The organism is Haloarcula sp. H-hyl6 (genome assembly GCF_056934455.1).
Map to the genome: position 1 here is coordinate 57,451 of NZ_JBRIIK010000003.1, position 56,563 is coordinate 114,013.

The following is a 56,563-nucleotide window of genomic DNA, read 5'->3' on the forward strand; positions in this document are numbered from 1 at the left end:
CAGGTCGTCGGCGACCCGCGCCCAGAGCGTCTCGGGACGCTCTTCACCTTTCCGGAGGAGCGCGCGTAACTGCGGCGAGACGAGGTCGACGGTCGAATTGTCTGTCGTCATGTGGCCTGTACGCGCAGATTCATACCTTCATTATTTATTAATATTGTTTTCGGCCGACTTTTCCGGCGCTCGTCGTGGCCAGGCCTGTGTGGTCGGGGGAGACCTTCGACCCATCAGAGAGCGAAGAGTTCACATATATAGCCGAGAGATGGGGCAACGATGCACCGCCCGCTGTCCACGCAGACCGCGTTTGACGACGAACTCCTCCCCCGCGATGAGTTCTCCAGATAACCCGATAACCGTCCTCCACGTCACCGCCGAGTCGGCCGTCGAAACGGCAGTCAGCCAATCTTTGGCGGAAGGCAGCGACGGAATGGAAGTCGTAGCGGCAGACGGCAAAAGTGACGCCCGCGAGACGCTCGACGAGACGGCCGTCGACTGCGTTGTCGTCGAGGACGCCCATCCCGAAGTCGACCCTCCCCGGTTCTTGCGGGCGGTTCGAGAGGACCACCCCAGTCTCCCGGTTCTCGTCTTCGGCAGTGCCAGTGACGAGTCGGTCGTCGCCGAAGCGTTGGCGGCCGGTGCCACCGACTACGTCCAGCGAAGCGGTGACGACGCCCAGCACGCAGTCCTGAAACACCGGATACGCGACGCCGTCGACCGCTATCGAACACGACGGTCGGCCGAGTCGAGCGAGCAGTTGCTGACCGAACTGGCCGAACGGACCGACGACATCCTGTATGCGTTCGACGGAGACTGGGGTGAACTCCTGTTCGTCAACTCGGCGTACGAGGACATCTGGGGCGGGTCGAGCGCCCGTCTGGAGTGTGACCCGAAGTCGTTCCTCGAGTTCGTCCATCCCGAGGACCGGGCGAAAGCACGGGCGTCCATGGAGCGCCTCTCGGAGGGGACGGCCGACGAAGTCGAGTACAGAATCCAGACAGAGGACGGCGAACAGCGCTGGGTGCGGGGCGAGAGCAAACCGATTCTCGACGACGACGGCGACGTGACACGGATAGTCGGCTTCGCCCGGGACATCACGGCCCACCGGAAACGGGAGCGTGACCTCCAGCAACAGCGTGACCGGTTCCGGGCCGTCTTCGAGGAAGCGTTCGACGCGATGGTGATACTCGACGACGACCGGCGGTTCCTCGACGCGAACGAGAGCGCGACCGAACTGTTCGGCCTCTCTCGGGAGGCGCTACTCGGCCGTTCGGTGAGCGAGTTCGTCGACGACGGGTTCGACATTCAGAGCGCGTGGCAGACGTTTGTCGCCGACGAGTCCCATCGTGGAACCTTCCCGCTCGTCCGGTCCGACGGCGAGGAACGTATCGTGGAGTACGCCGCGACCACCGACGTCGTGCCCGGCCAGCACCTCTCCGTGGTTCGGGACGTGACCGACCAACAGGAGTACGAGCAGCGACTCGAACGGCGGGAACAGCGCTACCGCAACCTGGTCGAGGACTCGCCGGCACCCATCAACCTGTTCGACGCGGACGGCGACACCGTCTGGTGTAACGACGCGACAGTCGAGTTGCTCGGGTTGGACAGCCGAGACGAACTCGTCGGTCGCTCGGTGTTCGACTTCATCCACCCCGACGACCACGGCATCGCGGAGACCGAGATAGAGGCAGTGATACACGACCGGGACGTCGTCGGCCCGACGGAGTTCCGACTCGTCAGCGACGACGGCGACGTCCGCCACGTTCGCGTAAAGACCACGGCTGGGTGGTGGCAGGGTGAGCGCGTCGGACAAGCAGTGGTCATCGACGTCACCGAACAACACCGGTACGAGGAGCGTTTGACCACGCTACACGAGCGGATGCGAGAGATGACGCGCGCCGAGGAGCGAGCGACTATCGCGGACGTCGCGACAGAGGCGTTGACCGAACTCCTCGAGTTCGACGCGGCGGTGTTCTACGAGTTCGACGGCCGGCAGTCGCTCACACCGCTCGTACAGGCGGACGAGGAGTGCCTAGACGACGGCGCGTCTCGGACCGTCGAAGATGCCCTGTGGACGGCGTTCGTCGAGGACGAGGTACTCGAATGGGGCAGCGAACAGACCGTACCGGACGACGTGACACCGCCGTTCGAGTCCGGATTGGCCGTACCAATCGGCAATCACGGCGCCCTCGTGGGTGGACTACGTACCGACCAATCCGTTTCGAGTTCCGAGCGCGAAATCACTCGCCTCGTCGGAGAAGGGCTCGAAGCCGCGCTCGACCGGGCGGGCAAAACGTCGACGATACAGACGCGTGACCGGCAACTCCAGCGGCAGAACCGGGCGCTCGAACAGGTGAATCGGCTCAACGAGATAATCCGCGAAATCGTGCAGACGCTCGTTCGGTCGTCCACACGGGCCGAGATTAGAGCGGACGTCTGCGAGCAGTTCGCCACGGCGAGCCAGTACACGTTCGCGTGGTGGGGGGAAAGAGACGCAGATAGCGACGCCGCGATTCCCGAGGAGTGGCAGGGGGTCGATTCGGAGTTCGTCGACGAACTCCGGTCGGGTGGGTCTTATCCACAGATTGCGAGACTCGTCGAAGCCGCGTACCACGAGAACGAGATTCAGGTCGCCGGGCACCTTCTCGACGGCGGCGAGTGGGAGGGGCATCGGCGTGTCGCGCTCAGTTACGGATATCAGTCGATAGCGGCGGTCCCGGTGGGAGACAGCGACTACGTCGACGCCGTCCTCGTCATCCACGCGGACGCCCCCGACACATTCGACGAGAGAGAGCAGACCGTCCTCGACGAGTTGGGCGACACGATTGGCTACGCCCTCGACAACGTCCCCCGGCCCGACGGGGTGCAAGCGACCCAGCGGACAGAGGTGGAACTGCAGATAACCACCGACCGCCTGTTCACCAACCGACTCACGGGCGAACTCGGGGGCGAGGTAGCCCTCGTCGGCGTCATTCGCGACGACAGTGACACGGTCAGGCTGTTCTGTCGCTTGCGTGAGACGCCGTCCGACGTCGCAGAGAGACTCTCGTCCTTCGAGACCGTTCGCTCGGTGCAAGCGCTCTCCGTCGAGGACGGAGACGGACTCTACCAGTTGCGTGTCTCGACGCCGCCGCTGGTGACGGCCCTCAGAGCGAACGATGCCACCCTCAGGACGCTAACAGCCGAGTCCGGGACGACGACGCTCGTGACCGTGCTGTCAAAATCTGACGGTGTCCGGTCGTTCATCGAGGAGGTGGAATCGATGTATCCCGAGACGAAACTGCTGGCCCGACGCGAGAACCCCACCCCCGTCGAACCCCGGGAGATGTTCCACGAGGAGATACTCGATGACCTGACAGACCGGCAACTCGATGCCCTCAAAACGGCGCACTTCGGCGGGTTCTACGAGTGGCCGCGAGAGACGACGAGCGGTGAACTCGCCGAAACCCGCGACATCGCCGCCTCGACGTACCAGTATCACCTCCGAGCGGCCGAACGGAAGATAATTGCGGCCATTCTCGACACACCTTGACGACCGTGGCTCTAGTCACCTAGAGTGTCGGGAAGTCACAGTACCACTAAAATCTACACTACGATTAACCCGCACGTGACACCATTATCAAACATGGATGGACAGCGTACGCCTATCGCCGAACACCGGTGTCGTCACGAGTGGGGTGGCGACACGACCCTGACGACGACGATTCTTGACGGACTCAACCACGTCATCGGCGACAAAATTTACGCAACCGAGCGCTCACTGTACGACGTCATCGACCCGGACGCCCTCGACAGCGTCTTCGAACCGACCCCCGAGTCTGAGCGGGCGGCCGGGGAAGTTAGGTTCTGGTTCGCCGGGTGCGACGTTCGCGTCGCGGCCGGTGGCGAGGTACTGATAGAACAGCGCGGGTCGGAGCAATCGAACACTCAGTCTCCGACGTCATGGTAGGCAACGAACCGGGCGTTCTCGTCGTCGACGACGACCCGAACGTCGCCGACCTCTATGCCGGGTGGCTCTCTTCGTCGTATCGAGTCCGGGTCGCACACGACGCCGAGACGGCGCTCGACAGGCTCGACGACGCCGTCTCGGTCGTTCTGCTCGACCGTGGCCTCCCAGACCGCTCCGACGAGGGCATCCTGGACGCGATAGCGGACTCGGACTACGACTGTCAAGTCGCCGTGGTCACCGCGGTCGAACCCGACTTCGACATCGTCGACATGCCGGCACACGAGTACGTACTGAAACCCGTCACTGTCGAGGAACTCCGGGCAGTCGTCCAGTCACTCTGCCGTCGGAGCGACTACGACCGGAAACTGTCCGAACTGTTCGCCCTCGTCGCCAAGCGAGCGACCCTCATGGACCGAAAGACGGACGCGGAACTGAAAGAGAGCGCGGCGTATCGGGACCTCGTGCGGCGAATCCAGACTGTCAGCACCGAGACGGAGGACATCTCGTACGGGCTAAGCGCTCAGGACACGACAGCCCTGTTCCAGCAACTCGAAGAGAACGGGGTAAACCGGAGGGCCGTCGATGGCTGAAGACGACGAGAGACGGTGTACCACCGGCATCGACGGCCTCGACACCGTCCTCGAGGGCGGTCTCATCCCCGGACGGACGTACATGGTGACCGGCCGTCCGGGGACGGGCAAGACCATCCTCGGCCTGCACTTTCTCACCGGCGGACCGAGCGAGGCGTCGCCCCTATTCGTCAACTTAGAGGAGTCCGAGGCGGACATCCGTGCCAACGCCGAGAAGTTGGGATTCGACCTCGACGGGGTCGACTTTCTGGACATGAGCCCCGGAACGGAGGCATTCACCGGCGGTCAGCAGTACGAAATCTTCGCGCCCAGCGAAGTCGAAGGCCCAGACGTCGTGAGCGCCATCGACGAACGCGTTCGAGAACTCGACCCCGACCGAGTGTTCATCGACCCGCTCACACAACTCCGGAACTTCGCGCCGGACACGTACCAGTTCCGCAAGCAAATCAACGGGTTGATTCAGTTCTTCAGCCAGCACGGCGCGACCGTCCTGTTCACCTCGCAGGCCACACCCGAGTCGCCGGACGACGACCTCCAGTACGTCAGCGACGGGACGTTCGAATTGGCTCGGACCGAGAACGGGAGAGTCGTCTCCGTCCCGAAGTTCCGCGGGTCCGGGACCGAAGACGGTCCTCACTCGGTCCGCATCACCGGCGACGGCATAGAGGTCTATCCCGTCTTGCACCCCGAGGCACACGGTCACGAGTTCACGTCCGAAGTCGTCTCCTCCGGCGTTCCGGAGATAGACCAACTCCTGCACGGCGGCGTCGAGCGGGGAACCGTGACGGTTCTCAGCGGGCCGACGGGCGTGGGAAAGACGACGCTCGGAACGCAGTTCATGAAGGAGGCGGCCGGGCGCGGTGAGCGGTCCGTCATCTACATGTTCGAGGAGAACAGGGCGACGCTCCTCGACCGCTGTGAGTCGGTGAACGTCCCGGCCAAGACGATGGTCGAGCGCGGAACGCTGGCCGTCAAAGACGTGGAACCGCTGGATAAGTCACCCGCCGAGTTCGCCGCGATGGTCCGCGAAGAGGTGGAACAGCGAGACGCCCGAATCGTCATGATAGACGGTATCGACGGCTACCGCCTCTCGCTCCAAGGGGACGAGGCCGACCTCGAACGGGAGCTAAACAGCCTCGGCCGGTACCTGAAGAACATGGGCGTCACGGTGATTCTGGTCGACTCCGTCGACAACGTGACCGGTCAGTTCCAGCCGACCAAGAGCGGGGTCAGCTACCTCGCCGACAACATCGTCTTCCTCCGCTATCTGGAGATGAACGGCAGCTTACGGAAGGCCATCGGAATACTGAAGAAACGCACCAGCGACTTCGAGCGGAACCTCCGGGAGTTCGAAATCACGCAACACGGCATCACGGTCGGGAAACCACTCTCCGGACTCCGAGGCGTTCTCAGCGGGACGCCCGAGTTCACAGACGAAGGGTCCGCGGACGGCAGATGATCGGTGGGAACTCCGAACGAGGGACGGTGGGCACCGAAACCACCGCGGATACACCGACCGTCCTCGTCGGGGTTCGGGCCGCCCAGGACAGACGACTGCTCGTCGAGTGGCTCTCGGAGTCGCACGACGTCGTCGTCCTCGACGGCCAGGCTGTACTCGAGGACCCCTTCGATGCAGCTATCGTCGACAGAGAGACGTACCGGACGTATCGCGACAGCCTCGACCATGCACGTGCCGGCGAGTACCTACCGTATCTGTTGGTGAGTCGTCGGGACGTCTCCGACCTCCCACCGTCGGTCTGGCGGTGTGTCGACGACGTCATCGAGACGCCAATCAGACAGCGGGAGTTAGAAGCACGCATCGACGGGCTACTCGCACACCGGCGTCGATTCGTCGAACTCCGACGACGCAACGAGACGATAGCGGCTCTGCACGACGCGACCCAGCGGATGAACGGCACGTCCGACCCAGAGGAAGTGTGTGCCATCGCCGTCGATGCCGCAGTAACGGTTCTGAACCACCCTCTGGCCACAATCTGGACCCCAGACGAGTCGAGTGGGAACCTGTCTCCACTCGCACAGACCGGCCCCGGTCCGACGGCTACAGAGACGGCCTCGATTCCCGCCGACGAAGAGCGCCCTCGCTGGAGCGTCTTCGTCGAGGGCGAGACCAGAGTCCTCGGCAACTCGGAGCGGATACCCTCGACCGGTCTCGGCACGGCCGACCGGAAGCGAGAACTCGTCGTCCCCCTCGACGAGTTCGGTCTCCTGAGCGTCGGGTCGACGACTGCGCGCCCGTTCGACGACAACGAGGTGGACGGTGCCGAACTGCTCGCCGCGGCGACTACGAGTGCGCTCGACCGGGCGGAACGCGAGCAGATGCTCGCACAGACGTCTTCCCAGATGGAGTTTTTCAACAGCATCATCAGACACGATGTCCTGAACGCGATGCTCGTCATTCAGGCGCGTGCCGAGACCCTCTCCGAGCACCTCGAGGACGCCGAGCACCGTCAGTACGCAGAGACGATAGAGGAGTGGTCCGACGACGTCGTCGGCGTCGTTCACCGGGTCAAATCGGTCGTCGATACGTTGACCGGCGACGGGACAGTGGACGTCGAACCCACCGACCTCGTTCCGATTCTCGAAGACGAGCTGACCTCGGTCCGTTCGGCGTATCCAGCCGTCGACGTCGAGGCGTCGGTCCCGGCGGAGGCGACAGTGCTGGCCAACGAGTTACTGTCCGAGGTATTCGCCAACATCCTCAGGAACGGCGTCACACACAACGATTCCGACGGCCTCTGCATCACCGTCACCGTCGAGAAGCAGGGCGACTGCGCGTCCGTTCGCATCGCCGACACCGGGACCGGCATCCCGGACGACGAGAAGGACGCTATCTTCCGCCGCGGGGAGACGGGGCACGCGAAGTCGACGGGGTCCGGATTTGGACTTTTCTTCGTCGATGCCATGGTCACCGCCTACGGCGGGCGGGTTCGCGTCGAGGACAACGACCCGAACGGTGCGGCCTTCCTCCTCCGACTCCCGCTTGCGAACGTATAGGGCCTCAGGAAGCCCGTTCGTGCAACCCCGTGAGGCCAGGCCCACTCGCCATCAGAGTGTCAGTCGGACCCGACAGTCTCGGGGAGGGACGTGCCGGCGACTCGACTCCGACGGACCCGCCTGAACAGGGGCTCCGGAAGTGCGGTGACCGCGACGTTCCGAACACGTGCGCCGAGCGTCGACCGGACGGTGCTGAGTTCGCCCATTCGGTGGGCCTCCGACCGGACCCGGTCGGCGCGTGGCTTTCGCTCGGCCTCGTATGCCTCGAAGGCGGCCGACAGGTCGGTGTGTCGGTCGAGGGCGTGCGCCACCGAAATCGCGTCTTCGATAGCCTGTGCGGCACCTTGTCCGGCGAAGGGGAGGAGGGCGTGGGCCGCGTCGCCGAGGAGGCACACCGACCCCCGGTGCCACCGGTCGAGCGACGGGACGTCAGCCAAGTTCGTCACGAAGAGGTCCTCGGGCGAGAGGGCGGTGACGACTGCCGGGACCGGGGCAGGGAAGTCGGCTAGCCGGTCGCAGAACGCCGCTTTCGGCGCGTCCCCGGCGGGGTCGCCGTCGACCTCGGCTCGCGGAACCGTCCCGAACCAGTAGAACCTGTCGTCACCGACCGGTGCCCCGCCGGTGTAGGTGCCGTCGCTCCACACCTCGACCCCGCGAGCGCGGTGGTCCGGCGGAAGTTCGACGTCGGCGATGGCGCGGTAGACGATGCTGTCCAGTTCTCGGAGGCCGACACCGGGCGACACCACGTCTCGAACGGTCGAGTGAATCCCGTCGGCCCCGAGGAGGAGGTCCGGCGTGATTCGTCTCCCGTCCTCGAAGCGGACGACGGGCGGGTCGGTCCGCTCGACCGCCGCACACTCCGAATCGAGGACGACGTCGGTGTCGAGGGCGTCCAACAGGATACGCTGCAGGTCGGCCCGGTGGATGGCGACGAAGCCGTACCCGAACTCGGACCGCTCGACGCCGTCGAGGTCGAAGCGCGTCATGGCGCGACCGCTCGGCGTGCGAATCACCGTCTCGTCCAGTGGGACGCCCGCGTCTCTGACGGCCCCGGCGATGCCGAGACGGTCCAAGACGAGGAGGGCGTTCGTCTGGAGGAGGAGGCCGGCACCGACGGACCGATACTCGGAGGCCGTCTCGTAGACGGTGGGGTCGTAGCCGCGTCGTTCGAGCGCTAGCGCCGTCGTCAGTCCGCAGATGCCGCCGCCGACGATGGCGATGTCCGCCGACCGGTCGGTCATCTGTCGCCTCCCGCCTCGTCTGGGCGTCCGCAACGGCATCGGTCACGTCTCATACGTACACCGACGACCGCGACGGCGAAGCCTCGACTGGCGGCTATCTACGACGTTTTAAGACCGTGCGCCTGACATCTCCGAGTGAATGCGATACCTGACGGTCCGTGCCGACCCGTCCGACCGCGGCGCCTTCCATCCCCTCGGGGCGGCGCTCACAGCGGAGCCATCTGTCACCCGCGAGGCGATTCACCACGTCGAACTGCTCGACGACGGCACGGTCCTCTCGATGGCCGAGGGGACAGGGGACCGCGAACGCTACGAGGATATCATGGACGAGTCGCCGTACGTCCTCGAGTACCTCGCCTCGGGGAGCGACCGGTGGATGGCGGTCAGCCGGTTCGAACCGACGGACCTCTCGCGGCGAGTGCTCGAACTGCGCCGGGAGTCCGACCTCGTCATCGACACGCCAATCTACTTCACCCCGGAGGGGAGCCTCGAAATCACCTATCTCGGCAGCGACGGCGCGTTTCGGGACCTCTACCGGACGGTCAACGAGGCGGACGATATCTCCGTGACCGTCCTCGAGACGGGCGATTACGACCCGCAGGGCGTCTCCCTGCGCGGCCAGTTGACCGAGCGCCAGCAGGAGGTGTTGGACGCCGCCGTCGAGACGGGCTATTACGCGGCCCCGCGGGAGGCGACGCTCCAAGACGTCGCAGACGCCGTCGGCATCGCTCCCTCTACCGCCGGTGACCACCTCTGCAAGGTCGAGGAACGGGTGTTCGGGGCACTCGGCCGCCGGTCCGAGTGACGGCTACCGACGGCGCTCGGCGAGGCAACTCGCCAGCAGGGACAGCCACGCCGCCGAGAGGGCGTATCCGATGGCTACGAGACCGACCTGCACCAGCGGCGTGCTCTGAAATCGGGAACTGCGTAACCGAGGACGCACGTAAGCAGGAGGCCAGCCAGCGGGGAGTGACGCCGACCGGAATGGTGATTCAGAAATGCTTTTGTACCAATATTTCGTACCGGACTAATCGGGGATACAGTGCTGTCAGAGGCCAGGGTGGGAACCCCTCTTTCGGGTTCCGGCCTGTCGATAGTGTCTCTAGCTGAATGTTACCGACTCCCACAGAATTATCCGGGCGAGATACGTAGCTAGACGTACGGTCCCGACTGCCCCAACGCCTCTGACAGCCACTGGCAGTCTGGGCCCGTTGCGGCGAACGTCCAGAGAACGGTGCGGTCGGCCGACGATACCCGACGCTGAGACGCATCTTCAGTCGGCGGCACCTCGGTGACCGCTGTGTAGCGACAGACTCACAGGCCGAACTACGTGTCATATAATCTATATTTACGTGACTTATCTGAGTGTAGCCGACGTCCGGCGATAGACGTGTCGCGGCGCGAGCGACAGACGGTCGGCCGTTCCTTCTCGGAATCGGACATATTTGGGAATCGTTATCCGTGTCGCCACGAGTCGTATAGCTGATTGCAGACCAATGGGAATCGTCGGTAGCTACCTCGGTTCGTTCTTGACCGAAGCCGCTGTGCTGTTCAAGTGGTTTCTCGGGACGCTCTGGCGGTGGCTGACCCTCCTCGTAGCCGGTCCCCTGAAGTCGCTCTGGCAGTGGTCGATAGGGATACTCGGGACGCTTCTCGCGCCGCTTTGGGGGCGACTCGTCGTCCTCTCGCTCCTCGCCGGCGCGGTCCTGCTCAACGTCCTCGGCGTCGAGAACGTCCACGCGGTGCTGACCCACCGAGTGGACCGGACGGACGGCGAGGGGGGAGAGACGACGACGGTCCCCGAGGTGACTTCCGAGGACGTCACCGACGGACAGGGACGCTTCTCCCCGGAGGCCTTCGAGCGAGTCACCGGGCTGACTCCGCCGGAGTTCATCCACCTGTTCGTGAGAAGCAACGGCGGTCGAGTCAAACAGCAGACCCTCAACGCCTGCCTCCCGTGGTCGAAGACCACCGTCAGTCGCCTCCTCGACAACCTCGAGGACGAAGGCCTCGTCTCGCGCGTATCCGTCGGGCGAGAGAACGTCGTCTGCACGCCCGACGCGGTTCCGGAGTTCGACCAGTGACCGAGGCCGTTCGACGGAAGAGGGGCCGAGAGTGACTGGCGGTACCCCTCCCTTCGTCAGTCGCCGCCCTCTACCTCACCGCCCTCGCCGGAGATGTCACGTATCGTCCGCACGAGGTCGAGAACTGTTTCGAGGAAGTCGTCTATCTGCTGGAGCACCTGTTCGATGCGGTCGAGTTCTGCCTGCGTCTCGGTGTCTGCTTGGGCACCCGCGGCGACCCCGATGCCGGCCACCGTAACTGCGATTACGACGAGGCCGGCGAGAGCCACGCGGACTGGAGTTCGACGAGCGGTCACGTTCCCACGACAGGGACGAACGGGTATTATTACCATGAGTATAACCTCGCCGTGGACGACCCCGCCGCGACCGTTACGCCGGGGCGATACCCCCCTCGTCGGTCGTCAGCAGGTACAGTACGAACGAGGAGAGCCAGTGAGCGCCCGCGTAGTCCTCGGTGAACGCGAGCGCCAGACTGTGGTCCACGTGACGCTCGGCGCTCCGTTCCAGCGTCGCGGCGTACGGATGGTTGCCGAGTGCGTCCGCGAGGCTCGCCATCGCCCACGCTTTCGAGAGGTTCAGTCCCACGAGGTGGAGTTCGAGGCCGTCGTCGCTGTCGGCGTCGACGGCCACGGGGTCGAGAATGGCGTCGTACGGCGGCGACGTCACGTCGGGGAGGAATCCGTCCAGCCAGCGGCCGAACTCGTCGCCGTCGAGGACGCGACGCATCAGGTCAGCCTCGGTCAGGGCCGGCGAGAGGAAGTCCCACCCGAGCGGTTCGTACTCGACGGGATAGTCGCGGTCCGACCCGTAGAAGGCCCTCGCGGTGTCGCTGACCGCGGATTCGAGTGACTCGTCGCCGACCACACGGGCGTAGTCGAGGACGCACTGGAGGGCGAACGCCGAGTTCTTGTGAGTGCCGACCCGCAACGGACGCGCTTGGCTCAGGAACGCCTCCCGAACCAGCGTCAGAATCTGCGCTTCCAGCGGTTCCAGCGTCGCTCGCCAGTCCGCCGCGCGAGGGTCGTCCCACAGCTGGAGTTCCGACGACAGGCGGAGGAGCCACGCCCACCCGTAGGGATTCTCGAAGGATTCGTTCGATTCGAAGAACCGAACTTCGCGTTCGACGGCCGCCGAGGTGAGACGTTCGTCGATGCGCGAAGCGATGTCGGCCGCGTCGGGGTGCTCTTCGAACAGGCGCAGTTGGCGAATCAGACACCAGTGGCTGTGGACCGCCGAGTGCCAGTCGAAACACCCGTAGAACACCGGATGCGCCTCGGTCGGCCGGGGCGGTCCGTCGGCACTCTCCAGCGTCCGAGCGTGGTGCGGGAACTCCGTGTCGATGGCGTCGAGGGGGTGAGCCGCGAGGGCGCGCTGAACGTCCGGTCCGATCCAGTCGGCGTCACCTGACAGGGCGGTCGCTGGGTCGACCGTGTGGAGGGCGTCCATGACTGTGATAGCGTCGACCAACGTGTTAGTTCATTCGGGCCGGTGGCACGCCCTCACACGCGTCAACTGGAGTGTCCGACCCCCGAGAGACCGTACTTTAATGCAGAGCGGCAGTCTGGGTACGGGAGAGAGATGGCAGACGAGCGAACTGTCACGGAGATATTTCGGCTCCTGTCCGACGAGACGCGCGTGGAAATCCTCAGGGCCGTCGCCGTCGCGGCCGCAGAACGCGACGACGTCGGGTCGGAACCGGTCGAACTGTCGTTCTCGGACATCTACGACCGCGTCAACGTCGGCAACACGTCGAAACTGTCCTACCACTTGGGGGAACTGACTGGCACCTATCTCCGGAAAGACGGGGACACGTACAGCCTCACCCACGCGGGCGAGCGGATGGTGCGGTTCGTCCTGTCTGGCAACTACGAGCGGCCGCCGGACATCGGACCGGAACCGGTGTCGGGCACCTGCATCTGGTGCGGCGAGGAGACTCTCGAAGCGAGCCTGCGTCACCAGTTCTTCCGCATCGACTGCCAGTCCTGTGGCCGGCAGGCGGCGGGGCTACCGGTGACGCCGGCACAGGCCGCCTCGCGAGACGCAGCGGCGCTGATAGAGAGTGTCAAGCACAAGAGCGCACGGGACTACCGCGAGATACAACAGGGAATGTGCCCGGAGTGTCGCGGGTGTCTATCTACCGCCGTCGTCGAACTGGAGGATGGGGTACTGCCCGAAGCGGACGCGATTCTGGTCAGTAGCGAGTGCGACCAGTGCCGCCGCGAGTACAACTCCCCGTTGACGTACCGGGTAGCGTACCACCCGGCCTCGATAGCGTTCCACTGGGACCGGGGCGTGGACGTGACGAAGATGGGGCTGTGGGAGTGCAACGAACACGTCCGCGCCGGGCGATGGGAGTCGCGTCGCCGGACGACTGGCCCCGACGAGTTCGAGGTTGCGCTCCGCCACGGCGACGACACCCTGCGCGTGTACCTCGACGCCAACGCAACGGTGACGCGAACCGAGCGCGTGCGACGCGAGAGTGGTGGTGAACGGCGTAGTTGACAGGCCGAATACGTTATCGATATTGAGCGAGAGTGTCACTGAACGGTCTCTGAGCGGAGCCCACGACACAGACCCCGCGTCGAGGCGCCAGTCCACTCAACTGCGGTTTTGAAACGCGTTCGACAATTTATCAATTTTCCAATAATTATATCCGTCGGTAGGGGCCACGGTCGGGAGAGGTCGTATCCCAGCAATGACGTCAATCAAACCACCCAAACTATACAATCTATTCAAAACGTACAAACCGTCCAAACTTCCCGAAGTTCGCTCCCGGTCGAAGACGCAGACGAACACGAACGGACGCCACAAATCGGCCGAAGAGATCGCCGACATCTACTCGGAGATGGCCCCGACGCTCCACCGGTGGAGTTGGGCGGACCGGCTCGTCAGCGGTCGGTACCGACGGCGACAGTTCGGGGACGTGCAGGGTCGGGTCCTCGACGTCGCGTGTGGAACTGGGACGAACTTCGCCTACCTGCCGGCGTCGACCGACCTCGTCGGTATCGACGTCACCCCGGAGATGGTGGCCCACGCCCGAGCGGAACTGGCGACGCTCCCGGTCGATGGGTCAGTCGAGGTGATGGACGCCCAGTCGCTCGCGTTCGCGGACGACAGTTTCGACGCCGTCGTCTCGGCGTTCTCCACCTGCACGTTCCCGGACCCTGTACAGGCGCTCGAAGAGATGGGGCGAGTGTGTGCCCCGGACGGCCGCATCCTGCTCCTCGAACACGGTCGGAGCAACGTCTCGTCGGTGAACCGGTGGCTGGACTGGCGTGCCGACGCCCACTACGAAGCGAAGGGGTGTCGCTGGAACCAGCGGCCGGTCGAACTCGTCCGCGATGCCGGCCTCTCCGTCGTGTCCACGACGGAAGCGGTGTTCGGCATCGTCACCGCCATCGAGGCGCGACCGGGTCGCCGGACGGAGGCCACCGATGGCTGAGACGGCGACATCCGTCCTCCGGAGGGTCGACTACGGCCGACGTGGCGACCGAGTGCACGCCGTCTGGCTACCCGGCGGAGAGTGGACGCCTGTGGGCACGATAGCCTGATGAAATATTTACATTATCGCCAGTCGTAGAGATTGCATGAGCGTCATCGCCGAGTTCACCTTGCCCGTCGAGTCGTTCCCATTCGGAGTCGCATTACAGACGACGGGCGAGACGAAAATAGAACTGGAACGCCTCGTCCCACTCGAAGACGTCCACATCCCGTATATCTGGGCGAGCGATGGAGACCTCGACGCCTTCGAGCGACAGGTCGAGCGAGACGAGTTCGTCGAGGGAATCACCAAACTGGACGAGATAGACGGTCGGGCGCTGTACCGCGTCGACTGGGCGGAGACGGAGAGCGGCCTCATCAACGGCATTAGAGAAGCCAACGGCACCATCATGGACGGCACAGGTAGCGATACGTGGCAGTTTCGCCTGCACTTCGTCGACCACGACCGTCTGGCGAGGTTCTACAACTACTGCACGGAGAACGACCTCCCGATACACCTCGACCGGGTGTACACGCTCGCCGAGGCCGCGGGCAACGGTCGAGCATTCGACCTCACAGCGGAACAGCGTGAAGCGCTGGTGCTGGCGTTACGTCAGGGCTACTTCAGCACCCCTCGGGAAACGACGCTCTCTGACCTCGCCGACGAACTGGACATCTCGAAGCAAGCGACCTCACAGCGCATCCGCCGGGCGGCCGAGCAAGTTCTCCGCGAAGCGATGCTCTCCTCGGCGGCGTTCGACGGGTGAGCCCCCGACCGAGTGGAAAAAACGCTTGATTGGTCAATACCTCAATCTATCCGCTGACGAGTGCTATCGAACAGCATGGACGAGATGCTCCGAACTCTTGCTGCCCCAGAGCGGCGTGAACTGTTGACGGCGCTTCTCGAATCTCCGACGGTCGAGACCGGCCCCGCGGAGAGCGAACCGAGGCGGATACGGATGTATCACGTCCACCTGCCGAGACTCGACGACCACGGATACGTCGACTGGGACCGAGAGGAACGGGTCGTCCGGCGGGGCCCCGAGTTCGACGAGATTCGACCCCTGTTAGAGCTGTTCGTAGAGAACGAACACCGACTGCCAAGTGGCTTCGTTCGAGAGTCCGAATCAACCTGACTCGCCGTCTGTGCCTCGGTGCGGTTCACACAGTGGTCGGAAGGGGTGCGAGAGCGCGTCAGAACTGTGGGTCGTCGACGACGACGCAACCACACCGTGGGCACAGGAGGCGACGGCGGTCTGTCCGGTCGTCGGAAATCCAATCGCCGGTCGCGGGGCTCTCGTGGGCACAGGACGGACAGAACAGCACCGTCTTCGCGTGGTACTGGTCGGCAGCGGAGCGCCGGGAGGGCTGGAGGAGCGTCATCGCCCGGGGGAGTAGTCGTGGCCGACGGCCGCACAGAGGACGTTCAGGACGACGAGAGCGACGACCAGCAGCGGCGACGAGGCGACGACGCCGGTCACTAGTGCCCCCACAATGACGAGGGGGAGCGGGATGGTGGCCCAGAAGGCGACGCCTCGGGCGACGACGACGGACCTGCCGGCGACGCTCGACAGCGCGGTCCTGACTCTGCCGACGGCGGCGGGCGGTTCGGGGAGCGGTGATTCGACGGTGGACATGGGTGCTTGGCGTATCAGTTCCATGCATCCACACCCCCATATAAAGGACACACCGCTAGATACGATTCAGGACCGTTCACGGATTCCGACCGACTTTAGCCGATTTTAACCGGCGTTCGACAGCGTTTTACACGGCTGCGTCTGCCCTTAGACCCTTCATAAACCGTTCTTAGGGCCTCGTTTCCGCCCATGAGAGTTCGCCGCACGAACCGTGACACCACCTCTCGGGACTGGCTGGTGGTCAGGGTCTCCGAAGCTCGACCGAGACTCGGGACCGCTCGCTGAACGTTCCCCTGGGGGTGTGCTATGTACCACCACGTTCGGTACGTCCACCTCTCCGGCGTCGGGTGCCGAACGTAGCGAAATTACAAGCACTCAACCCGGGTCAACGCGCGGCCCTACTGGCACGACCGAGGAATCCAACGAGCGGTCACAGGGGACGGATCGAACAGCGATGCACACACTTGGGCGGCGGGCGTTCGGCGTCGGCACGGGCGCCATCGGAGCGAGCGCAGTCGGCATCCCGGGCGTCGATGCGAGTCGGGAGGCGGACTCAGACGACGAGTCCCCGACCAATCGATAGGTGACGAGCGCGTCGAACGTCGCCGCCTCGGAAGGCCGCGACGTGAACGTCTACACCGTCGGAACGTGGTCTCAAGCCGAGCGACTCGCGGCCGCCAACGTCGACGGCCTCATCGCGGACTACCCTGGCCTCCGACGGTTCGCGGCGACCACCGACTGACCCCGAGGCGGGAGTGGTGCGGCGAGTATGGCGGTTCTCCGGGAAGCACCGAACCTACCGTGGGGTGCGACGTCACCCGAATCGTTCTGCGTTGGCGGGCGCTACCTGCTCGCAGAACGGTCTCGTACGCACTCCGACCGAACGATAGACGACGGCACCGAAACGGTCGGGTTAGCCTCTTTCAAAGACCCCGGAACACCCGAATCGTGTCTCGTGACGTCGGTTCCCGAATCAGTTGGGCGAACCCAAGTTCGGAGAAGACCCGTTTCCAGTTGCGGTGGTACAGCGGAAACTCGTCGTCGACGTAGCTGACCTCGGCATCTCCTCGCCCTCGTTCAGGGCTGTTCCCTTCGTTCTCGGCGGTCACGAGGACGTCGCCGGTGATGCGTGCAATCTCCTCGAACACCCAGACGTCGTCCGGATGGATGTGCTGGAGCGTCTCGACGGTGTAGACGACGTCGAAGGCGTCGTCGTCGAATTCGGAGACGACGTCCTCGACGGCCCCGGTGTGGAACGTTCCGGCCTCCGCGAGTCGAGGGTAGTGGTCTGCCATCACGTCGAACGACTCGTCGTTGATGTCGACACCGGTGAGGTTCTCGTAGCCGTGGTTTCGGAGGTGTTCCAAGTGGCGTCCGGAGCCACAGCCGATTTCGAGTATAGCCGCGTCGTCGTGAGCGTAGTGTTCGAGGACGTCGAGGAGCGTCTCGCTCACCTCGTTCGGGCCGATGTCCGCGTAGTAGGAGGGCGAGTACTTCCCGGAGCGCTCGGCCCAATCGCGGCGGACGTCGTCGGGGTTCATACGGCAGGCGAGGACGTGGAGCAGTAAATGCGACTCGGAGTACGTTCGTGGGACGAATAAGCTCAGTCCGTCAGTTCCGACGGAGACAGCTCTGCCTTCAGCACTCGCTCCCCGCGCGTCGTGATACTGTAGTACGGGTGTGACCCCGACGAGTCGTCGACGGCCACGAGTTCGCGGTCCGCCAGCGTCCGGAGCCGCTGACTCGTGTAGGACCGACTCAGGCCGGCGTTGCGGGCGATGTTGCTGGGCGTCAGTTCGAGCGGTTTCGGCGGTCCCAGTAAGTGCAGGATGGACTGGTCGGCCGCCTTCATCCAGTCTACCCTGTTGTACATGCAGTTTGACGAGAAGGTTCCCGCGTAAAACCATCCGTGGTTCGGTCGAATAGGGAACGCTCTCGACAGTCTCATCTCACGGATTCGTCAGGCACAAATACGCGGTTCCAGAACCACGGCGTAATGAAGGGTGGCGTAGTGGGAGGAATCCGGAGACAGAACGCGGGCCGAGAGACAGATGACCGCTGACGGACCGCCCGGTGAGACGAACTGGGTCGACCTGACGGCCTTCCAGCGAGACGTCATGGTCAGCGTCGGTCGGTTCGAACGGCGAGAGGAACAGGGCAACGGCCTCGCGATTACGCGCACGGTCGGTTCGTGGTACGGGGAGGCAGTCGCCCCCAGTCGGGTAGACGCGACGCTCACCGACCTCGCCAAGTTGGGGCTCGTGACGGAACGCCGGTTGGACAGGCGAACAAGCGAGTACGCGCTGACGGAGGACGGGCAGGAAATGCTCCGGGCGCACTACCACCTACTGGAGCGTGTCCTAAGTGGCCCGAAGTGACCGACCACGAGAAGCCGGCACTACTCGTCGACAGGGGAGGACGTTCAGGGCTCGATGTTCTCCCGAAACCCGGGTGCGAGGCCAGTCTGTCTGAGACCGTTCTGTTCCAGTATCTCGAACTCGTACACTTTCACGCCCCCCGAGGTGGTGGCGGTCTGGAGCGTGTTCGGTCGCCACGCGTTGTTGGTGAGCGGTTCGATGTCGCCCCACTCGTCTTCCGGAATCGCCGAGATTGCGCCCGTCAACAGGACGCTCTCCCACCGGAACGACGTCTGGACGTCGTAGACGAGGAACCCCGCCCGACCCGCTTCTTCGGTCAGTTGCGCCTTCCGACTGGACGACCCGAGTAGGTAACTAAAGTAGAGGTGGTCGTCCTCGTCGTACGCGTACGACAACGGGACCATGTACGGAGCGGCGTCCGTCGCTAGTCCGAGGACACCCGTCTCGTGCGACGCGAGGAACTCGCGAATCACGTCGTCGTCCATCGCTTCGAGACCGTACTGCTCCAGTTCTTCGACAGTCATGTGTTGGGCTACCACTCCTAGTACCATATGCCTAGGTCCGCAACTCTGAGGTGTCGGTAGTCTGTCTCAACGTGGAAGCGTCCGAATCCAACCGCTAGCTGTCGTCGAAACAACACAACCCCTAGATAGAATTTCGGGTAAACCGGCAAAATAACCACGTAGTCGTCTTTAGCATCTACGTTCTTCGTGTAATTGAGTCTTTTGTCAACAGAAGGGTAACCAATACTTCCAATATAGAGAAATAATTAGATTTTATCCCTGTATCTTCAGTCTCGGTAGCAGAGTTCAGTTAATTACCATGATTCGAGCGTAGATTGTTCTCATACGAGTTCGAATGGTCCTGTATGATAGTCGACCTGGATTATTGGCGTCGAATTGGTCGACATCCCGTGACCGGGTTCCAGGGAATAACAAGAGTACAGTCATTATATTGTGTGGCGGAGTAAAACCGGTGTCGCTGACAGGCCCGTTCGTCTCCTGCGAACGATCTTGAGGATGACGCGCGTACCGTCCCGCCTCCGCCTGTCGCATCGGATGAGTCGATGTGGTGTGTGAAGCTCGGAACTCCGACAGCCGTAGGTTAGGAGAACTGGGAGTTGATTTCGATAACGTTCGCCGACCGCGTGACCATGTTGGGAAGTTCTTTCTCGTAGACCTCACCCTCGAAACGACTCGCCGGTCCGGAGATGCTAAGCGCCCCCAGCACCTCGCCGTTCGTCACGACGGGCGCGGCCACGCAGCGAAGCCCCTCTATCTTCTCCTCGCGGTCGAAGGCGTACCCCTGTTCGCGTATCTCGGCCAACTCCTCGAACAGTTCCTCCCGGGTCGTGATTGTCGAACTCGTGTACCGGGGAAGTCCGTGTCTCTCGATAATCTCCTCGACGCGCTCTCTGGGCATGTGGGCCAACATCGCCTTCCCGAGCGAGATACAATGCAGGTACTCGCGGTCGCCGGTCGACGACGCCGTCTGAACGGCCTTCTCCCCGCCGGTCTTGTAGATGTACACCGCGCGGCCGTGCTCCTCCGTGGCGAACTGCGCGAGTTCGCCGCAGTCGGCGGCCAAGTCGTCAAGTTCGTTCCGTACGACGTCGTATATCTGGAGTCGCTCCTTGACCGTCTCCGCCAGTTCGAGATAACGGAGGCTCAGGCGGTAGACGCCGTCTTCTTTCACCACGTACTCGTTCTGTGCGAGCGTCGCCACGTGACTGTGGACCGTCCCCTTCGAGTGGTCGAGTGCGTCGGCAATCTCCGTGATGCCCGCCCCGTCTCGAGCCTGCAGGAACTCGATGATGTTCAGCGAAATCTGGACAGCGTCGACCGTTCGGGTCGTAGGTTCGGTGTCCATAGGTGACGTTTAGAGTACACCCCCAATAAATGTTCGGCCCTTGCGAACAGTCCGTCGTCGTTCGCATCTGACGAACAGCGTGTGTCGCACTCTCCGTGTTGTGGTGGGGCCCCCGCGACCACGCGTCCCAGCGGCCCGAATCGAGGCTGTATTGGGCGTCTCGAAACGTGTCCGTCTGTCGTCGTTCGCGAGAGGCGAAACCAGTACGGTGAGGACACCACTGAGCCGTCAGCGACGGTGGGACGATAGACGGGGAAAACAATATTACGCGTGGCCCGGCATGTCCATCCACCATGGTCAGCATCGACTACATGGCCCATCAGGAGCAGTACAGTCCGTCGCAGTTGCTGCGGTTCTCCGGACTCGCGTCGGACAACGGGTTCGACTTCGTTTGGACGTCGGACCACTTCCACCCGTGGTTCCACACGGACGCCGAGGCCGGATTCGCGTGGTCGTGGCTCGGTGCCGCGACGGAACGAATCGACGTCCCAATCGGTACCTGCGTCACGCCGGCGGGCGAACACTACCACCCGGCGCTGATGGCACAGGCGTTCGCCACTCTACAGGAGATGCACGACGAACGGGTCGTCCTCGGCCTCTCGACGGGCGAGGCGATGAACGAGAAGCCGATGGGCCACGACTGGCCGGAGTACGGTGTCCGACGGGACCGACTGGAGGAGACGTTAGAAATCGTCCACGGCCTCTGGGAGAGCGACGACTTCTACAGCTACGAGGGCGAGCACTTCACCGTCGACGACGCGAAGTTGTACACGATGCCGGACGAGCGACCGGAGGTCCAGATAGCCGCTAACGGCCCGAGCACGGCGTCGCTGACCGGTGAATTCGGGGACGGGTTCATCACGGTCAAGACAGGCGAGGAGTACACCGACCGGATGTACCCGGCCATCCGCCGCTACGCCGAAGAGGAGGGGCGCGACCCAGACGACATCGAGACGACGCTGTTGGTCATCGCCTCCTACGACGAGGACTACGAGGCGGCGCGCGCAGCGACCCGCCCGTGGTGGGCGACGACGCAGAACGTCTTCGACCGAGCGATGGCGAACCCCAAAGACATCGAAGCCGAGGGCGAGAAAGCCACCCAAGAGCAAGTCGAAGAGAAGTTCCTCATCGCCGACGACCCCAGCACTATCGCCGCGCAAATCGAAGAGTACGCCGAGATGGGCTTCGACCGCATCGCGATGGGGAACACGAGCCCCGACCCCGAGCGGTTCTTCGAGGTGATGGGCGACGAGGTCATCCCGTCGCTGTAACCCGAATTTTTCGGGCGGAGTGGGGCGCTGTCGGTCCTCGGGGGAATGTTTAATAAACGGGGCCCGCATCGTTTCGAACGAGATGCCCAGACTGAACGGTGGCGAGATAATCGCCAAGTATCTGGAGAAAGAGGGCGTCGAGTACCTCGTCGGAATCCCCGGCCACGGGAGCACGAACCTGCTCGACGCGTTCAACGACTCCGACGTAGAGGTCATCCAACCACGACACGAGGAAGGGGCGACACACCTCGCCGACGGCTACGCGCGAGCGAGCGGCGAACCGCTGGCCGTGTTCACCTCCATCGGCCCGGGCGCGACCAACACCGTCACCGGCGCGGCGACGGCGTACGTCGACTCCATCCCGATGGTCATCTTCACCGGCGCACCTCAGACCCACGAGTACGGGCAAGGCATCCTGCAGGAGATAGAGCGCCAGAAGCCCGGTGACTTCCCGAGCGTGATGGAACCGGTCACGAAACAGAGTTTCGTCGTCGACGACGTCGAACGGCTGCCCCGAATCCTTCGCCGCGCGTTTCAGGTCGCCTTGTCCGGGCGGCCGGGGCCGGTCCACGTCGACGTGCCGATGGACGTGCAGGGCGCGGCGGCCGACGTAGAGCTTCCAGAACCGACCCAGACCCGCCCGCACAGCCGTCCGGGCGGAGACCCGCGGACCGTCGCAGACGCCGCGGAACTGCTGGAAGACGCCGACCGGCCGGTCATCGTCCCCGGCGGCGGCACGATGCTCGCCGAGGCGTGGGACGAGGTACAGGAACTGGCCGAACACCTGCAGGCACCCGTCATCCCGACGTTCCAAGCGAAGGGTATCATACCGGAAGACCACGACCTGTTCGTCGGGTACGCCGGCTGGATAGGCTCCTCGGCAGGCAACGAACTCGCATCGAACGCCGACGTCGTTCTCTCGGTCGGCTGTCGGTTCACGGACATGCACACCTCCTCGTTCGAGGAGGGCGTGAGCTTCGAGATTCCGCCGAGCAAGCTCATCCACGTCGACATCGACCCCGAGGAAATCGGGAAGAACTACCCCGTCGAGGTCGGCATCCAGGGCGACGCGAAGGTCGTCACGCGACAGATTACCGAGGAACTGCAGGAGCGCATGGACCCCGTCTCCCGCGAGAACAACGAGTACTATCAGGAGATGCAAGACCTCTGGGAGGAGTGGGAGGGGATGGTCGCGGAACGCTGGGAGGACGACAGCGTGCCGATGAGCATCTCCCGTGCGCTCGCCAGCCTCCGGAACGTCCTGCCGCGCGACGGCGTCATCGTCTCCAGCGCGGGCCAGCCACAGGAGACGGTCAACCCAGAGTTCCCCGTCTACGAACCCCGCACCAACATCTCCTGTGGCGGGTTCTCGACGATGGGGTTCGGCGTCTCCGCCGCTATCGGCGCGAAACTCGCCAAACCCGACAGTCCAGTGGTCGACGTCGAGGGTGACGGGTCTTTCATGATGTGCAATCAGGAAGTGGCCTGCGCCGTCGAACACGACATCGACGTCACCTACCTCATCGTCAACAATCACGGCTGGAAGTCCATCCGGAACCTGCAGGTCGACAAGTACGGCTGGGACCGCGTGCTCAACACGGAGTTCAACGAGGCGACGGACATCGACTTCATGTCGATGGCCGACGGGTTCAGCGTCGAGTTCGCCGAGCGCGTCGTCAAGCCGGAGAACCTCGACGGTGTGCTCGAAGACGCCATCGCCCACGACGGACCGGCCATCGTCGAGGCCGTCGTCGAACCAGACAACCCCGACTCCGGGGCCATCATCACCGGCGAGTGGGACCTCGCCGACCTCGAGAAGTAACCGCACCTTCGGTTTTCGTTTCGTCACCATCGCTCGCCGTCGGGAACGACCGACCGCAGAGAGTCGTGGTCCGCCTCAGTCCATCTTGACGAGGACTTTGCCGTCCACGCGCTTCGTGGCCTGTTCGATAGCCGTGTCGGCGTTGTCGAGGTCGAACGTCGAGGTGACCATGCCGGTGTTGTCGAGTTGCCCGCTGGCCATCAGGCGGATGAGCCGGGGGAACACCTGCTGACCGGTGTGGCCCTCGGACCCGTACAACTGCGCGCTGTTGCCCTGGTACTTGCGGAGCGCTATCTCGGGGTCCGCCCCGGCGTTGCTGATGTGGACGACGTTCGCGCGTTCGGCTAGCGTGTCCTCGATGACCGGATACGTCTGAGTGACGGCACCGCTCGTCTCGACGTGGACGTCCGCGCCCTCACCGTGGGTCACCTCTCGGACGGTCTCGACGGGGTCCACCTCGATGGGGTTGTAGACGTGTTCGAAGCCGAGGTCGTGGGCTATCTTGCGGCGCTGGTCAGACGGTTCGAAGGCGATGACCTTCCCGGCACCGGCCGCCCGTGAGACGTTCATCCCCGTGAGACCGATGGGGCCGACGCCGTGGTAGACGTGGTAGTCGCCGGGCCAGATGCCCTCGGCCCGCCCGAACAGGCCGTAGTAGCTGATGGTGCTCGGTTCGACAGTCGCCGCCGCGCGGTAGAGTTCGTCCTCGTCGTCGTAGGCCCGTTCGAGCGGCGCGACGCTCCAGCAAATCTTCTCCGGGACGGTGACGTACTCGGCGAACGCACCGTCCATCGTGAATCCGATTTGCTCGAAGTTCTCGCAGTGGCCGTGGAACCCCTGCCGACACATCTGACAGCGAGCGCAGTAGTCCGTCACCTCGGCGGTGACCGGTTCGCCGGCCTCGAAGAGGTCGGCGTCCGCACCCGTCTCCACGACCTCACCGGAGAACTCGTGGCCGGTGACGGTGGGAAACTTCGTGTACGCCGAGTAGTGCATGTAGCCGTCCTCGTCCGTCTCTAGCATCGAGACGTCGCTCCCGCAGACGCCGGCGTACTTCACGCGGACCAACACCTCGTCGTCTGCCGGTTCCGGCCGGTCACGGTCTTCGACGCGCAGTTCGGGGTCTCTCCACACCTGCGAGGAGTTCATGGCACGGCGGCGCTCCCGTTCGTCCTCGGTCAGGTCGTAGTCTGGACGCGGACTCCACTCCGCGTCGAGTACGAGTGCTCGCATCGTTGGCACAGAGCATCTACCGCAATATAATTGTAGGGGGTCGGGTCGGCGTCGCTGGGCGTCGTCTCCCTCGGTTCCGCTCAGAACGTCTGCCACCCGCCGTCGACGTACACCATCTCGCCGGTGACGTAGTCGGCCTGGTCGCTCGCCAGGAAGAGGACGGTCGGCGCGATGTCCTCGGGGTAGCCCGGCCGGTCGAGGGGAATCGGCTTCGTGAGGTCGCCGGCCGCGACGGACTCCTCTTTCTGCTCGGCCCCGGCGCCGAACTCCGTGGCGATGTGGCCCGGCGCGACGGCGTTGACCCGCACGTCGTGGTCGGCGAGTTCGAGGGCTGCTCCGCGAGTAATCATGCGGATGGCCCCCTTCGTGGAGTCGTACGGAATCTGGTTCGCCTGCGCGTGCGTCGAACTTATCGAGGCCGTGTTGACGACGACCCCGCCCTCGCCGCGGTCACGCATGTCGGCGGCGGCGGCCTGCGTCCCGAAGAACACGCCGTTCGTGTTGATGTCGTGGATGGTCTCGAAGGTGTCCCGGCCGACCGAGAAGAGGTCGCCTCGGGTGAACCACCCGGCGTTGTTCACCATCACGTCGACGCCGCCGTACTCGCGGGCCGCCTCGACGACGCTCGCGAGAGCGTCCGGGTCCGAGACGTCGGTCTCGGCGTACTCGGCCGTGCCGCCCTCGGCTTCGATGGCCTCGTGCGTCGGTCGGTCGGCGTCGGCGTCTTTCGGGTCGGGGTCGATGTCGGCGTTCAACACCGTGGCCCCTGCGTCGCCGAACGCGAGTGCGATTGCGCGGCCGATGCCGGAACTGCCACCGGTGACGATGACGGTCTCTCCCTCGAAGTCGAAGCTAACGCGTCCCATATCCCAGCGTACGGTTCGGCCCAGATAAATAGGACGGTTCACCTCGTCCGTGCGTAACATCTATGTAGTTCGGTGTAGACGTTCCCCATGCATGACGAGCAAGCAAGAGCAGTCGCCAGCGGCGACTGCCGTACCCGACACCGTACAGAACTACGTCGGTGGCGAGTGGGTCACAGTCGAGGGCGACGAGGGCCAGCCGGTCGTCAATCCGGCCACGAACGAGACGCTCGCGGACGTACCGTTCTCGGACCGGTCGGCCGTCGACGAGGCCATCCAGACGGCCGACGAGGCCTTCGAGGAGTGGCGCGCCACCTCTCCCGTCGACCGCGTCCAGTACCTCTTCGACCTCAAGCAGGAACTCGAAGATAGGCAAGAGGACATCGCGCAGGCACTCACGCGCGAGCACGGCAAGACGCTCGGCGAGGCCCGCGGCGAGATTCGTCGGGGTATCGAGAACGTCGAGGTGGCGGCCGGCATCCCCAACATGCTCCGCGAGGGGAGCGGGAACGTCGAAGGTATCGCTCCGAACATGGACGAACACGCCGTCCGCCAGCCGCTAGGCGTCTTTACCGCCATCACGCCGTTCAACTTCCCTGCGATGATTCCGCTGTGGTTCCTGCCCTACGCCGTAGCGACGGGCAACACCTTCGTCCTCAAACCCAGCGAGAAGGTGCCCCTCAGTTCGCAACTCATCTTCGAGGCCGTCGACGCCGCAGACTTCCCCGACGGCGTCGTCAACCTCGTCAACGGTGGCGTCGACACGGTCAACACGCTGCTGGAGCACGACGACGTCGCCGGCGTCTCCTTCGTCGGTTCGACCCCCGTCGCCCAGCACATCTACGAGACGGCCGCCCAGCACGGCAAGCGCGTGCAGGCCCAAGGCGGCGCGAAGAACTACGCCGTCGTCACGCCAGACGTCGAACTCGAAGACGCCGTCCCCAACATCATCGGCTCCGTCTACGGCAACGCCGGTCAGCGCTGCCTCGCCAACGACGTCGTCGTCGGCGTCGGCGACGTCTACGACGACCTGCGCGAGGAGATTCTCGACGACGTCGACGAACTCACCGTCGGCAACGGCCTCGACGAGGACACCGACGTCGGACCGCTCATCACCGGCGAGTCCGCAGAGCGCGTCGTCGGGATGATAGAGGACGCCGTCGAGGAGGGTGCCGACCTCGTCGTGGACGGCCGTGACTTCGAGCATCCCGACTACCCCGAGGGGAACTTCCTCGGCCCGACGCTGCTGGAGAACGTCACGACCGACATGGACATCACCCAGACCGAAATCTTCGGCCCGGTGATGGCGCTGGCAGAGGCCGAGGACCTAGACGAGGCCATCGAGATGGTCAACAGCACCGAATACGGCAACGCCTCGTCGCTGTACACCGAGAACGGGGCCGAGGCCCGCAAGTATCGCTACGAGGTCGACGCCGGGAACATCGGCATCAACGTCGGCGTCTGCGCGCCGATGGGCTTCTTCCACTTCGGCGGCCGCAAGGGGTCGTTCTTCGGCGACCTGCACGCCCAAGGCGAGGACGCGGTGAACTTCTACACCGACAAGACCATCGAGATTCAGCGCTGGTACAGCAATACCTGAACTCCCGCGACCCCAGCTCTACTTTCGAATCACTCGACGGCAGTTTTCGACGTCTCCGCTCTTGGACCGATAGAGAGTCACGTCTCGGGGTAGTCACTTCGAGGCCCAGCAGAGGTGGTTCGAAAAGCCCCGGGAGGGGCGTTCGAGGCGGTGTACGGGTCGACGCAGCGGGCCCACGACGAGTCAGTCGGACGAGGCGGGAATATCCTCTTCGAGGGCCACGGCGTAGTCGTCTATCGCACGGTCGACGCTGTCCATCAACAGGGCGATGTCCTTCCCGGCGATGAGGAAGTCGAAGCCCTGCTTCAACCGAGAGTCGATGGCGGCCAGGTCGACCGTGAGCGTGCCGACCGGGACGTCGGCGCGGTCGCTCGCGTCGATAATCTGCTGGATGGCCTCGCCGAACTCCTCGGAGTCCCACTCGGCGAACATATTTAGCGCGCCCGAGAGGTCGGCCGGGCCGACGAACAGCGCGTCGATGCCGTCGACGCTGGCGATCTCCTCGGCGTTCGAAAGCCCCTCTGCCGTCTCTATCTGTGCGATGGTGAGGATGGAACCGTTGGCGTTCTGTACGTATTCTTCGAAGTTCCGACCGTATCCCGTCGCCCGGCTTCCAGCGATGCCGCGGATACCCTCCGGTGGATAGCGGATCGACTCGACGAGCGTCCGGGCTTCCTCCGCGGAGTCTATCATCGGGACCATGACGCCGGCGACGCCGATGTCCACTACCCGTTTCAGGCGGACCGGGTCGTTCCACGGCACGCGGACGACGGTATCTGTCCCGCCATTCACGGCGTCGACCCCGCGAGCCATGTTCTCGACTGTCTCCAGCGACATCGTCGTGTGTTCCATGTCGACCAGAACGAAGTCCAAGTCTAGCTGTGCCACGCCTTCGGCGACTTTCGGGTGGCCGATAGAGAGCCACGTTCCGAGGGGGTGTCCGCCTGCGTCGATTGCGTCCTTGATGTTGGTCATAGCTGTGTTTCGTCCAGTCAGTAGCGCCGTGACTGGGGGTGCCCCGGCGACGACTGACGTTCTATCACCTAGCTCTACGCGGAGGCACAAAAATATGCAGGCTCCTCACACGGTAGGTGCCCCGACGTGCCCGTCGTGTATCGGGACGCCGACGCCACCGGAAAATATAACAGGACGAGTGCTGATACAGCAAACGATGCGATTCGGTATCACGGAGTTCCGTGACCTCGGCCTCCACCGCACGGCCGTGTCCGATTCGCCGGCTGGAACCCCCGTCGACGGCCGACCGGCCGACCGACACCGCTAGCCGATTCCCGAGACACAACCATGTACGAAGACTTCGCTTCCAAACTCGCAGCGACCATGTGGGCCGACTTCGACGAGACGCCCAGCCGGGCGACTGGCCCCACAGCTGAGATAACCGACCTCGACACGGTGGTCGTAGACGGGAACTTCCCGTGGACCATCGTCACCGTAGAGACGAGCGAGGGCGTCACCGGCATCGGCGAGGCCTACCCTTCGCCCGGCGTCCACGAGATAATCACGGACTATCTGCGACCCGTACTCGTCGGCGAGAACCCGACCGACGTGGAACGGCTCTACAACCTGATGCGGGGGAGCCTCTCCGGCCGCGGGTCACAGGAGGGCGTCGGCACTATCGCAATCAGCGGCGTCGAAATCGCCCTGTGGGACGCCGCCGGCAAACTCCTCGACCAACCGGTGTACCAGTTGCTGGGCGGGAAGACACGCGAGGAAGTCACCGTCTACGCGGATTGTCACGCCGGCGAGGCGATGGTCGAATCCGCCGAGGAAGGCCAAGAGGAGTCCACCTACGAACCCGAGGCGTACGCTCAGGCCGCCCGGGCGGCCGTCGACGACGGCTTCGACGTCGTGAAGTTCGACCTCGACGTGCCCTCTGGCCGCGAGATAGACACGCTCTCGCGGCACTTCGACCCGCCCGAAATCGAGCACAAGCGGCAGGTCGTGGAGGCCGTCACCGAGGAGATCGGCCACGACGCGGAGGTAGCGGTCGACCTCCACTGGAACTTCAGTCCCGAGACCGCAGAACGCCTCTGTCGCGCGCTCGAACCGTACGACCTCGCGTGGATAGAGGACCCGATGCCCCCGGAGAACACCGACGCGATGCGCGAGTTGAAACGCCGCGTCGACGCGACCATCCTGACCGGCGAGAACCGCTACGGCCGCCACGGCTTCCGTGACCTCATCGAGGACCAGGCCGTCGACTTCCTCGCACCGGACGTCCCCAAGACCGGCGGCATCGCCGAGACGAAGAAGATAGCCGACATGGCCGAGGCCTACTACCAGGCCCTGATTCCGCACAACATCGGCAGTCCAGTCGCCACCGCTGCGACGGCCCACGTCGGCGCGACGGTGCCGAACTTCGTCGCGTTGGAGTACCACGCCCGAGAGGTGCCATGGTGGGAAGACCTGCTCGTCCGCGAGGAGGACTTCATCCAGAACGGCCGCATCCGGGTGCCGGACGCTCCCGGACTGGGCATCGAACTCGACTGGGACGTGGTCGAAGCCCACCGCAAGGAGTAGCGGCGTATCGCCTCGTAGACGACTTCCCCCTTCGCCCGTACACGTCCGGGCTCTTCCGGAGCGCTGGCTTCGCTCAATAGCCGGGCAAATCAACCGCTATAGGCGCCGAGCGGACTGTTCTGACCAGAACATTGATTATGGTTCTTTCTAAATGTGAGCGTATGCCACGGCTGAACGGCAGTGAAATCATCGCACAGTATCTGGAGAAGGAAGGCGTCGAGTACCTCGTCGGCATCCCGGGACACGGGAGTACGCTCATGATAGACGCGTTCAACGACTCCGACGTCGAGGTGTTTCAACCGCGGCACGAACAGGGCGCGACCCACATCGCGGACGGGTACGCACGCGCGAACGGGGACCCAATCGTGGTGTACACCTCCATCGGCCCGGGCGCGACCAACACAGTCACCGGCGCGGCGACGGCCTTCGTCGACTCGGTGCCGATGGTCATCCTCACAGGTGGGCCCCAGACCCACGAGTACGGGCAGGGCATCCTGCAGGAGATAGAGCGCAAGCGCCCCGGCGACTTCCCGAACGTGATGGAACCGGTCACGAAACAGACGTTCCAGGTCCACGACGTCGAACAACTGCCGCGTACCCTCAGGCGCGCGTTTCAAGAGGCCGTGACGGGGCGTCCGGGGCCGGTCCACGTCGAGATTCCCATGGACGTCCAACACGACGAGGCGGACGTCGAACTCCCGGACCCGGAGCGGTCCCGAACTCAGCATCGGCCCGCTGGCGACCCGCGGTCCGTCTCCGAGGCCGCGGACCTGCTCGAAGACGCAGAGCGGCCGGTCATCGTCGCTGGCGGGGGCTGTATGCTCTCGGAGGCGTGGGACGAGGTGCAGGAACTCGCCGAGTATCTACAGGCACCGGTCAGTCCCACCTTCCAAGGGAAAGGCGTGATTCCGGAGGACCACGACCTGTTCGTCGGGTACGCGGGGGCGTGGGGGACGACAGCCGGGAACGAACTCTGCAGTAGCGCGGACGTGATTCTCGCTGTCGGCGTTCGGTTCTCGGACCTGCACACGTCCTCGTTCGACCCCGGCGTGAGCTTCGAGATTCCGCCGACGAAACTCGTCCACGTCGACATCGACCCCCACGAAATCGGGAAGAACTACCCCGTCGAGGTCGGTGTACAGGGCGATGCGACGGTGGTGACGAGGCAGATTCGCGACGAGCTCGCGGAGCGAATCGACCCGGTCGGCACCGAGGACAACGAGTACTACGACGAGGTGCAACGGCGGTGGGCCGACTGGGAGGCCCGCATCGAGGAGCGACAGACCGACGACTCGGTCCCCCTCAGTATGGCGCGGGTTCTCGGGTCGCTCCGGGAGACGCTGGACCGAGACGCCATCGTCACGACCGGGGCCGGCCACTCACAGGACATCACGAACCCCGAGTTCCCGGTGTACGCGCCGCGGTCGAACATCTCCTCGGGCGGGTTCTCGACGATGGGCTTTGCGCTGCCGGCGGCAATCGGTTCGAAGCTCGGCGCTCCCGACCGACAGGTGGTGTCGATTCAAGGCGACGGGAGTTTCCTCCACTGCAATCAGGAACTCGTCGCCGCCGTCCAAGGCGACGTCGACGTGAACGTCCTCGTCCTCAACAACCACGCGTGGCTCTCGATTCGGAACCTCCAGGTCACCCAGTCCGGGTGGGACCGCGTGCTGGCGACGGAGTTCGACGAGGAACACGACTACGACGCCGTCGGGATGGCCGAGACGATGGGGGTTGAGTACGCCGAGCGCGTCTACGAACCGGACCAACTCGACGAGGCGCTCTCGGGGATGGTCGAACACGACGGCCCGGCACTGGTCGAGGCCGTCGTCCAGCGAGAGACGACGGAGACGGGCGGCGTCATGACCGGCGCGTGGCACCTGCCGGGACTCGGCGAAGGCTACGAATCCGACGAGCGACCCGACGAATCGACCGCCGCGGAAGAGAGTGAAGCGGCGAGCGACGACTGACACCAGAACCCGAGCACGAGACATGGTTTCCATCGATTACGACGCGCATCAAGAACAGTACGAACCCGACGAACTGCTCCGCTACGCGCAGCTAGCCGAGGAGGCCGGGTTCGATATGATTTGGACGTCCGACCACTTCCACCCGTGGTTCCACAGTCAGGGGTCGTCCGGGTTCGCGTGGTCGTGGTTGGGGGCCCTCAGCCAACACACCGACCTCCCGATGGGGACGTGCGTGACGGCGACGGCCGGACACTACCACCCCGGCCTCATCGCGCAGGCGTTCGCCACCCTGCAGGTGATGCACGACGAGCGGGTCGTCCTCGGCGTCAGCACCGGCGAGGCGATGAACGAGAAGCCGCTGGGGTTCCCGTGGCCGGAGTACCCCGAGCGACGCCAACGGCTCAAAGAGTCCCTCGAGATATGCCACTTGCTCTGGGAGTCAGACGACTTCGTCGACTACGACGGCGAGTACTACCAGCTAGACGACGCGCGACTCTACACGAAACCCGACACGCCACCGGAGATACACGTCGCGGCAAACGGGCCGGCGACGGCGTCGCTCGCCGGCGAGTACTGTGACGGGTTCATCACCGTGTTGAAAGACGAGGAGTACACCGACAAACTCTATCCGGCCGTCCGTCGGCACGCCGCAGACGCCGGGCGGGACCCCGACGCCGTCGAGACGACGCTGCTGGTCACGGCGTCGTATCACCCGGACTACGAGACGGCCTACGAGGCGACGAAGCCGTGGTGGGCCGCGACGCAGGACGTCTTCGGGCGTGGACTGTCCAACCCGAAGGAGATAGAGGCGGAGGGGGAGAACGCCACGCGCGAGGAGGTCGAACACAAGTTCCTCATCGCCGACGACCCCAGCGACGTCGCGGCCCAACTCGAGGCGTACGCCGACCTCGGCTTCGACAGAATCACCCTCGGCAACACCAGTCCCGACCCCGAGCGGTTCTTCGAGGTGATGGGCGACGAGGTCATCCCGTCGCTGTAAGGCTCGTCGTTGGACCCCAACGAACACCCCTCTTGTGTCGCCGGTATCGAGGCCCGACCGTCGGGAGCCACCTCCCTGATACGGCTCCGTTACTGTGGCTCGTTGACAGCGTTCTCGGGAGCCGTGCCCTCGAAGACGCGACGGACGTCCCGGGCGGCCGTCCGTCGGCGCTCGTCGTTCGCCTCCTGTGAGAACCACGCGACGTGCGGCGTGAGTACGGCGTTGTCGAGGTCACGGAGCGGACTCTCGAAGGGCGGGAACGCGTCTCCCTGATTAGACGGCTCCGCCTCGAACACGTCGAGTCCGGCCCCGGCGATGTCGCCCTCGCGGAGCGCCGTCACGAGGTCGTCTTCGACCACGAGTCCGCCCCGCGCGACGTTGACGAGAAACGCCGAGTCTTTCATTCGCTCGAACGCGGCGGCATCCATGGTTCCCCTCGTCTCTTCCACGAGGGGTGCGTGCAGCGAGACTGCGTCCGCGACGTCCAGTAGCTCCTCGAACTCGACTTTCTCGACGTCCGCTCGTGCCATCTCCTCGGCGTCGATGTACGGGTCGGACGCGACGACGTCCATCCCGAAGGCCTGTGCCTTCTCGGCGACCAGCCTCGCTATCGTCCCGAACCCGACGAGACCTAGCGTCTGTCCCCGGAGTCGGTGAATTTGCGTCGTCGTGACGTCCTGCGCCCATTCGCCGTCGTGCATGGCGGTGTCGTACGCCGTCAGGTTCCGTTCGAGCGCGAGCAACAGCAGGAGCGTGTGTTCGGACACCTCGTCCTGGCAGTAGACGGGGACGTTTGCGACGTACATCCCCCGCTGTGCGGCGCGTTCGGTGTCGATGCCGTCGACGCCGATGCCACAGCGGACGATGACCTCACAGCGGTCGAGCGCGTCGATGACGTCGGCCGTGTAGGGAGCGGCGAGCAGTCTGTCGATGACGGCGTCGACGTCGGCGAGTTCCCGTTTCAGGTCGTCGGTAGTTTCGATATCGACGGGGCGCAGCGTCACGTCGAGGCCCTCGAACACGTCCTGTTCTATCCGGAGGTCGAACGCGCTCCCCGCAGTGACGCCGACAGTTCTGGGTCTGTGTGTTCCAGTCATACCGCTGAACTCACGTCGTGGAGCTATCCAAAAGTAGTTTTCCATGCCGTCACCCGGCGTCTCCGCGGCGGTACGGGAGCGCCGGAGTGAAATCGAGGAGCGGACGGCCGGCCGTTCGACGCTGCCGTCCGAACTGGGGACACCACGAAGCGCGACCCGACAGTGTCGAGACCAACCCCAGACCGATGACGGGGCGACCTCCGACACCTGAATGGGGCACAAAACATTAGTTTCGGAATAAACAGTTGAACTCAACAGCATGATTTATTACGCAGGAAAGATAGAGTGGAGATGTGACTCGAGCTAGCAATGCGAGGACGGACAGTGGTAGCGACACGAAGGACACGGCGAAACGGTCAGCCACGTCACGGCGGAAGTTCATCGGTGCGACGGCGAGCGTCGTGGCCCTATCCGGCCTCGCCGGTTGCGGGGGTGGTGATGGTGGGTCGGACGGCGGGTCCACCGGGTCCGGTTCCAATCAGACCGCGCAGGAACTGTCTGTCGCGGCAGTCGAAGGGTCGGGTCGTCTGTTCAAGCGTCTCGTCGAGGAGTACGTCGCCGACGACACAGGAATCACGGTCAACGTCGAACTGTTCCCGTACGCGAACCTCTTCGAGAAGACGAACAGCGTCCTCTCGACGCAGGGCGACGCGTACGACATCGCGTTCATGGACGACCCGTGGTTCCCGCAGTTCGCGGGGCACGTCGACCCTATTCAGCAGTGGCTTCCGGAAGACCTCCCGATGGAGCAACTCATCGACACGACGGTCGACATCGCGACGTGGCCCACTCCGGGCGCGCCGAACATCCCGTCCGCCGAAGGGATGGACGAAAAGATTCGGGGACAGGTCATCGTCGGCAACACGCAGTTGTTCGCCTACAACAGCGGGTACTACGATCAGGTCGGCGCAGACGCGCCCGAAACGTGGGGCGACGTCTACGAGGCTGGCAAGAAGATTTCCCAGCAGATAGACGGCACGAACGGCTACATCATCCGTGGCAAGCGTGGCAACCCCGTGATGGCGAACTTCTTCGCCCTCGGTAACGCCATCGGCGGAACGATGTTCGACGACAACTGGCGGTACAACTGGGCCGGCGAGAACGGGACTGAAGCAGTCCGGTTCTACACTAAAGACCTCAAATCCATCAGCCCGGACGGCGTCACATCTTTCGACAGCGACGCAGTGCTCAACGGACTGTCGAGCGGTTCCGCCGCACAGGCCCCGGCGTGGCCGTCGGCCGCGTCGCTCCTGCTCGACTCGGAGGAGTCCGACGAGGCCAACAACATCTCGTTCACCCCCATTCCCAAGGGCCACACCGGCGCCAAGCGGCAGGCACCGACCCAAGGGAACTGGATTATGGGTATCAACAGTTACATCGACGACTCGAAGAAGAAGGCGGCCGGGGAAGTCATCCGTTCGGCTATCTCGAAGGAGGCCCAGAACAAGTACGTCGAACTCGGCGGGGTGCCGTTCCGTCACGACACCTTCGAGGAGAACATGGACTCCCAGCCGTGGTTCCCGGCGCTGTACGAGAGCCTCCAGACCGCACAGTACCGCCCGCGGACGCCGCTGTACTCCGAGTTCGGCATCGGGCACGGCGAACTGCTCAACGCCGCGCTCGCTGGCGATCTCAGTCCGAGCGAGATGACCTCGAAGGCGAAAAACCAAGTCGAAGACATCCTCGCAAACGCGAACTACTACGAGTGAAACAGACAACTATGGAACGCGATTCACGCCCGACGCAGACGTGCTCCAGTAACCGTCAGGTGGCGATAGCCCCAGTACACTCCGGAGGGGATACCGATGGCGACTGACACGGAAGGCGAGACAGTGTCCTCGGAGGTCGCGCAGTTCAGCACGGACACGTCCAGTCGCGAGGAGGCGCTGCTGTGGGTCGACGACAACCTGAAGTGGTTGATGACGATTCCGGCGGTGCTGATTCTGTTCTCGCTGACGTTCTACCCGCTGCTTCGGGCGCTGCAGTTCTCGACGCAGTCGTATCTGCCGACCGGGACGGTGTTCGTCGGCATCGAGAACTACGTGCAACTGCTCAGCGACGGGGCGTTCCTCAACTCGCTGGTCGTGACCGCGAAGTTCGTCGGCATCGCCGTGACCCTCGAGTTCGTCATCGGGTTCGCCATGGCGCTGGTGTTGAACAAGAAAATCAAGGTCCGTGGGCTCTGGCAGACGCTCATACTCATCCCGATGATTCTCTCTCCGACGGTCATCGGCCTGATTTGGCGGCTCATGTACGCCCCCAACGGCCTGTTGGACTACATCGCGGCACCGTTGACCGGTGGGGCGAACGTCGGGTGGATTAGCGAGACGAGCATGGCGCTGTACTCGGTCATCCTCACCGACATCTGGCAGTGGACGCCGCTCGTCGTGCTAGTGCTGTTCGCGGGCCTGCAGTCGGTTCCGGACGACATCAGCGAGGCGGCGATTATGGACGGCGCGTCCCGACGACAGCGCTTCATGGACATCACGCTGCCGTACCTCAAGTCGCTGATAGTCCTGATTCTCATCATTCGGCTGGTGGACGCCCTGCGCGTGTTCGCGAAGGTGTTCATCCTCACCCGTGGCGGTCCGTCCGACGCGACGAACGTCATCAGTATGGAGATGTACCGGACCGCGTTCCGGTTCAACAACTTCGGCGAAGCGTCTGCGATGGCTGTGTCGCTCCTCGTGTTGGTGCTGATACTGGCCATGAGCTTCGTCAATATCGCTAACGTGGAGTTCGGATCATGACGACGAAACAAGACACTTCAGTCGATACGATGCCCTACACGGAACCGTCGGGGCTCGAAAAGCTACACGAACGCCTCACGGAGACGGGTGTCACGAAGGCCGGTGTCTACGGCGCCCTCGCCGTCTTCCTCGTCTGGACGCTGTTCCCGGTCTACTGGCTGGTGACGGCCACGCTGAAGACGCGCGAGACGCTGTTGTCGTTCCCGCCACAGTGGATACCGGTAGACGCGCAGTTCGCCAACTTCGCGCGCCTGTTCGCGGAACGACCGGAGTTCGTGACCTTCATCACGAACAGCGTCATCGTCACCGTCGTCACGACAGTCGTCGCCACGACCGTCGGCGCGATGGCCGCGTACGCCTTCGTGACGTTCGATTACCCGTACAATCTGGACTTCCACCTACCGTTCTACATCCTGTCGACGCGGTTCATGCCACCTATCGTCACGATTATCCCGCTGTTCGTCATCTTCCGCGGGTTCGGGTTGGTGAACACGCTCCGCGGACTCATCCTCGTCTACACGATGTTCAACATCCCCTTCGCGGTGTGGATGATGAAGGGGTTCTTCGAGGAGGTGCCGGAGAGCCTCATCGAGTCCGCGATGATAGACGGACACACCCATCTGGGCGCGTTCTTCAAAATCGTGCTGCCGCTCGTGAAACCCGGCCTCATCGCGTCGGCCATCTTCACGACGATAATCACGTGGAACGAACTGCTGTTCGCCGTGATTCTCGCACAGAGTTCGCAGGCGATTACCGTGCCCGTGGGACTCGCCTCCTTCGTCACGAAGTTCTCCGTGCAGTGGATCAACATGAGCGTCGCGGCGACAATAGCCCTCGTTCCCGTCCTGCTGTTCGCGTTCATGGCGCGCCAGCAACTCGTCAGAGGGTTCAGCATGGGGGCGGTCGGCAAATGAGTGTCTGCCGACGCTCGCGGTCGAACGGTCGTGCCGGAGCGCCGGCATCGAATCGAGTCACTGCGGCAACGGAGAGTGACAAGCAATGGTAACTGTCGAATACGATTCAGTCAAGAAGGCGTACGGCGAAACGATAGCAATCGAGGACATCGACCTCGAGGTCGACGACGGCGAGTTCACGATACTGCTGGGCCCGAGCGGGTGCGGTAAGACGACCACGCTCCGGTGTCTGGCCGGACTCACGGAACCCACCTCGGGGACGATTACGCTTGACGGTCACGACGTGACCAACGTGCACCCGAAGAACCGGAACATCGCGATGGTGTTCCAGAACTTCGCGCTGTACCCGCACATGACCGTCCGCGAGAACATCGGCTACCCGCTGAAGGTCGCCGACGTCGGCAAAGAGGAGCGCGAGAACCGCATCGAGCAGGTCGCCGAGACGCTGGAGATTCCGGAACTGCTCGACCGGGACATCGCCAACCTCAGCGGTGGGCAACAACAGCGCGTCGCGCTGGGCCGAGCAATCATCCGCCGTCCCGCTGTGTTCCTGATGGACGAGCCGCTCGCGAACCTCGACGCGAAGCTCAAAATCAGCATGCGCAGTCGAATCAAGGTGCTCCAGCGGGAGATGGACATCACGACGCTGTACGTCACGCACGACCAGGAGGAGGCGATGTCGCTCGGTGACAAGCTCGTCGTGATGGACAAGGGCCACATCCAACAGATAGGGACGCCCGACGAGGTGTACCACCAGCCGGTGAATCAGTTCGTCGCCGGGTTCATCGGGTCGCCGTCGATGAACTTCGTCGAAGTCACGCATTCGGACGGACGGATTCAGGCCGAGAACGCGCCGGACGACTTCGACGTGACGCTCGACGACGCCGTCGCGAAGCGATACAGCGGCACCGACGAGATGACGCTCGGCGTCCGCCCGCAGTACTTCAGCATCCACACGGAGGAGACGGCCAACGCTGTCGAGGCAGAGGTCGAAGTGACCGAGCCACAGGGTGACGAGCAGATAGTCGAGGTGGCCGCCGGCGACGTGAGCCTGACCGTCGTCGCACCGAGCACCATCGACACGACGCGTGGCGACACGGTCTGGCTCACGCTGGAAGACGAACTCGTCCACGGCTTCGACCCGGACACCGGGGACAGAATCGGCGACCCCGAGGAGATGGTCGCGACGACGCGCGCCTCCTCGTCGGCGGGGTCGCAGTCCTAGACACGAACGCTTCGACCTCCCACTCGTCCCGTCCACGCTCGCCAGAGGCCGTCACTTCTCGAAGGAGACGACCGTCTTAATCGTCTCGTCGCCGTCGAGCAACGCGTCCTCGACCTCCTCGACGGCGTAGACGCCGCTGACGAGGTCGTCGAGAACGGCCGTGGGAACCGCCTGTAACCACTCGACTGCGGCCTCGAAGTGGGGTCGACGCGAGTTCACGACGCCGAGGACGCCCTTGTTGTTGACGACGAGGTCCGAGTGGAAGCCGCCACCTTCTACCTCGAACGTGCTGTCGCCCGGTATCCCCTGTAGGGTCACGATGCCGTTGGGGGCGAGCGCACCCACTGCTTCGATAGCGTGCCGTGGATAGCCGGTCGTCTCGAAGACGAAGTCCGCGGGTTCGTGTGCATCGGGGAACTCGCTCAGTCCGGTCTCCCGCGAGTCGACGTACGTCGCGCCGACGGATTCGACGAATTCGATGGTCGGGTCGGGCCGGTCGCGCCGACCGAGACAGTACGTCCGGTCGAACTCCTCGCCCGTCGCGAGACGGGCGAGCGCCAGCAACCCGAGATTGCCGTTGCCGAGAACGAACGCAGCCTCCGGGCGCCAGTCGAACCCCGACCGCGCCGCGAACGACTGGTCGAGGGCTTTCTCCGCGATGCTCGCCGGTTCCACGAAGATGCCGTACTCGCCGAGTGACTCGGGCACCGGAACGAGATACTCGGGGTCGGCCGTGAAGTACTCCGCCATGTAGCCGTGTGCGCCCGTGATACCGCACTCGTGGAACGTTCCGGGCGGTGCCATGTCGAGTTCGCCCGTCTCCGCGAACCGCGACGTCTCGTCCGTCGGCCGGCGCACCATCGGGACGACTACGTCGCCCGTTTCGAAGTCGCTACCGTTCGGGTCTTCGACGACGCCGACCGCCTCGTGACCGATGACGAGGTGGTCGGCCCCGTCTGGACACGCTCCGCCGATGTCGCCGGCGACGATTCGCCTGTCCGACCCGTCGATTCCGACGCGAAGCGTTCGGACGAGGACTTCGTCGACCGAGGGGACGGGGTCGGGCGTCTCGATGACACGCAGTTCCGGGCCGTCCGGATAGAGTGCTACGGCTTGCATGGGAACACCGAATCGATGCACCGGCGCGTATAAATCTCTACCCCTCTCTCGGCCGTTCCGCGACTGCTGAGAAGGAGGGGGCCGTTCTCCGGGCGCTCAGTCGTCCGTCCGGGGCGTCTCCCCGCGGTACGTCCGGAACAGGTCGACGATGACTTGCAGGTCGTCTCGCGCCTCCGCGAACGTCGTTCGGACCGGGGCCTCGTCCTCGATGCACTCGAGGAAGTACTCCAGTTCCCGCTTGAACGGTTCCTCGTACGACGGCGTCTCCACGGTGTCGGTCAGTTCCTCGGTGCCCTCTTTGATGCGGAGTTCGGTGGGCGTGTTCTTGATGAACGGGTTCGAGAAGTCGACCGTGACCATCCCCTCCGGCGAATCGACGCGGACGAACTCCTCGAACCACTTCCGGTCGGAATCACCGGTCTCCAAGATGCACTCGACGTCCTCCTCGTAGGTCAGGTGTGCCGTCGCGTAGCGGCCGTCGGCGAAGACGTTCACGTGGTCGATAGACTCGACGGCCCCGAACAGCCCTCTGAGTGCGTTCACGTCGTGACAGACGTGTTCGAGTTGGAAGTCGTAGGCGTCGACGAGCGTCTCGTCGTCCGTGCCGATGGCTTGCTCGATGTCTGCCCGGCGCTTGGCACCGCTCTCCTCGATGACCGATTCGGGCGGCGACCCGGGGACCAAGTCGTACACCTCCTCGACGATTCGGAAGTGGTCGGGGTCGACGTCGTAGGCGGTGACGAGGTCGATTTCGCCCAACTCGTCGACGACCGTTTGGGCTCGCTCGTAGGACGGGTCGTAGCGTTTCATGTACGCGACCATCGCCGTCGCGTCGCTCGCTTCGGCCGCTTGGACCATCCGGTCTGCGTCCTCCGGCGTCGCCGCGAGCGGTTTCTCGACCAGCGTGTGGATATCCGCCTCGAGCGTGTCGACCGTGACGTCCGCGTGCGTGTGCGACGGTGTGAGTACCACTACGGCGTCGAGTTCGTCGCCGACGTCGGCGAGGAGTTCCTCGTGTGCCCCGTAGACGTTCGGGACGTTGTATCGGTCCGCGAGCGCCGACGCTCTGTCCTCCGCGGGGTCGACGAAGGCGTGCAACTCCGCGTCCGGCAACTCGGCGAGGTAGGGGATGTGCATGACCTGTGCGACGAGGCCGCAGCCAATGATTCCGAATCGCATCGTCTGGGGTTCTCTGTCGCGGCGTTTATACCTTCTGGTGGCCGTGCTCCGTCCGGCGCTCGAGGCACCCGTCGCCGTCCGCAGAGAAAGATTGAAGCGGGGCCACAGAGACGTACCAGTCGATAGACCAACGCCGGGTCAGAGATAGGTGCAAGCATGAGTGCAGCGCGATACCGACACGACGGTTCACGCATCGAGACGCCGAACGAGAGACGCGATACCCCGGCCTGCCCGTCCGGACAGCGGTGGCGATGATTGTCGAGGTGAGCGCGGCGCTCGCACTGCTCGCCTCTGTCTTCGCGGGCTTGCAGGCCGTCAGCGTCGAGTACGGCCTCTCGAACGGGGAGTACGACGACGGACGGTCGCCCGCGCTCACGGCCGCGTTTCTCAGCATCCTCGTCAGCGTCGTCGTCTTCTGGACCCTGTTGTTCGTCCGTGGCGTCTCATTTGACTCGCTGACCCTCGAGTCGGCCGCACCGTTCGTCGTCGCGGGCCTCGCGAATCCGGCGGCGTTTCGCCTGCTGTACTTCCAGAGCATCGACCGCATCGGTGCCCGCATCTCGGCCGCCATCGTCAGTGCCAACCCCGCCGTCGCCGCGATACTGGCGGTGCCGCTGTTCAGCGAGTCGTTCACGGTTCTCTCGGGTGTCGGCCTCCTGTGTATCGTCGGCGGCGCCGTCGTGTTGCAGGTCTCGGAGACCGCCGACGAGTCACACGACGACCTCCTCGTAGAGGAGCTCTCACGGGTCGGTCTCCGAGACCTGATTCGCCCCGTCGCGGCGATGTTACTGCTCGGCTGTTCGTTCGTCCTCGTGAAGATGGGCCTGAACGGGTACGGGGACACGTTGGTCGGCACCGCAGTCGGACAGACGTCGGCGCTCGTCGCGTTCGGTCTGCTGTTCGGCGTCTCTCCTACGTCGCGGCGACGGGCAGCGGTCCGCGACCGGGTCGGACTCGTCGCGTTCGTCCTCGCCGGCGTCTTCGTCGCGGGCAACTGGCTGGCGTGGTTCTCGGCGCTCCGACTCGGTACCGTCGTCACCGTCGTTCCGCTCTCGAACGTCTATCCGCTGGTCGTCGTCGCACTCTCGTACGCCATGGTGCGACGAGTGCCGACGTCGCCGCGCGTGCTGGTCGGCATCACTGCCATCGTCGCCGGTGCGACGCTGATGCAGTTGGCCTGAAACTGCGCGTCGTGTCCACGGGGGCGACCGAAACGGCGCCTCACTCGGCGGTGATATCTCGCCAGTAGTCGTAGTTCTCCATCGCGTGGACCAACGGCTTCTCCGTCTGGTTCTCTATTTCGATGGTGTAGTGACCGTCGTAGCCGGCCGACTCCAGGGCCTCGTACACGCCCGCGAAGTCGAGGATGCCCTTCCCCAAGTCCGTGAACGAGCGGAAGTAGTTGATGACGTTGTCGAGGTGGAAGTTCCCCTCGGTGAGACTGTCCCGGACGTCGGCGAACCCGGTCGGCGGCGCCACGTCCTTGAGGTGGACGTACGCGATGTCGTCGGCGAACCGCTCGACGCCGTCTGTCACGTCGCCGTCGGGGAAGTGCTCCCCGTAGGGGTAGTAGTGGGCTGTGTCCCAGAGCAGTTCGAGGTCGTCGACTGCGTCGAGCAGGCGACGGGTCTCGGCCGCGCTCTCGACGTGTGTCGCGCCGTGGTGGTGGACCAACGGCGTCACGCCAGCGTCGGTCGCCGCCTCGGCGAGTCGGGTGAACCACTGCTGGACCGTCTCGTCGTCCTGTCGCCCGCGTTGGGGCGGCAGGAGGCCGACGAACTCGGCGCCGAGGTCGGCGAGCATCGGCAAATCGTCGGCGACTCGCCCGACAGCCGCCTCGTCTTCGAGCCACTCGCTCATAACGCAGTAGAGGTCGAGGTCGTTCTCCGCGAGTAGCCGTTCGACGGTGTCGGGGCCAGTCGCCCGAATCTTCTCGAGCCCTATCTCGGCACCGTCGTACCGGCAGGCCGCGATGTCACGGAGCCCACGGTCGATATCCGCCGCGTCGTACATCATGGTCGTGTATCCTACGCCCATACACCAGTTGGGTGCGTGAGGCGACAAATAGGTTCGGGTGACCCCGAGGGCGACCTACCAGCGCATCCAGTCCGGGTCCTCACAGCGGTGGGTCCGCTCGATGGCGTCGATACTGTCGATGTCCTCGTCGTCGAGGTCCACGGAGAGCGCCTCGAAGTTGTCCCGGAGGTGGTCGACCGAACTCGTCCGGGGGATAGCGGCCACGCCGTCCTTCGAGAGGAGCCACGCGAGACTCACGACCGCCTCGGAGACGCCGTGCTTCTCGGCGACCGCCGAGATGGCGTCCACGTCGAACACCGCACCCTGTGCCAGGGGCGAGTACGCGACCAACTGCGTGTCGGTGTCCGCGACGAACGCCCGGAGTTCGTCCTGCTGGAGCAGCGGGTGCATCTCCACCTGTAGGGCATCGATCGAGACGTCCACGAGGTCCCGCGCGAGTTCCATGTCCGATATCGTGTAGTTGCTCACGCCGAGGTGGTCGACGACGCCGTCGTCGACGTACTCTTCGAGAACCGGGAGGACGGTCTCGATGTCGTCTCGGCTCCGCGGCCAGTGGTGGTACAGCAGGTCGACGCGGTCGAGTCCGAGTCGCTCGAAGCTCTCCTCGATTGCCTGGTGGACGTAGGACTCGGTCTTCTCCGGCTCCTCGAAGTGTGCGACCTTGGTGGCCACGAAGAGGTCGTCCCTGTCGACGTCGCTTTCCGCGATTGCCTCGCCGACCTCTCGTTCGTTCTCGTAGAGTCGCGCCGTGTCGAGGTGTCGGTAGCCGACGTCGAGTGCCGCCGCGATGGTTTCGGTTCCTGATTCACCCGTGAGGGAGTACGTTCCGAGGCCTAACTGGGTTTGCTGGTCGAACACGCACGACAGTTCACAGGCAGGGATTAAATCTGTGACGGAGGAGACGGTCACCCAGTCGAGAGCAGACACAGCGGCGTCGAGAAGACCGTCAGTGGTCCGTGACCGACCGGAGGTGGTCCATGTTCTCCTTAGCGTGGACCAGCGGGTGGTTGCGCTCGTTCTCTATCTCGATGGTCAGGTACCCGCCGTAGTCGACGTCGTCGAGGGTCGCCACGACGTCGCCGAAGTCGATGACGCCGCGGCCGAGGTCGGTGAACGCCCAGACGCAGTTGATGATGCTGTCGTAGTCCTTCTTCCCCTCGGTGAGGTTCTGGACGTGATACTCGAACTCGGCTGGCGGGTCGATATCCTTCAGGTGGACGTACGCGATGTCGTCGGCGAATCGCTCGATACCCTCGACGACCGACTCGCCGTAGGGGTAGTAGTGTGCCGTGTCGAACAGGAGCTCCAGGTTGTCGGGTCCCTCGTCTAGCCAGCGGCGTATCTCCTCGGGTTGTTCGACGTGTGCCCCAAAGTGGTGGTGGACGACGGGTGTGACCCCGGCTTCGGCCGCCGCTTCGCAGATGTCCTCCAACCACTCGGCGAACGTCTCGTCGTCGACGACTCCCCGAGGCGGGGGCAGGATACCGAGGAACGTCGACCCGAGGTCGCCGGCGAGTGTCGCGCCGTCGACGGCGCGCCGACGGTCCTCCTCGGTGTTCAGCCACCCAGCCATCACGCAGAACAGGTCCATGTCGTACTGGTCGAGGAGGGTCTCGAGTCTCTCGGTCCCCAGCGCTTCCACCTTCTCTAACCCGATTTCCACGCCGTCGTACCGGCAGGCCGAGAAGTCGCTGATACCCGTCGTTGCTACTGCTTCGGAGTCGTACATGATAGTGGTGTATCCGACGTCCATACAGCAATACCGATTCGTGCGGCAAGTATAATTCTGCCGGCGGCACAACGAGACCACCGAGCAACATAGGCCAGAAAGTAGCCGTTCGCAAGACGCGAACACCTGTGTCGATTGAGAATAACACAAGTACATACGTTATTATTTTGGGGAGGGCGACGATCGACGGCGGCGAAGTGGTCGTCGACCGCTCCGGCACATCTCCTTCATAGGGGGACGGACGCCGGTTGGTATCCGAAAGAGAAGCTTGCACTGAACGGTTCGTTCGTCACGTGCGAACCAGTTTGTGGTGCGTACATACGTATCGTTACCTCGGAGTCGTCGTTCCGACCGGGTAGCTGTCGTGTCGATGGACCACCCAGTGACTTGTCGGTTCGAGTTGTCGAGCGTGGTTCCCCGCAGGAGTCCCTCGGGTGGTACCCCCTCGATAGAGCGACGTTCCGGCTAGAGAGGGTGTACATCTCGCGAAAGTCACCGTTCTTCCGCGACCGGTACAGGAGACGAACCCGGGAGTGTCGGCGCAGGTTCCGACTCCGGCCGGGGGTGCGAGAGCGACCCCCTCGTGACTGCTGTGAGCCTGACCACCGAGAGGAGCCGTCGCATCATCGTTCGGTCCATGCGAACCACCGACAAGTCCCCCGGTTCGACCGAACGCAGACCCGATTCCAAAGCACTTGTATCAGATACCGTCTCAGAGCGAGGTATGTCCGAGCAGATAGTCGTGCTTGGCGCTGGCTACGCCGGTGCCGCGCGGTCCAGCGTCTCGAAACTGAATTGCGACACGACGCCGACCTGACGTGGATTGCCGACACCGACCACCACCTCGTCCTCCACGAGTCGCATCGCTGCATCCGCGACCCGACCGTCCAGGAGAAGGTCGCCATCCCCATCCACGAAATCAAGCGACCCGCTACCGAGTTCGTACGTGACACTGTCGTCGGCATCGACACCGACGAGCGAGTCGTCGAACTGCAAAGCGCTGGGAAAGTGACCTACGACTATTTGCTGGTCGCGCTCGGCTCTCAGACCGCGTTCTTCGGCATCGAGGGTCTCGAAGAACACGCGCACACGCTCAAGTGCCTCGACGACGCTCTCGCCATCCACGACGAGGTACGGGCCGCGGCCGCCGGTGCCACGCCGAGCGACCCGGCGCAGGTCGTCGTCGGCGGCGCCGGTCTCTCCGGGATTCAGACCGCCGGCGAAGTCGCCGAGTTCCGCGACGACCGCGACGCGGCCATCGACATCCACCTCGTTGAGGGTCTCGACGAGGTGTTCCCCGGCAACGACCCCGAACTGCAGGGGGCGCTCCGCAAGCGACTCGAAGCTGCCGGCGTGAACATCCTGACGGGCAAGTTCATCGGGGAAGTGGACGGAGAGACGGTGTACGTCGGCGAGGATACGGAACTCGACTACGACGTCCTCGTCTGGACCGGCGGCATCACCGGCCGCGACTGCGTCGAAGACGCCGACGTCTCGAAGGACGAGCGCAACAGTCGGTTGCACGCCGAAGGGACGTTCCAGACTGAGGACGAACGGGTGTTCGCCATCGGTGACAGCGCCCTTATCGAGCAACCGGGTGACCAGCCAGCCCCGCCGACGGCACAAGCGGCGTGGCAGGCGGCCGACGTCGCCGGGGAGAACGTCGCGCGCGCCGTGCGCGACCAACCGCTGAAGACGTGGACGCACGACGACAAGGGGACGGTCATCTCCATCGGGGAACAGGCCGTCGCCCACGACGTCACGGGCGTCCCCGTCGGAACGTTCGGCGGCCTGCCAGCGAAGGTGCTGAAGAAGGGCATCGCCGCCCGGTGGATAGCGGACGTCACCGGCGTCCGGCGGGCCGCGAAAGCGTGGTCGGATATGTAGACAGCCCTTGCGGCGAGGTGGCCGCTCCGTAATCGGTCGGGCGCTCAAAATACGCCGAGACCAGAATGTTGAATACCGGTAGAATCGTGGAGGCAGACACATGCCAGTAGCCTGGCTCAGCACAATCAGCAACAGTAGCGTCGACACAGCGGGCGGTAAGGGTGCCTCGCTCGGTGAACTCCGGAGCGCCGGTCTGCCCGTCCCCTCGGCGTTCGTCGTCACCGCGGAGACGTATCGAACGTTCATCGAGGAGGCCGGCATCGCCGACGAACTGTTCGATGCCGTCGACGTCGACAGCGAGGACTCGGCCGCCCTCGCCGAGGCCGAACAGCGGGCGCGCGAACTCATCGTCGACACGGACCTCCCCGAGAGCGTCGCATCGACGATTCTCGCGGCCTACGACGACTTCGATGGGGACCCGTTCGTCGCCGTCCGGTCCTCGGCGACGGCCGAGGACCTGCCCGACGCCTCCTTCGCCGGCCAACAGGAGACGTTCCTCAACGTCGACAGCGAGGACCTGCTGGACCGTGTCCAACGGTGCTGGGCGTCCCTGTTCACCCAGCGAGCCATCTACTACCGCGACGAACAGGGCTTCGACCACGAGGCCGTCGACATCGCCGTCGTCGTCCAGCGGATGGTCGACGCCGAGAAGTCCGGCGTCATGTTCACCCGCCATCCCTCGACGGGCGAACCAGAGATTACCGTCGAAGCCGCGTGGGGACTGGGCGAAGCGGTCGTCTCGGGGGCCGTCTCGCCGGACAACTACACCTACGACCGCGAGGCCGAGTCCGTCGAGGCGGTGACCGTGGCGACGAAGAAGAGCATGCACGTCCGCGACGACGGGACCGGCGAGACCGTCGAACGGTCGGTCCCGGACGAGAAACAAGACGAGCGGGTGCTCTCCGCCGAAGAACTGGACGAACTCCACCGCGTCGGCGAACTCGTCGAGGACCACTACGGCCAGCCACAGGACGTCGAGTGGGCCATCGAAGACGGGAGCATCTACCTGCTCCAGTCGCGACCGATAACGACCATCGACGAGACGGTGGACGAGTCCATCAACGGTCACGCCGGCACCGACGGTGACGAGCCCGAAGACGGCGACGTACTCGTCGATGGTCTCGGTGCGAGTCCAGGGACGGTCACCGGCGCGGCCCGCGTCGTCGGGACGCTCGACCAACTCGACAAGGTCAACCAAGGCGACATCATCGTCACGGAGATGACGACGCCGGACATGGTGCCCGCGATGAAACGTGCGGGCGCTCTGGTCACCGACGAAGGCGGGATGACGAGCCACGCGGCCATCGTCTCCCGCGAACTCGGCGTCCCAGCCGTCATCGGGTCCGAGACCGCCACCTCGACGCTCACCGACGACCAGATGGTCTCCGTCGACGGTGATAGAGGCATCGTCGCCGACGGTCACCGCCAGCCATCGACCGAGGACGAGCCACAGTCGGCGGCGGGTGGCAGTCCTCAGGCGGCGGCCGGTGGCGGCAAGCCGATGACCGCGACGGACATCAAGGTCAACGTCTCTATCCCGGAGGCCGCGGAGCGTGCGGCCGCGACGGGTGCCGACGGCGTCGGATTGCTCCGCATGGAGCACATGGTGCTCTCGACGAACAAGACCCCTCAACAGTACGTCGCCGACCACGGGGAAGAGGCGTTCGTGAATACGCTCACCGACTCGATGCGAACTGTCGCCGAGGCGTTTTACCCCCGGCCCGTGCGCATCCGAACGTTGGATGCGCCCTCCGACGAGTTCCGCCAACTGGAGGGCGGCGAGGACGAACCCAGCGAGCACAACCCGATGCTCGGCTACCGGGGTGTCCGTCGCTCACTAACAGAGCCGGAGACGTTCAGACTCCAGCTAGAGGCGTTCAAGAAACTGTACGAGATGGGCTACGACAGCCTCGAACTGATGCTCCCGTTGGTGAACGACGCCGAAGACGTCTACCGCGCGAAGGCGCTGATGCAGGAGGCCGGTCTCGACCCTGCAAAACGCGACTGGGGCGTGATGGTCGAGACGCCGGCCAGCGCCCTCTGCATCGAGGACCTCTGTGAGACAGGCCTGGACTTCGTCTCCTTCGGGACGAACGACCTCACCCAGTACACGCTCGCCGTCGACCGGAACAACGGCACTGTCGCCGACCGCTACGACGAACTCCACCCAGCCGTGATGCGGTTGCTCCACGACGTCATCGAGACCTGCCGCGACTACGACGTCGCCACGAGCATCTGCGGCCAGGCGGCCTCGAAGCCCCGAATGATTCAGGAACTCGTCGACACCGGCATCACCTCCGTCAGCGTCAACGTCGACGCCGTCCACGACGCTCAGCACGAGGCCAAGCGCGTCGAACAACGGCTCATTCTCGAGTCCGTTCGAGACTGAGAGCCGGCTTGCGAAATTTATAGTTGCATTATCGATAACTGTTCACAAATATCTGTCGTAGATCCAAATACCGAATCCGGTTTTCCAATTTGGTCCCAGTATCTTGGCATACCGCTCAATACGAAAGGTTCCGTGAGTAAAGTAAAGATGTATGTGCCCATTTTTGAAGGTAAGCCGCTAATTCCACAGTGACTACGGCAGGGGAGAAGATACTCGCAGTTCACCCCGTGTTACGACCAGATTTGAGGCGGAATCGTGTCTGGCATAGCCGTTACATCTGTATATTGTGTGCGACGGCGGTGGGTACAGACGTCGACAATACCTGGACTGACCCCCGACGGAGCAATCACACTCCAATGGGTAAGCTTGTGTGAGTATAGATCCAGTCTGTGTGACATAGCTACGAGTGGATTCCATCCACGAAGACCGACGGGCCCCGAGCCCTAATCCGCAACACTCGGAATACCTTCACGTGACTACGGAAGCGACACGCCAATACGACCGACCTCCGACTGGTACATCGGCCAGTTCGGAACAACCGAACTCACTGAGAGCTATCGTATTCCGTGCATTCAGCGGCATTGAACCCCCAGTAGCCATCGTCTCGATTTCGAGATTCTCTCGATACTCTTCTCAGTAATACGGTCCAGATGAGATGAACACGACCCTCTCTGGTCGACATTCCCGGCCATAGAATAACAAGCATACTATCGTTATCTCGTGCGTCTTTGACTTGGGAAAACCAGGTTTTGGTTTTACAGAACCGAACTGAAACTCGACTTGTCAGGGTTCGTTAATTTTGTTCGCGCCCTCATCTCCACATCAGTGCGTTAGAACGTCCACCATAATCGAGTATAAGTGCTCGAGCTGCAGTTCTAACCACAATTCTGCCAAGTATAGCTACACTGGATAGGGAAGTTGAATCATTCGTTTTGAGACGGAAAACCCCTACAGAGAGGACGATATCAGACTGTGAGTTTTGCTCATCCGAACTATTAAGTTCCGAGGATTGTGACTTGGTAGCATGGACGGCCCCGACACAACCACTACCGTCACCACGACGCAGCTATCTTTGGACGTACTCGACACAGTTCTGCGGATGGATGGTGCGACCTTAGCAGATGTCGTTTCGGAACTGGACGTCGCCAAGAGCACGGCCCACAAACATCTCACGACGCTCAGAGAGAACGGCTATCTCACGAAAACCGGCGACACGTATCGTATCGGGCTGAAGTTTCTGAACTTCGGCGAACATGCTAGAGGACGGTGGCCCGGAATCACACACATAGAGGACGCCGTCGCGGAGTTGACCGACCGAACGGACGAAGAGTGTGATTTCGTTGCGCCAGACCGAGGGCGTATCATGACGATCGCCGAGTCCTATCACAAATGGGTGAAGTACGGCGGTGAGGGGCAGATGGGGTCCTCGAAGGATTACAGAGCGTACACCGGTTCCTACTACCAGATGCACGCCACAGCATCCGGGCTGGCGATCTTGGCCCAATATCCGCGTGATAAAATCGAAGATATCATCGACCGCTGGGGGCTGCCCGCACGGACGGAGTACACTATCACGAGCCGAACAGAGTTGTTTCGAGAGTTAGAGACCATCCGGGAACAGGGGTACGCTATCGATGATCAGGGGTATACCGAGGGGATGCGTAGCGTCGGAAAGTCAGTACACGGCCCAGATGGTTCGGTCATCGGTGCACTCAGTGTCTCTGGCCCGACTTATCGTCTCGACGGGACCGTGGTCGAACGGGAGATCCCCGACGCTCTTCGAACGGTCATCGCTGAGCTCGAGTCCCGACTCGAAGCCGACGCTGACGACGTCAACAGGCTCCGCTGACAAACCGAGACGCCCACTGGAGCGGCCTTCGCGTAGGGTCAGTGGACGGAGAGAGCGTCATACCCTTTTCGGCGTTCTCCGTCTGGGTCACCGTCCAGACAATCCCTGTTTCGATGCACCGCTCGCGATATGCTGGTGACACCGTGGATAGACCGAGGTTGTTTCACCTTCGCCGATGCTACAATCTACAGTTGGTTTTTTATCCCTTGCTGGTGAAGCGTGATTGCGTACCATGAGTGATAATCGTTACCGTACCCAGAAACAGTCGACGGTCCAAAGCCGGTACAGCCGGCGTTCGTTCCTCAAGACTGCCGGCGTCGGGTCTGTGGCCGCACTCTCCGGATGTGCTTCGCTGGCTAGTGACAGCGGGACTGGTGCCAGTACAGGTAGCACGGGAGGGGAGTTCAGTGGTGAAACGCTCAGAGTGATGGTCTGGAGCGGGAACTATGCGGACCACTTCGAGAACACGATCAAGGAGATGTACGAGAAGCGGACGGGTGGAAGGCTCCAAGTGAACCGTGGCTGGAGCGGCATCCTCTCGAAGATTCGGTCGGCACCGGAGGACGCACCACCGTTCGACGTTACCATCACCGAGGGGTACTTCTACTTGCTCGGCCGGAACGACGACCTGTTCCTGCCTGTGCGAAAGGAGAACGTCCCGAACCTCGATGAGGTCATCGAGTACTACCGAACGTTCCGACCGACCGAGTACGGGGTGCCGGTCGACGGCGCACCGACCACGCTAATTTACCGCAACACTGCAGACTTCGAGCCGAGTACGTGGTCGGACCTCTCTTCGGACGAGATGGGGAACAGCGGTATCGGCATCGACAAGGGCTTCTGGTGGTTCCCGCAACACGACGCGGCCGTGGCAATGGACGAGATGGAGCTGGCCAAGGAGGTGTACAACGAGGAGATGTCGGCGGAGGTCTTCGACCATATGCAGAACGAATGGAACATCCAAGGTTGGGCGACCTCCGGTGAGGACATCTGGCAGATGTTCGATAACGGCGTCATCGACTACGCGCAGTGGTACTACGAACAGACCGCCTACGATATCGACGACTTCGAGAACCTCAGCCACACCGCCCCAGAGAAGAACAGCGGGTTCGTCAACCACTGGTGCCCGGTCCGTGGCACTGATAAACGCGAAATGGCCGAACACTTCCTGAACTTCCTGCTCGACGCGGAGGTCCAGACGAAGTGGTCGAAGTCAAGCCCGACTCTGTTCACGAACAAGCACATGGAGTACGCAACTGAAAAGCTCGCCGAAGACCTCCCCACCAACAGCCAGGAGGCGAAGTTGATCTCGTGGCCACGGTTCGAGTACATCAACTCGAACTTCGACTCGTTCTCACAGCAGATCTCGAAGATGGAGGCCGGTGCGGGATAGTCATGTCGTCGCCCGTATCAACCGACGTACAAATCACCACGTTACACCCAGATTCCACCCAATGTCCGAGATAGAGCTACAAGCGGTCTCGAAGTCGTACGGCGATATAGACGCAGTCACGGACGTGTCCCTGTCTGTTCGTGACGGGGAATTGCTCTGCCTGCTCGGTCCGAGCGGGTGCGGCAAGTCCACGACCATGCGGATGATCAGCGGTCTCGAAACACCCGACTCGGGTGCAGTGTCTATCGGAGGTCAGGAAGTGACCGACGACCCACCCTACGAACGGAACACCTCGATGGTGTTCCAGAACTGGGCCCTGTTCCCGTACAAGACCGTCCTGGAGAACGTGATGTTCGGTTTGAAGATGCAGGGTGATGACGAGGAGAGTCGCAAAAAGCGGGCCCGGAAGATGCTCGAACGCGTCCACATGGACGGCTACGAGGACCACAACCCCACGGAGTTGTCCGGGGGACAGAAACAGCGTGTCGCACTCGCTCGCTCACTTGCTGTCGACCCGGAGGTCCTTCTGCTCGACGAGCCGCTCTCGAATCTGGACAAGCGGCTCCGCGAGGAGATGGAAATCGAACTCAAGGAGATTCACCGCGAGTTCGAGAAGACGTTCATCCACGTGACCCACAACCAGGACGAGGCGTTCACCCTCGCCGACAGGATCGGCATTATGAACAAGGGACATCTGGTTCAGGTCGGCGAGCCGACCGAAGTGTATCGCAACCCGAAGAACAAGTTCGTCGAGGAGTTCCTCGGCGACACGAACTTCGTCACGGGTGAACTCACCCGTATCGAGGACGGTATCGGTATCATCGACACCGAGTTCGAGTCGCGAATCGAGGTTCCGGTTCGAGACGGGCTCGACCCTGCTGTCTCGCTGACCGTCTCCCTACGGCCCGAGTTCATGACGATACAGCCACGCAACGGCTCCGCTTCGACAGAGGCCGCCTCGGCCGGCGAGTCGGCACGGGCTGACGGGACCGGTGCCGGAATCGCGACTGGCACTGTCGAGGATACGATCTATCGCGGTTCGACCATCAGATACGTCGTCGACGTCGGGGGAGAGCAGCTGTTCGTCGAGCGCAGTGTCGCAAAGCAAGGGTCGATCGACGAGGGGGATGCCGTCGAGATATCGTGGCCCGTCGACGAGCTACTGGTCTTCGAGCCGGACGGCTCCCGAGCGGGGGTGGCTCGATGAGTACGCAGGCACACGACACCATACTCGACGGACTCTGGGCGCCGTTCCAGAACCAGTCACAGGGCCGGCGCTCGCTGTTGCTGATGAGTCCGCTCATCCTCTTCGAACTGCTGGTGTTCGTCATCCCGTTTTTCATGCTGCTTCGAATCAGCGTCAGCGAACAGGCACAGGGACTGCCCTATGCGAAAGGGACCTTCTCAGTTGCCTCGTACGTGGAGGTCTTCTCCTCCGAACTCCTCCGGGGAATCATCCTGTACTCGTTCAAGCTCGGTATCGTCGCTACGGCTGTTACGGTCGTGTTAGCGACGTTCTACGCCTATGCCACCTGGCGGGCCAGCGGCCTGCTCAGGTCCCTACTGTTGTTTTCGGTCGTGCTTCCGTTGCTGACCACGCTGGTCATCAAGACGTACGCATGGGTCCCGCTTCTGGCTCCGAACGGCACCCTGAACAACCTCTTCCTCGCCGTCGGCCTGCTCCAGTCGCCGATACAGATCGTCCCGAACACGCTCGGCGTCCTCGTCGGGCAGATATACATCGTCTTCCCCTACGCGATGCTCGCGATTTACAGCGTCCTCTCGACGGTCGACTGGGAAATCGTCGAGGCCGCACGTGACTTAGGTGCGAGTCGACCGCGCTCGTTCCTCGAGGTCGTCGTCCCGCAGATAATGCCGGGCATAACTGTGGCGACCATCATCTCCTTCGCATGGAGCGTCGGCGCGTACTCTGCCCCGTCACTACTGGGCGCCGGAAGTGACCTGCCGTTCGCTATCGAGGTCGAGGAACAGATGCTGGTTAACTTCAACTGGCCGTTGGCGACGGCACTCTCGACGGTCATGCTCGTGTTGATGTTCGTCAGCATCGTCGGCATCTATGCCACGCTCGGTCGATACGGAGGTGACGTCCAGAATGCTTGAACGCGAACAGTTCGAAACGGCCGCGTTCCGGGTCGGCTATGTCACGCTTTGTGCACTCCTGTTGTTGCCGCTAGCCATCGTCGTCTTGACGTCGTTCTCTCCATCGGGGAACCTCCAGTTCCCCCCGGAAGGGTTCTCACTACGCTGGTACGCGGCGTTCTTCAGCCAGGTCACGTGGTTGCGAGCCTTCGACAACAGTATCCTCGTCGGCGCCGGCACGACAGTACTGGCGACCTTTATGGGGATTACTGCAGCCTTCGGGATGGAGGCTCGCGAAGGCCGCCTGAACCGAATCCTGACGCCTGTGGTCATCATGCCGCTACTCATCCCACCGGTCATCCTTGGTGTGACGCTACTGGTGTATTTCAGCCGACTTGGACTGCGGTCGTCGTACCTCGCCATCATCCTCGCTCACAGCCTCTGGGCGACGCCGCTCGTGTTCTTCGTGATGCAGTCCGTCTTCCAGCGATTTGATTGGCAGCTACACGATGCCGGGATGGACCTCGGTGCGAATCCCATCCGGGTGTTCGTCCACGTCGTCCTTCCGAACGTCAAGAACGGTATCCTCGTCTCTGCACTCTTGGCGTTCATCATCAGTCTCCAAGAGTTCGTGATGGCGCTGTTCCTCTCTAGCTACCAGACCCGCACGATACCGGTTCTGGCGTGGAACACCCTCAGACAGTCGCTGACGCCGATAGTCAGCGTGGTCTCGACGTTCCTAATCCTCATTTCGCTACTGGGAATTCTGATCGCAGCCTTCGCGACGAACCTCGAGTTCGTCGCGAAACGACTGTAGTCGAGTCTGCCGGCGAGTCGTATCGGCTTTCACCGGTCCAGTCGGCGGAGGCGTGGCCCACACCGGTAATTCGCGGAAAACGTATCGAGATAATATCTATTAGCTCGGGAAAACTTTTATACCACTACGTGTCGTCGTACCATGTTGTATGAGAGCAGCTGTGCTGGAGGAGTACGAAGAACCGCTCGCAATCCGAGACGTGGAGCGACCATCGCCCGACCCCGACGGCGTCGTTGCCGAGGTAGAGGCGTGTGGGGTCTGTCGGAGTGACTGGCACGGATGGGTCGGCAATTGGGAGTGGTTCGACTACAAGCCTCCACAGGGACACATCCTCGGGCACGAGCCGTCGGGTACCGTCGTCGAGGTCGGCGAGAACGTCGATACAGTTCAGGAAGGGGACAGCGTCGCTATCCCGTTCAACTTCGCCTGCGGGCACTGTCACGAGTGTCGTGTGGGCTACGAGAACCTCTGTGAGAACCACCTCGGGCTCGGCTTCCAAGAGGGCGCTCCCGGAGCGTTCGCCGAAGAGGTCCCGATTCCGCACGCCGACATCAACGCAGTGCAGCTTCCCGACACGGTCGACCCGGTGGAGGTCGCCGGAATGGGCTGTCGATTCATGACGGCCTATCGTGGGATGGCACATCAGGCCGACGTCAGTCGTGGCGAATACGTCGCTATCCACGGCCTGGGCGGAATCGGACTTTCGGCAGTCCACATCGCCAACGCCCTCGGCGGGAACGTCATCGGCGTCGACCTGATGGAGGAGAAATTGGAGATGGCCGAAGACCTTGGCGCTATCGAGACGATCAACGCGGCCGAAGTCGACGACCCGGCGAAGGAGATTCGCGACATCACGGACGGCGGTGCGCACGTCTCGCTTGACGCGCTCGGCATCGAGGAGACCTGCCAGAACGCCGTCGAATCCCTGCGAACGCGCGGCCGACACGTACAGATCGGCCTGACAACCAAAGAACAGCACGGCTACAACCCACTTCCGACGGACACTATCGTGATGAACGAGATCGAGATACACGGGTCCAGTGGCCTGCCACCCTCGAAGTACGGCGAGATGTTCCGGATGGTCGAGCACGGCAAACTCGACCCGAGCGAGGTCATCACGAGCCACATCGACCTGGAAGGAGTCAACGACGAACTCGAAGCCATGACGAACTACGAAACCGTCGGGATACCTGTCGTCGACACGTTCGCATAATCGATGGCACAGACAGAGTCCCCACAGACGATACGCGAGAGGCACCGCCAGAAGCACCAAGAAGCGCTCGACGGACTGACCGTCGCACCATATATCGGTGGCGAGAGCGTCGAGCTAGACGAGACGCTCGCTGTCCGAGACCCGGTAATCGACGAGCCGTTCGTCGAGGTCGGTGTCTGTGACCAGAGGGTCGTCGACGACGCTGTCGAACAAGCGTGGCATGCCTACGAGACAGAGTGGGCCGACACGACGCCTTCGGAGCGGTCGCGCCGTCTGTTCGAGTGGGTCGGCGAACTCGAGGCTCACGTCGACGAACTGGCGTTGCTGGAGT

The 56,563-nt window shown here is 63.4% G+C and carries 52 protein-coding genes and 1 pseudogene (2 of these 53 running past the window's edge); 34 read left to right on the forward strand and 19 right to left on the reverse strand.

Features of this window, described 5'->3' with window-relative positions; all coding sequences use genetic code 11:
* Nucleotides 1-111, reverse strand: partial view of an acetate--CoA ligase gene (gene acs, locus Hhyl6_RS18815; RefSeq protein ID WP_483740788.1) — the beginning only. 1,833 nt of this gene lie to the left of the window's left edge; the window shows 111 of its 1,944 coding nt (coding positions 1-111); its start codon is at nt 109-111; its stop codon lies beyond the left edge, outside the window.
* A 214-nt stretch (nt 112-325) separates the two neighbouring features.
* Here acs and Hhyl6_RS18820 point away from each other — a divergent pair, with 214 nt between their 5' ends.
* The 5 genes from Hhyl6_RS18820 (at nt 326) to Hhyl6_RS18840 (ending at nt 7,548) form a co-directional block, all read left to right on the forward strand.
* Complete coding sequence (locus Hhyl6_RS18820; RefSeq protein WP_483740789.1) at nt 326-3,526, forward strand: PAS domain S-box protein; 3,201 nt, start codon at nt 326-328, stop codon at nt 3,524-3,526.
* Between the two features lie 93 nt (nt 3,527-3,619).
* A complete protein-coding gene (locus Hhyl6_RS18825; protein WP_483740790.1) occupies nt 3,620-3,943 on the forward strand; it encodes a HalOD1 output domain-containing protein in 324 nt (107 codons plus the stop codon).
* Complete coding sequence (locus Hhyl6_RS18830) at nt 3,937-4,533, forward strand: response regulator transcription factor (RefSeq protein ID WP_483740791.1); 597 nt, start codon at nt 3,937-3,939, stop codon at nt 4,531-4,533. The genes Hhyl6_RS18825 and Hhyl6_RS18830 overlap by 7 nt, the downstream gene beginning before the upstream one ends.
* Nucleotides 4,526-5,992, forward strand: a complete 1,467-nt coding sequence (locus tag Hhyl6_RS18835) for a DUF7125 family protein (protein WP_483740792.1) — start codon at nt 4,526-4,528, stop codon at nt 5,990-5,992. The genes Hhyl6_RS18830 and Hhyl6_RS18835 overlap by 8 nt, the downstream gene beginning before the upstream one ends.
* The gene (locus Hhyl6_RS18840; RefSeq protein WP_483740793.1) at nt 5,989-7,548 is read left to right on the forward strand and encodes a sensor histidine kinase; all 1,560 of its coding nucleotides are present in this window, start codon (nt 5,989-5,991) and stop codon (nt 7,546-7,548) included. Before Hhyl6_RS18835 ends, Hhyl6_RS18840 begins: the two co-directional genes overlap by 4 nt.
* 59 nt (nt 7,549-7,607) lie before the next feature.
* On the opposite strand, the gene Hhyl6_RS18845 is transcribed toward Hhyl6_RS18840, so the two are convergent.
* Entirely contained in the window at nt 7,608-8,789 is a 1,182-nt protein-coding gene (locus Hhyl6_RS18845; protein ID WP_483740794.1) for an FAD-dependent oxidoreductase, read from the reverse strand.
* A gap of 139 nt (nt 8,790-8,928) precedes the next feature.
* Between Hhyl6_RS18845 and Hhyl6_RS18850 the strand changes: the two genes are divergently transcribed.
* The gene (locus Hhyl6_RS18850) at nt 8,929-9,594 is read left to right on the forward strand and encodes a helix-turn-helix domain-containing protein (RefSeq protein WP_483740795.1); all 666 of its coding nucleotides are present in this window, start codon (nt 8,929-8,931) and stop codon (nt 9,592-9,594) included.
* Nucleotides 9,595-10,285: 691 nt separating this feature from the next.
* On the forward strand, nt 10,286-10,873 hold the full coding sequence (locus Hhyl6_RS18855; protein ID WP_483740796.1) for a helix-turn-helix transcriptional regulator: 588 nt from the start codon (nt 10,286-10,288) through the stop codon (nt 10,871-10,873).
* Nucleotides 10,874-10,929: 56 nt separating this feature from the next.
* Here Hhyl6_RS18855 and Hhyl6_RS18860 read toward each other — a convergent pair whose 3' ends face one another.
* A complete protein-coding gene (locus Hhyl6_RS18860) occupies nt 10,930-11,169 on the reverse strand; it encodes a hypothetical protein (RefSeq protein WP_483740797.1) in 240 nt (79 codons plus the stop codon).
* Nucleotides 11,170-11,242: 73 nt separating this feature from the next.
* On the reverse strand, nt 11,243-12,319 hold the full coding sequence (locus tag Hhyl6_RS18865; RefSeq protein WP_483740798.1) for a DUF2891 domain-containing protein: 1,077 nt from the start codon (nt 12,317-12,319) through the stop codon (nt 11,243-11,245).
* Nucleotides 12,320-12,451: 132 nt separating this feature from the next.
* Here Hhyl6_RS18865 and Hhyl6_RS18870 point away from each other — a divergent pair, with 132 nt between their 5' ends.
* From Hhyl6_RS18870 to Hhyl6_RS18885, 4 genes are all read left to right on the forward strand, one after another.
* Nucleotides 12,452-13,375 carry a DUF7351 domain-containing protein gene (locus Hhyl6_RS18870; RefSeq protein WP_483740799.1) on the forward strand — a complete coding sequence of 308 codons (924 nt, stop codon included), beginning with the start codon at nt 12,452-12,454 and terminating at the stop codon, nt 13,373-13,375.
* A gap of 193 nt (nt 13,376-13,568) precedes the next feature.
* The gene (locus tag Hhyl6_RS18875; protein ID WP_483740800.1) at nt 13,569-14,315 is read left to right on the forward strand and encodes a class I SAM-dependent methyltransferase; all 747 of its coding nucleotides are present in this window, start codon (nt 13,569-13,571) and stop codon (nt 14,313-14,315) included.
* A gap of 145 nt (nt 14,316-14,460) precedes the next feature.
* Nucleotides 14,461-15,120: a helix-turn-helix domain-containing protein gene (locus Hhyl6_RS18880; protein ID WP_483740801.1), complete on the forward strand. Its 660-nt coding sequence runs from the start codon at nt 14,461-14,463 to the stop codon at nt 15,118-15,120.
* 75 nt (nt 15,121-15,195) lie between these two features.
* On the forward strand, nt 15,196-15,489 hold the full coding sequence (locus Hhyl6_RS18885) for a DUF7344 domain-containing protein (protein WP_483740802.1): 294 nt from the start codon (nt 15,196-15,198) through the stop codon (nt 15,487-15,489).
* A 58-nt stretch (nt 15,490-15,547) separates the two neighbouring features.
* Here the strand turns inward: Hhyl6_RS18885 and Hhyl6_RS18890 are convergent, their stop codons facing one another.
* Together Hhyl6_RS18890 and Hhyl6_RS18895 are read right to left on the reverse strand one after the other, a co-directional pair.
* A complete protein-coding gene (locus Hhyl6_RS18890; protein WP_483740803.1) occupies nt 15,548-15,736 on the reverse strand; it encodes a DUF8106 domain-containing protein in 189 nt (62 codons plus the stop codon).
* Nucleotides 15,733-16,014 carry a DUF8028 family protein gene (locus tag Hhyl6_RS18895; RefSeq protein WP_483740804.1) on the reverse strand — a complete coding sequence of 94 codons (282 nt, stop codon included), beginning with the start codon at nt 16,012-16,014 and terminating at the stop codon, nt 15,733-15,735. Before Hhyl6_RS18895 ends, Hhyl6_RS18890 begins: the two co-directional genes overlap by 4 nt.
* 430 nt (nt 16,015-16,444) lie before the next feature.
* Between Hhyl6_RS18895 and Hhyl6_RS18900 the strand changes: the two genes are divergently transcribed.
* Complete coding sequence (locus Hhyl6_RS18900) at nt 16,445-16,573, forward strand: hypothetical protein (protein WP_483740805.1); 129 nt, start codon at nt 16,445-16,447, stop codon at nt 16,571-16,573.
* Nucleotides 16,574-16,732, forward strand: coding sequence for a glycerophosphodiester phosphodiesterase family protein (locus tag Hhyl6_RS18905; RefSeq protein ID WP_483740806.1), 159 nt, complete (start codon nt 16,574-16,576; stop codon nt 16,730-16,732). It abuts the gene before it with no gap.
* Between the two features lie 181 nt (nt 16,733-16,913).
* Here the strand turns inward: Hhyl6_RS18905 and Hhyl6_RS18910 are convergent, their stop codons facing one another.
* Together Hhyl6_RS18910 and Hhyl6_RS18915 are read right to left on the reverse strand one after the other, a co-directional pair.
* Nucleotides 16,914-17,531: a class I SAM-dependent methyltransferase gene (locus tag Hhyl6_RS18910; protein WP_483740807.1), complete on the reverse strand. Its 618-nt coding sequence runs from the start codon at nt 17,529-17,531 to the stop codon at nt 16,914-16,916.
* Between the two features lie 62 nt (nt 17,532-17,593).
* The gene (locus Hhyl6_RS18915; RefSeq protein WP_483740808.1) at nt 17,594-17,863 is read right to left on the reverse strand and encodes a helix-turn-helix domain-containing protein; all 270 of its coding nucleotides are present in this window, start codon (nt 17,861-17,863) and stop codon (nt 17,594-17,596) included.
* A gap of 178 nt (nt 17,864-18,041) precedes the next feature.
* Between Hhyl6_RS18915 and Hhyl6_RS18920 the strand changes: the two genes are divergently transcribed.
* Complete coding sequence (locus Hhyl6_RS18920) at nt 18,042-18,368, forward strand: PadR family transcriptional regulator (protein WP_483740809.1); 327 nt, start codon at nt 18,042-18,044, stop codon at nt 18,366-18,368.
* 44 nt (nt 18,369-18,412) lie between these two features.
* On the opposite strand, the gene Hhyl6_RS18925 is transcribed toward Hhyl6_RS18920, so the two are convergent.
* Entirely contained in the window at nt 18,413-18,892 is a 480-nt protein-coding gene (locus Hhyl6_RS18925) for a pyridoxamine 5'-phosphate oxidase family protein (protein WP_483740810.1), read from the reverse strand.
* A gap of 580 nt (nt 18,893-19,472) precedes the next feature.
* Entirely contained in the window at nt 19,473-20,237 is a 765-nt protein-coding gene (locus tag Hhyl6_RS18930; protein WP_483740811.1) for an IclR family transcriptional regulator, read from the reverse strand.
* Between the two features lie 293 nt (nt 20,238-20,530).
* Here Hhyl6_RS18930 and Hhyl6_RS18935 point away from each other — a divergent pair, with 293 nt between their 5' ends.
* Complete coding sequence (locus Hhyl6_RS18935) at nt 20,531-21,508, forward strand: TIGR03557 family F420-dependent LLM class oxidoreductase (RefSeq protein WP_483740812.1); 978 nt, start codon at nt 20,531-20,533, stop codon at nt 21,506-21,508.
* Between the two features lie 82 nt (nt 21,509-21,590).
* Nucleotides 21,591-23,330, forward strand: a complete 1,740-nt coding sequence (locus tag Hhyl6_RS18940; protein ID WP_483740813.1) for a thiamine pyrophosphate-binding protein — start codon at nt 21,591-21,593, stop codon at nt 23,328-23,330.
* A 75-nt stretch (nt 23,331-23,405) separates the two neighbouring features.
* Here the strand turns inward: Hhyl6_RS18940 and iolM are convergent, their stop codons facing one another.
* The gene (gene iolM, locus Hhyl6_RS18945) at nt 23,406-24,563 is read right to left on the reverse strand and encodes a scyllo-inosose 3-dehydrogenase (protein WP_483740814.1); all 1,158 of its coding nucleotides are present in this window, start codon (nt 24,561-24,563) and stop codon (nt 23,406-23,408) included.
* An 80-nt stretch (nt 24,564-24,643) separates the two neighbouring features.
* Entirely contained in the window at nt 24,644-25,429 is a 786-nt protein-coding gene (locus tag Hhyl6_RS18950) for an SDR family NAD(P)-dependent oxidoreductase (RefSeq protein ID WP_483740815.1), read from the reverse strand.
* Between the two features lie 91 nt (nt 25,430-25,520).
* Here Hhyl6_RS18950 and Hhyl6_RS18955 point away from each other — a divergent pair, with 91 nt between their 5' ends.
* On the forward strand, nt 25,521-27,026 hold the full coding sequence (locus tag Hhyl6_RS18955; RefSeq protein WP_483740816.1) for a CoA-acylating methylmalonate-semialdehyde dehydrogenase: 1,506 nt from the start codon (nt 25,521-25,523) through the stop codon (nt 27,024-27,026).
* 183 nt (nt 27,027-27,209) lie between these two features.
* Here Hhyl6_RS18955 and Hhyl6_RS18960 read toward each other — a convergent pair whose 3' ends face one another.
* Nucleotides 27,210-28,001, reverse strand: coding sequence for an HpcH/HpaI aldolase family protein (locus tag Hhyl6_RS18960; RefSeq protein ID WP_483740817.1), 792 nt, complete (start codon nt 27,999-28,001; stop codon nt 27,210-27,212).
* A 327-nt stretch (nt 28,002-28,328) separates the two neighbouring features.
* On the opposite strand from Hhyl6_RS18960, the gene Hhyl6_RS18965 reads away from it, so the two are divergent.
* From Hhyl6_RS18965 to Hhyl6_RS18975, 3 genes are all read left to right on the forward strand, one after another.
* Nucleotides 28,329-29,564 carry a mandelate racemase/muconate lactonizing enzyme family protein gene (locus tag Hhyl6_RS18965; protein ID WP_483740818.1) on the forward strand — a complete coding sequence of 412 codons (1,236 nt, stop codon included), beginning with the start codon at nt 28,329-28,331 and terminating at the stop codon, nt 29,562-29,564.
* A 161-nt stretch (nt 29,565-29,725) separates the two neighbouring features.
* Nucleotides 29,726-31,534 carry a thiamine pyrophosphate-binding protein gene (locus Hhyl6_RS18970; RefSeq protein ID WP_483740819.1) on the forward strand — a complete coding sequence of 603 codons (1,809 nt, stop codon included), beginning with the start codon at nt 29,726-29,728 and terminating at the stop codon, nt 31,532-31,534.
* 22 nt (nt 31,535-31,556) lie between these two features.
* Nucleotides 31,557-32,534 carry a TIGR03557 family F420-dependent LLM class oxidoreductase gene (locus Hhyl6_RS18975; RefSeq protein ID WP_483740820.1) on the forward strand — a complete coding sequence of 326 codons (978 nt, stop codon included), beginning with the start codon at nt 31,557-31,559 and terminating at the stop codon, nt 32,532-32,534.
* A gap of 89 nt (nt 32,535-32,623) precedes the next feature.
* Here Hhyl6_RS18975 and Hhyl6_RS18980 read toward each other — a convergent pair whose 3' ends face one another.
* Nucleotides 32,624-33,631, reverse strand: a complete 1,008-nt coding sequence (locus tag Hhyl6_RS18980; protein WP_483740821.1) for a C-terminal binding protein — start codon at nt 33,629-33,631, stop codon at nt 32,624-32,626.
* A 293-nt stretch (nt 33,632-33,924) separates the two neighbouring features.
* On the opposite strand from Hhyl6_RS18980, the gene Hhyl6_RS18985 reads away from it, so the two are divergent.
* The 4 genes from Hhyl6_RS18985 (at nt 33,925) to Hhyl6_RS19000 (ending at nt 38,520) form a co-directional block, all read left to right on the forward strand.
* The gene (locus Hhyl6_RS18985; protein ID WP_483740822.1) at nt 33,925-35,340 is read left to right on the forward strand and encodes an extracellular solute-binding protein; all 1,416 of its coding nucleotides are present in this window, start codon (nt 33,925-33,927) and stop codon (nt 35,338-35,340) included.
* 96 nt (nt 35,341-35,436) lie between these two features.
* Nucleotides 35,437-36,381 carry a carbohydrate ABC transporter permease gene (locus tag Hhyl6_RS18990; RefSeq protein ID WP_483740823.1) on the forward strand — a complete coding sequence of 315 codons (945 nt, stop codon included), beginning with the start codon at nt 35,437-35,439 and terminating at the stop codon, nt 36,379-36,381.
* Complete coding sequence (locus Hhyl6_RS18995) at nt 36,378-37,295, forward strand: carbohydrate ABC transporter permease (protein ID WP_483740824.1); 918 nt, start codon at nt 36,378-36,380, stop codon at nt 37,293-37,295. The genes Hhyl6_RS18990 and Hhyl6_RS18995 overlap by 4 nt, the downstream gene beginning before the upstream one ends.
* An 85-nt stretch (nt 37,296-37,380) precedes the next feature.
* Complete coding sequence (locus tag Hhyl6_RS19000; RefSeq protein WP_483740825.1) at nt 37,381-38,520, forward strand: ABC transporter ATP-binding protein; 1,140 nt, start codon at nt 37,381-37,383, stop codon at nt 38,518-38,520.
* A 51-nt stretch (nt 38,521-38,571) separates the two neighbouring features.
* Here the strand turns inward: Hhyl6_RS19000 and Hhyl6_RS19005 are convergent, their stop codons facing one another.
* Together Hhyl6_RS19005 and Hhyl6_RS19010 are read right to left on the reverse strand one after the other, a co-directional pair.
* A complete protein-coding gene (locus Hhyl6_RS19005; protein WP_483740826.1) occupies nt 38,572-39,639 on the reverse strand; it encodes an alcohol dehydrogenase catalytic domain-containing protein in 1,068 nt (355 codons plus the stop codon).
* A 96-nt stretch (nt 39,640-39,735) separates the two neighbouring features.
* Entirely contained in the window at nt 39,736-40,818 is a 1,083-nt protein-coding gene (locus Hhyl6_RS19010) for a Gfo/Idh/MocA family protein (RefSeq protein WP_483740827.1), read from the reverse strand.
* A 251-nt stretch (nt 40,819-41,069) separates the two neighbouring features.
* On the opposite strand from Hhyl6_RS19010, the gene Hhyl6_RS19015 reads away from it, so the two are divergent.
* The gene (locus tag Hhyl6_RS19015) at nt 41,070-41,999 is read left to right on the forward strand and encodes an EamA family transporter (RefSeq protein ID WP_483740828.1); all 930 of its coding nucleotides are present in this window, start codon (nt 41,070-41,072) and stop codon (nt 41,997-41,999) included.
* Between the two features lie 40 nt (nt 42,000-42,039).
* On the opposite strand, the gene Hhyl6_RS19020 is transcribed toward Hhyl6_RS19015, so the two are convergent.
* The 3 genes from Hhyl6_RS19020 to Hhyl6_RS19030 all read right to left on the reverse strand — a co-directional run bounded on the left by Hhyl6_RS19020 (nt 42,040) and on the right by Hhyl6_RS19030 (nt 44,608).
* Entirely contained in the window at nt 42,040-42,855 is an 816-nt protein-coding gene (locus Hhyl6_RS19020; RefSeq protein WP_483740829.1) for a sugar phosphate isomerase/epimerase family protein, read from the reverse strand.
* A gap of 54 nt (nt 42,856-42,909) precedes the next feature.
* Nucleotides 42,910-43,713, reverse strand: a complete 804-nt coding sequence (locus Hhyl6_RS19025; RefSeq protein WP_483740830.1) for an aldo/keto reductase — start codon at nt 43,711-43,713, stop codon at nt 42,910-42,912.
* 88 nt (nt 43,714-43,801) lie between these two features.
* Nucleotides 43,802-44,608 (reverse strand): sugar phosphate isomerase/epimerase family protein, encoded by an 807-nt coding sequence (locus tag Hhyl6_RS19030; RefSeq protein WP_483740831.1) that lies wholly within the window; start codon nt 44,606-44,608, stop codon nt 43,802-43,804.
* Nucleotides 44,609-45,308: 700 nt separating this feature from the next.
* On the opposite strand from Hhyl6_RS19030, the pseudogene Hhyl6_RS19035 reads away from it, so the two are divergent.
* The 9 genes and pseudogenes from Hhyl6_RS19035 to Hhyl6_RS19075 form a co-directional block, all read left to right on the forward strand.
* Nucleotides 45,309-46,471: pseudogene (locus tag Hhyl6_RS19035) on the forward strand (NAD(P)/FAD-dependent oxidoreductase).
* Between the two features lie 100 nt (nt 46,472-46,571).
* The gene (ppsA, locus tag Hhyl6_RS19040; protein WP_483740832.1) at nt 46,572-48,860 is read left to right on the forward strand and encodes a phosphoenolpyruvate synthase; all 2,289 of its coding nucleotides are present in this window, start codon (nt 46,572-46,574) and stop codon (nt 48,858-48,860) included.
* A 1,024-nt stretch (nt 48,861-49,884) separates the two neighbouring features.
* Nucleotides 49,885-50,709, forward strand: coding sequence for an IclR family transcriptional regulator (locus Hhyl6_RS19045; RefSeq protein WP_483740833.1), 825 nt, complete (start codon nt 49,885-49,887; stop codon nt 50,707-50,709).
* Nucleotides 50,710-50,941: 232 nt separating this feature from the next.
* On the forward strand, nt 50,942-52,102 hold the full coding sequence (locus tag Hhyl6_RS19050; protein WP_483740834.1) for an ABC transporter substrate-binding protein: 1,161 nt from the start codon (nt 50,942-50,944) through the stop codon (nt 52,100-52,102).
* Between the two features lie 61 nt (nt 52,103-52,163).
* Nucleotides 52,164-53,309 carry an ABC transporter ATP-binding protein gene (locus tag Hhyl6_RS19055; protein WP_483740835.1) on the forward strand — a complete coding sequence of 382 codons (1,146 nt, stop codon included), beginning with the start codon at nt 52,164-52,166 and terminating at the stop codon, nt 53,307-53,309.
* Nucleotides 53,306-54,223 carry an ABC transporter permease gene (locus Hhyl6_RS19060; RefSeq protein WP_483740836.1) on the forward strand — a complete coding sequence of 306 codons (918 nt, stop codon included), beginning with the start codon at nt 53,306-53,308 and terminating at the stop codon, nt 54,221-54,223. Before Hhyl6_RS19055 ends, Hhyl6_RS19060 begins: the two co-directional genes overlap by 4 nt.
* Nucleotides 54,216-55,019, forward strand: coding sequence for an ABC transporter permease (locus tag Hhyl6_RS19065; protein WP_483740837.1), 804 nt, complete (start codon nt 54,216-54,218; stop codon nt 55,017-55,019). The genes Hhyl6_RS19060 and Hhyl6_RS19065 overlap by 8 nt, the downstream gene beginning before the upstream one ends.
* A 148-nt stretch (nt 55,020-55,167) precedes the next feature.
* On the forward strand, nt 55,168-56,232 hold the full coding sequence (locus Hhyl6_RS19070) for a zinc-dependent alcohol dehydrogenase family protein (RefSeq protein WP_483740838.1): 1,065 nt from the start codon (nt 55,168-55,170) through the stop codon (nt 56,230-56,232).
* Nucleotides 56,233-56,235: 3 nt separating this feature from the next.
* Nucleotides 56,236-56,563, forward strand: partial view of an aldehyde dehydrogenase family protein gene (locus tag Hhyl6_RS19075; protein ID WP_483740839.1) — the beginning only. It continues 1,187 nt past the right edge of the window; 328 of the gene's 1,515 nt are visible here — the first part of the coding sequence; the start codon lies at nt 56,236-56,238; its stop codon lies off the right edge, out of view.

Excerpts from the sequence above, each read along its gene's own strand:
- Hhyl6_RS18820 (WP_483740789.1), top strand. The coding sequence starts at position 326 with ATGAGTTCTCCAGATAACCCGATAACCGTCCTCCACGTCACCGCCGAG.
- Hhyl6_RS18825 (WP_483740790.1), top strand. The coding sequence starts at position 3,620 with ATGGATGGACAGCGTACGCCTATCGCCGAACACCGGTGTCGTCACGAG.
- Hhyl6_RS18830 (WP_483740791.1), top strand. The coding sequence starts at position 3,937 with ATGGTAGGCAACGAACCGGGCGTTCTCGTCGTCGACGACGACCCGAAC.
- Hhyl6_RS18835 (WP_483740792.1), top strand. The coding sequence starts at position 4,526 with ATGGCTGAAGACGACGAGAGACGGTGTACCACCGGCATCGACGGCCTC.
- Hhyl6_RS18840 (WP_483740793.1), top strand. The coding sequence starts at position 5,989 with ATGATCGGTGGGAACTCCGAACGAGGGACGGTGGGCACCGAAACCACC.
- Hhyl6_RS18845 (WP_483740794.1), bottom strand. The coding sequence starts at position 8,789 with ATGACCGACCGGTCGGCGGACATCGCCATCGTCGGCGGCGGCATCTGC.
- Hhyl6_RS18850 (WP_483740795.1), top strand. The coding sequence starts at position 8,929 with ATGCGATACCTGACGGTCCGTGCCGACCCGTCCGACCGCGGCGCCTTC.
- Hhyl6_RS18855 (WP_483740796.1), top strand. The coding sequence starts at position 10,286 with ATGGGAATCGTCGGTAGCTACCTCGGTTCGTTCTTGACCGAAGCCGCT.
- Hhyl6_RS18865 (WP_483740798.1), bottom strand. The coding sequence starts at position 12,319 with ATGGACGCCCTCCACACGGTCGACCCAGCGACCGCCCTGTCAGGTGAC.
- Hhyl6_RS18870 (WP_483740799.1), top strand. The coding sequence starts at position 12,452 with ATGGCAGACGAGCGAACTGTCACGGAGATATTTCGGCTCCTGTCCGAC.
- Hhyl6_RS18875 (WP_483740800.1), top strand. The coding sequence starts at position 13,569 with ATGACGTCAATCAAACCACCCAAACTATACAATCTATTCAAAACGTAC.
- Hhyl6_RS18880 (WP_483740801.1), top strand. The coding sequence starts at position 14,461 with ATGAGCGTCATCGCCGAGTTCACCTTGCCCGTCGAGTCGTTCCCATTC.
- Hhyl6_RS18885 (WP_483740802.1), top strand. The coding sequence starts at position 15,196 with ATGGACGAGATGCTCCGAACTCTTGCTGCCCCAGAGCGGCGTGAACTG.
- Hhyl6_RS18890 (WP_483740803.1), bottom strand. The coding sequence starts at position 15,736 with ATGACGCTCCTCCAGCCCTCCCGGCGCTCCGCTGCCGACCAGTACCAC.
- Hhyl6_RS18895 (WP_483740804.1), bottom strand. The coding sequence starts at position 16,014 with ATGGAACTGATACGCCAAGCACCCATGTCCACCGTCGAATCACCGCTC.
- Hhyl6_RS18900 (WP_483740805.1), top strand. The coding sequence starts at position 16,445 with ATGCACACACTTGGGCGGCGGGCGTTCGGCGTCGGCACGGGCGCCATC.
- Hhyl6_RS18910 (WP_483740807.1), bottom strand. The coding sequence starts at position 17,531 with ATGAACCCCGACGACGTCCGCCGCGATTGGGCCGAGCGCTCCGGGAAG.
- Hhyl6_RS18915 (WP_483740808.1), bottom strand. The coding sequence starts at position 17,863 with ATGTACAACAGGGTAGACTGGATGAAGGCGGCCGACCAGTCCATCCTG.
- Hhyl6_RS18920 (WP_483740809.1), top strand. The coding sequence starts at position 18,042 with ATGACCGCTGACGGACCGCCCGGTGAGACGAACTGGGTCGACCTGACG.
- Hhyl6_RS18925 (WP_483740810.1), bottom strand. The coding sequence starts at position 18,892 with ATGACTGTCGAAGAACTGGAGCAGTACGGTCTCGAAGCGATGGACGAC.
- Hhyl6_RS18930 (WP_483740811.1), bottom strand. The coding sequence starts at position 20,237 with ATGGACACCGAACCTACGACCCGAACGGTCGACGCTGTCCAGATTTCG.
- Hhyl6_RS18935 (WP_483740812.1), top strand. The coding sequence starts at position 20,531 with ATGGTCAGCATCGACTACATGGCCCATCAGGAGCAGTACAGTCCGTCG.
- Hhyl6_RS18940 (WP_483740813.1), top strand. The coding sequence starts at position 21,591 with ATGCCCAGACTGAACGGTGGCGAGATAATCGCCAAGTATCTGGAGAAA.
- iolM (WP_483740814.1), bottom strand. The coding sequence starts at position 24,563 with ATGCGAGCACTCGTACTCGACGCGGAGTGGAGTCCGCGTCCAGACTAC.
- Hhyl6_RS18950 (WP_483740815.1), bottom strand. The coding sequence starts at position 25,429 with ATGGGACGCGTTAGCTTCGACTTCGAGGGAGAGACCGTCATCGTCACC.
- Hhyl6_RS18955 (WP_483740816.1), top strand. The coding sequence starts at position 25,521 with ATGACGAGCAAGCAAGAGCAGTCGCCAGCGGCGACTGCCGTACCCGAC.
- Hhyl6_RS18960 (WP_483740817.1), bottom strand. The coding sequence starts at position 28,001 with ATGACCAACATCAAGGACGCAATCGACGCAGGCGGACACCCCCTCGGA.
- Hhyl6_RS18965 (WP_483740818.1), top strand. The coding sequence starts at position 28,329 with ATGTACGAAGACTTCGCTTCCAAACTCGCAGCGACCATGTGGGCCGAC.
- Hhyl6_RS18970 (WP_483740819.1), top strand. The coding sequence starts at position 29,726 with ATGCCACGGCTGAACGGCAGTGAAATCATCGCACAGTATCTGGAGAAG.
- Hhyl6_RS18975 (WP_483740820.1), top strand. The coding sequence starts at position 31,557 with ATGGTTTCCATCGATTACGACGCGCATCAAGAACAGTACGAACCCGAC.
- Hhyl6_RS18980 (WP_483740821.1), bottom strand. The coding sequence starts at position 33,631 with ATGACTGGAACACACAGACCCAGAACTGTCGGCGTCACTGCGGGGAGC.
- Hhyl6_RS18990 (WP_483740823.1), top strand. The coding sequence starts at position 35,437 with ATGGCGACTGACACGGAAGGCGAGACAGTGTCCTCGGAGGTCGCGCAG.
- Hhyl6_RS18995 (WP_483740824.1), top strand. The coding sequence starts at position 36,378 with ATGACGACGAAACAAGACACTTCAGTCGATACGATGCCCTACACGGAA.
- Hhyl6_RS19000 (WP_483740825.1), top strand. The coding sequence starts at position 37,381 with ATGGTAACTGTCGAATACGATTCAGTCAAGAAGGCGTACGGCGAAACG.
- Hhyl6_RS19005 (WP_483740826.1), bottom strand. The coding sequence starts at position 39,639 with ATGCAAGCCGTAGCACTCTATCCGGACGGCCCGGAACTGCGTGTCATC.
- Hhyl6_RS19010 (WP_483740827.1), bottom strand. The coding sequence starts at position 40,818 with ATGCGATTCGGAATCATTGGCTGCGGCCTCGTCGCACAGGTCATGCAC.
- Hhyl6_RS19015 (WP_483740828.1), top strand. The coding sequence starts at position 41,070 with ATGATTGTCGAGGTGAGCGCGGCGCTCGCACTGCTCGCCTCTGTCTTC.
- Hhyl6_RS19020 (WP_483740829.1), bottom strand. The coding sequence starts at position 42,855 with ATGGGCGTAGGATACACGACCATGATGTACGACGCGGCGGATATCGAC.
- Hhyl6_RS19030 (WP_483740831.1), bottom strand. The coding sequence starts at position 44,608 with ATGGACGTCGGATACACCACTATCATGTACGACTCCGAAGCAGTAGCA.
- ppsA (WP_483740832.1), top strand. The coding sequence starts at position 46,572 with ATGCCAGTAGCCTGGCTCAGCACAATCAGCAACAGTAGCGTCGACACA.
- Hhyl6_RS19045 (WP_483740833.1), top strand. The coding sequence starts at position 49,885 with ATGGACGGCCCCGACACAACCACTACCGTCACCACGACGCAGCTATCT.
- Hhyl6_RS19050 (WP_483740834.1), top strand. The coding sequence starts at position 50,942 with ATGAGTGATAATCGTTACCGTACCCAGAAACAGTCGACGGTCCAAAGC.
- Hhyl6_RS19055 (WP_483740835.1), top strand. The coding sequence starts at position 52,164 with ATGTCCGAGATAGAGCTACAAGCGGTCTCGAAGTCGTACGGCGATATA.
- Hhyl6_RS19060 (WP_483740836.1), top strand. The coding sequence starts at position 53,306 with ATGAGTACGCAGGCACACGACACCATACTCGACGGACTCTGGGCGCCG.
- Hhyl6_RS19065 (WP_483740837.1), top strand. The coding sequence starts at position 54,216 with ATGCTTGAACGCGAACAGTTCGAAACGGCCGCGTTCCGGGTCGGCTAT.
- Hhyl6_RS19070 (WP_483740838.1), top strand. The coding sequence starts at position 55,168 with ATGAGAGCAGCTGTGCTGGAGGAGTACGAAGAACCGCTCGCAATCCGA.